Genomic DNA, 56,476 nt, shown 5'->3' on the forward strand with positions numbered 1-56,476 from the left:
GCTTGCTTTGAAAGCAACCACTGGCAAGCCTGCTGGCGTGCTCGTCCAGCGGGCGTGCTAGCGTCTAGCCGCTGGTCGATCAATCGCCAAATCTGGTAGCCCCAGCGGGTGCGTAGTGGCGTCATAGAAATGCACCTGCGTCCCCGACAAATCTCCAAACCGATCAACAAAATGCTGCTTCTGGTTGATCACCGAAGCTTCACTCACCGGCCGGATAGCAATCGAGAGCTGCTTCGGTCGGGCCTGGCGGATGGCTTCGAGCAGGTGCTGGTCACTGCTGTCCAGGTGCTGACCGAACAGGCATACCCCTTGGCTTTCCTGGGCCAGCTGCCCCAGGCACCAGCTGAGGTAATCCGAATGGCGGATGGCGCGCAGTTTTTCCTCGCTGCGGTCTTCATTGACGAACAGTGGCACTTCACCTGGGATGTTCACGGCAAAGCCATCAAGCAGTTCGGCGCTGTCGGCGCTGCGTTGGCGGGTGGTGCCGTCGGGTAGCTTCAGCAGGTGCAGGCCGCCGTGCAGGTGCATCACCCGCGTGCCTTCGCTGCGGGTGCGACGCACGTCGAAGAAGCCTTGTTCGTCGAACAGGTCGGCGAAGCCGTGTGGGGCGCTCTGTACAGCCCACGGTAGCAGCAGGTCGTAGTTGCTGGTGTAGACGCTGCGGTAGCCACGCAGCGCCTGGTTGAGGGTCGCGAGGGTGGCTGGCGGCATCAGCGGCCACGGCAGGTGCACCGTGCGCACGGCGTGAATCAACGCTTCCTTGATCGAGTAATAGCGGTTCAGCGGTGCGGTGGAGTTGATGGCCAGCGCCGCGTTGGCGCGCACGGTGGTGTTGAGGGCGCTGAGCACCGGCTCGAACAGTTCCGTGCCCAACGACTTGAACAGGGCCTGGTCACTGACCGCCAGGCCTTTCTTGCGGCCTGCGCGTTGTGCTTCCTCGAACAGCGAGAAATAGCCGAAAGGCTTCCACACTGCGCGGCTGGCGCCGTTGCCCAGCAGCAGGGCATCGCAGGGGTGGCGGGCGGCGAGTTCTGGCCAAGGGGTGAGGGTGGCGTCAAGTGCAGGCATGCTGGAGTCCGTTGGGTGGAGCGGGGAGCGGGGGGACTTTAGCATGTCGTGCAGGGTGTGCGACGCCTACAGGCCCTTGTCAGTGCGCAAGGGCCTTTAATACATGATCAGGATCATTACGTATTGCGCGTAGTAATGCCTTGGCAGGCCCGGTAGGTTCTCGTCGCCCTTGTTCCCAATTCCTCAATGTTGCTACCTGAACATCGATGATCTCGGCAAAGCGTGCTTGCGTGAGCCCCGTTGCCTTGCGGATGTTACGCACCAGGAGTGCATCGATCTCGAATTCTCGAGAAGGCGCCTGCTTCCCTTGGACGATGTCGTCCATTTGTTGCACGCTTTCCAGCAGTTCGTCAAAAAAGCGGTTCATGCGTGCCTCCAGTGTTCAATGATCGACCTCAGCGCCTTGCGTTGCTCGGGGGACAGGCCGGGTTGCTCGTTCTTGCGCTAGATGTAGAGCAGGGCTATCTGTGACTTGGAGATGAAGTGGTAGTAGATAACCCTGGCACCACCGCGTTTTCCGTGCCCGTTTGCGGCCACACGTAATTTGCGCAGGCCGCCTGTTCCCTCGATCAGGTCACCTGCCTCAGGTGAAATCATGAGCCGGACTTGGAGCAAGCGATAGGCATCGTCATCAAGGAGTTCCTTGACTCGCTTGGTGAACACGGCTGTTTCGGTAAAAAGCATAACAGGTTGTACGCCATTGGCGTAGCTGCTGGTTGTCCAGCGCCACGGAGAAGGATTGCCCGGCCGTATTCAGGATCGGGTCAGCGAGGCTAGCGAATCCGCTCCTCACTGGGCGATCATCCTTTTTCGAGGGGCGGGTAGTCCTTTTCTCTGTAGGGGGCCGAATGGGTTGCGATAGCGTTCTGTTCAGCCCTCTCCGGTAATGAGCGTGCTACGGTTGCGGTTACGCCACACCCGATACGCCCGAATCCCCGCCCGCACCGAGCCGAACAGCAGTTTGTCTTCCATTTCCCGTGCCATCCCCGAGCGCACCAGCATGCGCAGGAAGGTGCCCCGGGCGCGGGCGATCGCAAAGAAGATGCCTTGCGCGGCCAGGGTATCGCGCACTTCACGCAGGGCGGCGATACCGCTGACGTCGATGCTGGTGACGGCTTCGGCATCGAACAGCACGGCCTTGGGTTGGTCCTGGCTCTGCACCGCTTCGAGCAGGCGCATCTTGAAGTAGTCGGCGTTGAAGAACAGGATCGCGTCGTCGAAGCGGTACACCACCAGGCCTGGCACGGTACGCGCTTCCTTGAATTTGCGGATGTCGACCTGGCCTTCGGTGCCCGGCAGCCAGCCGAGCACGGCGTCGGTGGGTTGGTAGATGCTGTAGAGCAGGCGCAGGATCGCCAGGGTCACAGCAAACACGATGCCGGGCAGCACGCCCAGGCCCAGCACACCGGCCGTGGTCAGCAGGCAGAGCCAGAACTCGAAGCGGCTCAGGCGGCGGATGAGCCCCAGCGACTTGATGTCGATCAGCCCCCAGCCGGCCATCAGCAGCACGGCGCCTAATGCTGCCTGCGGGATCCACGCCATCGGCGCGGTGAAGAACAACAGGATCAGGGCAATGACCAGCGCGGCGACGATGCCCACCAGCTGGCTCTTGCCACCCATCATGTCATTGACGGCGGTGCGCGAGTCGGCGCCGCTGATGGCAAAGCCCTGGGACACCCCGGCCGCCAGGTTGCTCACGCCCAGGGCGACGAATTCGTGGTTGGCGTTGATCGCGTAGCCGTGGCGGGCGGCAAAGCTGCGTGCGGTGAGCATGGCGCTGCAGAAGCTGACGGTGGCGATACCCAGGGCGTCGCGCAGCAGGCTCTTCATTTCCGCCAGGTTGCTGTGCGGCCAGGCCAGCTGCGGGATGCCGGCCGGCACCGGGCCGAGGATGGCGACGCCGAAGCGGTCGAGGCCAAACAGGCCGACCAGCAACATGAACAGTGCCACCACGGTCAGTGCGGCGGGCAGGCGTGGGAAACGCCGTGGTAGCCAGATCAGCAGGCCCAGAGCGGCCAGGCCGATGAACAACGTGATCCAGTGGATCTCACCCAGGCGCTGGAAAAAGTTGATCAGGCTGAGGATAAAACCGTCGCCTTCGATCTTGAACCCCACCACCTTGGACAGCTGCCCGGCGATCAGGCTCAGGCCGATGCCGTTGAGGTAGCCGATGAGGATCGGCCGCGAGAAGAAGCTGGCGATGAACCCGGCCCGTGCCAGGCCGGCAGCGATCAGCATTACCCCCACCAGCACGGTGACGATCACCGACAGTTCGGCAATGCGCTGCGGGTCTCCCATGGCCAGCGGCGCCACGGCACCGGCGATCATCGCGCAGGTAGCGGCGTCAGGGCCAACCATCAGCTGGCGCGAGCTGCCGATCAGGGCATAGACCATCATTGGCAGCACGCAGGCGTACAGGCCGTACTGTGGCGGCAAACCGACAATTTGTGCGTAAGCGATGGCGATGGGTATCTGAATCGCCGCGACCGAGAGGCCTGCCTGCAAATCGGCATGGAACCATTCGCGGCGGTAGTGCAGCAGGTTGGCAAGGCCCGGTAGCCAGCGGGAGAGAAACATGCGTCGTCCTTTCGAAATGCTTCACGTAACCATCTACGCATTGAAGCGGATCGGCAGGCAATTGGCCATGGGCCAGATCAAACCGGGAGGGCAGAAACGAAAAAAGGAGCCGAGGCCCCTTCTGACAGCGATGACGTTGCTGGAACGCCATGCGGTGATGCAATGTGGAGCGGGTAGAGGGAATCGAACCCTCAACTAAAGCTTGGGAAGCTTTCGTTTTACCACTAAACTATACCCGCGTCTGCGCAGCACTTTTTACCAGAACCCTCCACGAATTAGAAGCCCAAGTTATAAAAAAGCTTGTCGGCACCCTATAGCCTGCGGGATCAGCCACAGGGCGCCGATGCGCTCAAATGGCCAATGCATGCTGCCCCTGCTGCCCTTGTTGAACAGGCCGGTAGCGGTGACGCGTTTCACGCACGGCCGGCTTGAGGAAACCGAGCAGGACGCTGCGGGTGTCTTCACAGGCCGTTTTGTTCTCCATGTCCAGGAAGTGGCCAGCGTCACGAATCACGCTGAAATGGCTCTTGCCCACATGCTTGCCGAACTGCCGGGCATCTTCGACCGTGGTGTACTCGTCGCGGTCGCCGTTGACGAACAGCACAGGGATGTCGATATTGCGCGCACCCTCCAGCGCCCGGTCCAGGTCGCGATGCAGCACCTCGTTGATGTGGAAGTGCATCTGCGCATACTCGTGGCTGTCCAGGCTGCTGACGTGGCGGTAGTTGAAGCGCTTGAACAGTGATGGCAGATGCTTGCCGATGGTGTCGTTGACCAGGTTGCCGACCTGGTAGCGATCGCAGGCGGCCAAGTACTGGCAGCCACGGTCCAGGTAGTCGCGCATCGGTTCGTTGATCACCGGCGAGAAGGAACTCACGACGGCCTTCTTCACGCACCGCGGCTGGTGCGCCAGCGCCAGCAGCGTACTTGCGCCACCCCATGAGAACGACATCACATGGTCGGCCTGGAAGTGCTCGATCAGCTCAAGGAGAATATGCGCCTCGGTCTCCTTGCTGATAAACCGTTCCTGGCGGTTGTGTGGCTTGGACTTGCCGGCATACGGCTGGTCGAACAGCACTACGTTGAACTGCGGGTGCAGGTTACGTACCGTTTGGGCGAACGAGGCCGTGGTGGCCAGCGAACCATTGATCATGATGATCGTATTCTCGGCCGCTTCCGCGTGATAGAACTCCGTGTAAACCCGATACTGACCTTGGATATCAAGTACAGCGATTTCTGGCCTCATGTCATCGACTCCTGGCGCAAAAAGGGTATTCGCGTCACCTAGGGTGCACGTTCTTTATGACAGGTAGGCATTCGCCTGAAGAGTAACCGGGGGGCCCTGTGTCGATCCTTGGCACATGCGTCGACGGTATTGTTTTTGGCGGGCAATTTGCCGTGCCCCAAGGCATCAAGGCCCTGGGTGGCCGGCAAAAGGCGTCTTCGACTGCGGGCGTGACTTGTTAGTCACATGCAGACTGACGATTTGGATTCAAGCAGTGGGTTGGGGATCCTGCAAGTGCCGTTCGGGAGAATTTGTGACTTTTGTCGCTCAGCGGTCGTATGACCACCTTGTGCCAGAACGGGCAGCCTAGACAGTGGCGATTTCTTCCGCCGTCAGTTCACGAAACGCCCCCGGAGCCAAGTCAGGATCCAGGCGGATCGCGCCCATGCTTTCCCGGTGCAACCCCACCACCTTGTTGTCGAAGAACCCGAACATGCGCTTGACCTGGTGATAGCGCCCTTCGACGATCGCCAGCCGCGCCTGGCGCGGGCCGAGGATGTCCAGCTGGGCGGGAAGAGTAGTGAGGTCTTCAAAGGCGAAGTAGAAACCCTCACGGAACTTGGCCTCATAGTGCTCGCCAATCTCGTCCTCGGTGTCCACCAGGTAGTGCTTGGGCAGTTTGGTGGCAGGTTGGGTCAGGCGCCGTGACCATTGGCCATCGTTGGTCAGGATCATCAACCCGGTGGTGTTGAAATCCAGGCGCCCGGCTATGTGCAGGTCGCCTCGCAATGCTTCGGGCAGCAGGTCGAGCACGGTAGGGTGCTGCGGGTCCTGGGTGGCGCTGACGCAGCCCGTGGGTTTGTGCAGCATCAGGTAGCGCGCCGGTCGGCCAGCCTGCAGCACCTGGTCGTCCAGTTCCACGCGGCTGAATTCGCGTACCTCGGTCAGCGGGTCGCTGACCACCTGTCCATCTACCCGCACACGACGCTGTACCAGCATCAGGCGGGTTTGTTGGCGGTTGAGGCTGGGCAGGTTGGCGAGGAAGCGGTCGAGGCGCATTGCAACAGGTCAGTGAGAAGTGGTTGATCGAAGTTGTTCTTCAACGGCCGCGCACCGTGGGCACAGGCAGGCTTTGTCGCGTAAATCGGCGGGCAGGGCCTGGAGCACGGCCGGGTCGATACTCACGCTGTAGCACCAGCAGGCCTGGGTGGCGCGGCGGGGGTCGGCCAGGCTGCACTGGTTGAGGGCACCGCAAGCGGGGCAGTGTTGGCTGTCATTCATCTTGGGTTTCACTGCAGACGCGGTTACGGCCGGCCTGCTTGGCACGATAGAGCGCTCGGTCGGCGCGGGTCAGCAGGGCGTGCAGGGTATCTCCCGGTTGCAGACTGCTCAGGCCGATGCTGGTGGTCAGGCGCAAGGGGTGTTCGTCGTAGCTGAACGTGAGCTGTTCGGTGCGGCGGCGGATCTTTTCCGCTACCTCGATGGCCTGCCGACCCTCGGCTTCACGCAGCAGCACGATGAACTCCTCGCCGCCCCAGCGGCAGAGTATATCCGATTGGCGCAGGCTGCCCTGCAGCACATTGGCGAACTGGCGCAGCACTTCGTCGCCTGCCAGGTGACCGTGGGTGTCATTCAGCGCCTTGAAGTGGTCCAGGTCGATCAGCAGCGCCACCAGCGGCCCACTGTCGCGCTGGGCTTCGTGCAACGCCTGGGCGGCGAGCAAGTCGAAGCTGCGCCGGTTGGGCAGGCCGGTAAGGCTGTCGAGCGTGGCCAGCGCCTCGGTGCTGGCCTGATGACGGCGCACCATGGCATGCACCAGCGCCAGCACCACCAAGGTGATCATCGCGCAGATGGCCAGGTTCAGGTACAGGGAATGGCGAATGCGGTCGAGGGCGCCGGTTTCGCGCTTGTCCACCAACAGGTACCAGTCCAGCTCGGGCAGGTGACGCACGTTGAGGAAGTGGCTGTGGTTGTCGCTGTCGTGGTACTCGTGGCTGCCTTCGCCGGGTACTGGCTGTTCGGCCAGCACATCGTTCAGTTCGGCGTTGTCGCTCAGTGGTTGGCCGACCCGCAAACCGTGCGGACCACCTTCGGACCCGGTCAGCAACACTTTGCCTTCGGCATCGACAAACACGACCGACCGCTGGTAGCGGCGCTGGTACTGGTCGATCAGCTTGACCACCGAGGACACACTCAGCCCCACCCCGGCAGCGCCAATGAAGCGGTGCTGGTAGTCGTGCACCTGGTAGTTGATGAACACGGTCAGGCTGTCCTGGTTGGCCATATCGAGGTCGACGTTGATCTCATAGGGGGCCTTGAGGTCGCGCAGGCGGAAATACCAGGCATCGCGCCATGTGCCGGCTTGCACCTGCTTGAGCACGCCCTTGGCTTGATAGTAGGTGAGGGTGCGGTCGGAGACGAAGAACGAGGTGAAGGTGCCCTGCTTACCCATGACCTCGCCCAGGTAGCGTGTCATGCGCTGGGTGTCCTTTTCGCCCGACAGTACCCAGTCACGCAAAAAAGTATCCTGGGCCATCATCGAGGCGATCAGCACCGGGCGAATCAGGTCTTTCTGGATTTCCGAGTAGACCGTGTCGGAGGTCAGCGGCAATTCGGTATTGATAATGCCGTCGCGGATGGCGCTGCGCGAGGAGAAGTAGCTGAGCAGCGAGGTAGCAAGGAAGCCGCAGGCCAGCAGCACCAGCAGGGTAACGATCAGCGAGCGCTGCGAGAACAGAGCGGAACGTGAGGGCATGATCTTCCCATGATGTGTGCCGAGCCGCCCATTCTAGTGAGATGACCGATAAATGACTGCAAGTTTTTAGGGGCTATCGCACCTGTATCAAATTGTTGCAGAAATGGCACTGCACCTTGGCGTCGCTGTCTTATTCAGTGTCGATGAATGCATCACGCATCGATGCTCGCCAGCGCCGCTGTTCGGGCACTCCAGCGGTCCAGGAGGCCGCCATGTCCTATCGAATCCTGTTGATCGCCCTGCTGGGGCTGATGACTTCCGCCTGCGCCCCGTACTACGAGAGCGGGGGCTATTACCGTTCGGACTACTATTCCACCGACCGTTACGTCTCGCCGGGCTATTACCGCTATGACCGTTATTACGTCACGCCGCAACCGCGCTATTACTACCAGCCTGCACCACGCTATTACTACCGGCCAGCCCCCGCGCGGCAATACCGGCCGTATCCGCAGCCGGGGATGAACCGTTGGCATGGCAACCCCCGCTACGACTATGGCAATCGCCAACGGCAAGACTACAGGCAAGACCGGGATCGCCATGACTATCGTGATGGCAGCCAGCGCTACCAGCGTGGCGATTCGCATTCCAACAGGCAGGGGAATGGTGGCGGGCGTTGGGATGGCCAGCGTGGCCAGGGGCAAGGAGGCAACTGGCGGCGGTAAGGTGAAGTGAAGCGGGGGGCGCTTTGCGCCCCATCACCGGCAAGCCTAACCCAGATCTGCCAATGGGTGCCGACCCTCCCACACCTTGGCAAAATGCGCCTCGACCACCGCCGCCGGAACCTGCGCCACATCGGGCCAGTGCCAGCGCGGCTGGTCGTCCTTGTCCAGCAGGCGGGCGCGTACGCCTTCGCTGAACTCGGGGTGACGGCAACAGTTCAGGCTCATGCTGTATTCCATCTGGAACACCTGTGCCAGCGACAGATACCGTGCCCTGCGGATTTGCTCCCAGACCAGGTGCGCCGTCAGTGGGCAACCCTGATGCAGCCGTTGGCCGGCATCGGCCAGCAGCGGGTCGTCATGATGCTTGAGCCCTTCCAGCGCACGCCAGGCCGCCGCCGCATCGGCCACGTCGAGCAACGCATCGATAACCTGCCGCCTTGGCAACCACTGGGCTTCGGGCAACTCGGCACAGGCGCGGTGCTGTTCGGCCTTGAGCAGGCTGTTCAGCTGCAGGGCGGTCTGCTCTTGCCAGTTCAACTGCAGCAGTTCTTCGATCAATGCCTCTTGCTGGTGCTCGCCCAGAAAGCGGTCGGCCAGGCTCAGGTCAAGGGCATCGCGGGCGTTGATCGGTGCCCCCGTCAGCCCCAGGAACAACCCCAGCTTGCCCGGCAGCCGTGCCAGAAACCAGCTCGCGCCCACATCCGGGTACAGGCCAATGCTGATTTCCGGCATGGCCAGCCGGCTGCTGGGTGTGACGATACGCACGTTGGCACCCTGCAACAGCCCCATGCCGCCTCCTAGCACATGCCCATGCCCCCAGCACAGCAGCGGCTTGGGGTAGGTGTGCAGGGCAAAGTCCAGGCGGTATTCGGCGGCGAAGAAGGTGGCAGCCAGGGGCGGCACGCTGCCGGGGTGGTCGCGGCAGGCTTGTACCAGTGCACGTACATCGCCACCGGCGCAGAAGGCTTTTGCGCCGGTGCCGCGCAGCAGCACGCAGACAATGCCCGGGTCGTGGGCCCAGGCATGCAGTTGTTCGCCCAATACTTCGATCATGGGCAGGTTCAGGGCATTGAGTGCCTTGGGTGCATCCAGGGTGGCAATGCCGATGCGGGCGCCATCGGCGCCGATGAGAACCTCGCAATGAATGGCCATGGACTACCTCGCTCAAGTCATCGCCCAAGTATGGCCTGCCTGGCCGAACATGCCGGTTGTCGGTCGGATCGTTTGACAAGCGGGAAGGGCTTACCTAGTGTCGCGCCATTGTTTACGGATGGCCCCATGACTGACGACGATCGCATCAAACTCGAACCCAGCTGGAAGGCCGCACTGCGCGCCGAATTCGACCAGCCCTACATGCATCAGCTGCGAGAGTTCCTGCGCAGCGAATATGCCGCCGGCAAGGAGATCTACCCGCCAGGGCCGCTGATCTTCAATGCACTCAACTCGACACCGCTGGACCAGGTGAAGGTGGTCATCCTTGGGCAGGACCCTTACCACGGGCCGGGCCAGGCGCATGGTCTGTGTTTCTCGGTGCAACCGGGTGTGGCCACGCCGCCGTCGCTGGTCAACATCTACAAGGAACTGCAGCGCGATCTGAACATCCCGATCGCCAGCCATGGCTACCTGCAAAGCTGGGCCGAGCAGGGTGTATTGCTGCTCAACACGACCATGACCGTGGAGCGAGCCAATGCGGCATCGCACGCCAAGAAGGGGTGGGAGTTCTTTACCGACCGGGTTATCCAGGTAGTCAGTGAGCAGTGCCCGAACGTGGTGTTCCTGCTGTGGGGTTCGCATGCGCAGAGCAAACAGAAGCTGATCGATGGGACCAAGCACCTGGTGCTGAAATCGGTGCATCCGTCGCCACTGTCGGCTTACCGTGGTTTCTTGGGTTGCGGGCATTTCAGCCGGACCAACAGCTTCCTTGAGCAGCGTGGCATGGCGCCGATCAACTGGGCGTTGCCGCCGCTTTGAGGATTACCGGGGCCGTGCAACGGCCCCTAGTGCTGGTTCCTTACCCAATACTTGAACAACGGCTCTGCCAAAAACAGCACGAACAGCAGGCGCATCACCTGCAGCGCCGTCACCAGCGGTACCGACAGTTGCAGGGTTTCTGCCGTCAGGCTCATTTCGGCAATTCCGCCCGGCATCATTCCCAGCGTCAGCGAACGCAAATCCAGCGCGGTCATCACGCTGAGTACCCACGCGGCACTGCCGGCAATCGCCATGCATAGCGCCGTGGCTAACAGCGTGCGCCCCAGGAACGACGGTGCGCGGCGGAAGAAGGCGCGGTTGAAGTGGCAAGCCAGGCCGCTGCCTATCAGCCACTGGCCGATCTGGCTGGCACCGTTGGGCAGTGCGATTTGCAGGTTGCCGGCCAGGCTGACCGTGGCCGCTACCAGCAATGGCCCGAACAGCCATGGATTGGGCTGGCGCAAGCGTTGCCAGAGCAGCGCAACGGCACCGCCCAACGGCGCTATCAAGGCCAGCCAGCTCCAGCTGACGCTTCCCGCGTGGTTCAGCGGCACCCCGTCACCCAGCAAGAACTTGAACAGCGCCGGTACGCACAGCACCACCGCCAGCACCCGCAGGCTCTGCGCCGCAGCCACCTGGCTCAGTACCGCGCCGTTACGTGCGCCGAGGTTGACCATCTCCCCCGAGCCTCCTGGCATGCTGGCGAAAAAAGCCGTGGCGCGGTCTTCACCGGTCTTTCGCAACAGCCACACGCTGATCACGCTGGACAGGGTCGTGAACAGGGCGCCGAAGAAAATCAGCGCAAAATGGCTGCCCACCTGCTCGATCACCGCCGGGGTAAAGTGCAGGCCAATGCCGATGCCGATGATGCACTGCCCGCACTTGCGGCCGTTGGGTATCTCTGACAGTTGCCAGGGCGTCAGGCAGCGCACCAGGATGATGGCCAGCAGCGAGCCGACCATCCACGGCAAAGGCCAGCCGACCTTGCTGGCGATGTAACCGCCAGCAAGGCCGACCAGCCCGGTTGCGACAAACAACGGCAACCCGCGATCAGGCATCGGCCAGGGCCCGGCGCTGCTGGCTGCGTTTGCGCCAGATGCGAAGCAGCGGCAAGGCGAGCATCAGCACCACCAGCGCCCACACGCCCATGCTGATCGGGCTCGACCAGAGGATGCCCAGCTCACCGTTGGAAATCGACAGTGCGCGGCGCAGGTTCTGCTCCATCAGCCCGCCGAGAATGAAACCGAGCAGGATTGGCGACAGCGGGAAGTCCAGCTTGCGCAGGATGTAGCCCATGATGCCGATGCCGACCATCAGGAACAGGTCGAAGGTGGTGGCATGCACGGCGTACACGCCGATGGCGGTGATGATGGCGATCACCGGCACCAGCGCCCAGTTCGGCACGGCGAGGATGCGGGTGAAAATGCGGATCATCGGAATATTGAGGATCACCAGCATGATGTTGGCGATGAACAGCGAGGCGATCAGGCCCCAGACGATGTCTGGCTGCTGTTCGAACAGCAGTGGGCCGGGGGTGATGTTGTACAGGGTCAGGGCACCGATCATCACGGCGGTGGTGCCAGAGCCCGGCACACCCAGGGTCAGCATCGGCACCAGGGCGCCACAGCACGAAGCACCGATGGCGGTTTCCGGTGCGGCCAGGCCACGGGCATCGCCCTTGCCGAACTTGCCGCTTTCACCCGCCAGGCGCTTCTCGGTCATGTAGGCCACGGCACTGGCCAAGGTTGCGCCGGCGCCAGGCAGAACACCCATGATGAAACCAAGCAGACCGCAACGAATGTTCACCACGAACACCGAAGCCGCTTCCTTGAAGTTGAACAGCATGCGGCCGGTAGCCTTGACCGCCTGGTGGCCATGGTGGGTCTTTTCCAGCAGCAGGAGGATTTCGCTGATGGAGAACAGGCCCAGTACCAGCACCACGAACTGGATGCCGTCGGCCAGGTGCACGCTGTCACCGGTGAAGCGGTAGACGCCGCTGTTGGCGTCGATGCCGACCGCCGACAGGAACAGGCCGATCAGGGCGGCAATGAAGGTTTTCAGGGGCTTGTCACCGGCCATGCCACCCAGGGCGACGATGGCGAACACCATCAGCACGAAGTACTCCGCCGGGCCGAAAGCAATGGCCCATTTCGCCAGCAACGGCGCGAACAGCACCATGCCGCAGGTGGCGATGAAGGCACCGATGAACGAACTCCAGGCCGACAGCGACAGGGCCACGCCGGCCAAGCCCTGCCGGGCCATCGGGTAACCGTCGAGGGTGGTCATCACGGTCGAGGCCTCGCCCGGGATGTTCAGCAGGATCGAGCTGATACGCCCACCGTACTCGCAACCCAGGTACACCGCCGCCAGCAGGATCAGCGCCGACTCCGGTGGCAAGCCCAGGGCGAAGGCGATGGGAATCAGCAGGGCCACGCCGTTGATCGGGCCCAGGCCTGGCAGCAGGCCGACCACGGTACCGATCAGGGTGCCGGAGAGGGCGGTGACCAGGTTGTAGGGGGACAGGGCGACGCCGAAGCCCTGGCCCAGGTAGCTCAAGGTATCCATGTGTCAGTTCTCCAGTACGCTCAGCAGGCCAAGGGGCAGGGGCACGTCCATTACGCGGTCGAACAGCCAGTAGAGAAAGACGCTCATGCCGACCACCACCATGGCACTGTGCAGCCAGCGACCGCCGTACAGCCGGGCCATGGGCACACCGACCAGCATGGCGCTGAGAATGAAGCCCAAAGGCTCGAAGGTGGCGGCGAAAACAACCAGCAGGCCGACGCAGGCGGCAATCTTGGTCAGGGTTTCGCGGTCCAGTTCCGGTTCGTCGTCCTTGCGCACGATGGGCGTAGGGCGAAACACCAGGTACAGCAGGCCAAGGCTCATCAGGCCGAGCATCAGCAGCGGGTAGGCGCGTGGGCCGACCGGCTCATAGGAAAACGCCGCCTGGTAGGGCAATGCCATCACGGCCAGGGCGGCGCACACCGCCAGCAGGGCCAGGGCGAAGATGCGTTGCAGGATCATTGCAGAGTCCTCGTTTGGGGGAGCGGGCGTGCCCGCGAACACCGGCAAGGCCGGTGTCAGGCACCGCGGTGCCTGCTCCCCCAGGGATTGTGGTGAATCCGACAGGCTTACTGAATCAGCCCGAATTCCTTGGCCAATGCCTTGTAGTCAGCCACTTGCTTCTTCACATAGCCGTCCAGCTCTTCGCCGGTCATGGCGAACGGGAACAGCTCGCGCTGGTCACGCAGCTTGGCGAAGTCTTCCGAGGCCAGCATTTTGTCGAACGAAGCTTTCCACCAGGCGTAGTCCTCGTCGCTCACCTTTGGCCCCAGGTAGAAACCGCGTACCACCGGCCAGACAATGTCGTAGCCCTGTTCCTTGGCAGTGGGGATGTCTTTCATCTCGGGCTCGTCCAGGCGGTTTTCCGAGAACACCGCAAGGATGCGCATGTTGCCGCTCTGGATATGCGGCATGGAGTCGGAGATGTCGGTCGAGCCAACCTGGATATGGCCACCCAGCAACGCCGTGGCAATTTCGCCACCGCCTTCCAGGGCCACGTAGCGCAGGTCACGCGGGTTGATGCCGGCAGCCTTGGCGATCAGGGCGGTCTGCATCCAGTCCTGGCTGCCCACGGTCCCGCCAGAGCCGATCACCACTTTGCTCGGGTCTTTCTTCAGCGCGGCGACCAGGTCATCGAGGGTTTTATAAGGGGAGTCGCTTTTCACCGCGATGGCGCCATAGCTGGTACCGACAGCGGCCAGCCACTTCACCGCGTTCTCGTCAAAGCGGCCGAACTTGCCTTGTGCCAGGTTCAGCAGCGAACCACTGGACCACGCCACCAAGGTGCCGGCATCGGCCGGGCGTTGGGCGACCACGGCGTTGTAGGCCACCGCGCCGACACCGCCGGGCATGTAGGTGACGCGCATCGGCTTGCTGAGGATTTTTTCCTGCACCAGGGCGCTTTGCACCAGTTTGCAGGTCAGGTCGAAGCCGCCGCCGGGTGAGGCGGGGGCGATGCATTCGGGGCGTTTCGGTTCGGCAGCGAGGGCATTGCCGGCCAACAGCAGGCAGCCGGTAGCGAGGACGAGGCGGCGCAGTGAAAAGGTCATCGTCTATCTCCGTGAGCGTTGTTGTTATTGGGTTACCACAGGGCGACGCTGTAGCTCACCAGCAGCCGCACTTCGTCCGCGTCACGGGCGAAGTTGGAGCGGAAGGTGGCGTTGCGCAGGCGCACGGCGACGTTCTTCAACGGGCCGCTTTGTACCACGTACTTGAGCTCGGTGTTGCGTTCCCACTCCTTGCCCTCGCCGCCAGCGGCGCGGCTGACGTTGTCGCCGCTGATGTAGCGGGTCATGAAGGTCAGGCCGGGCACGCCGAGTGCGGCGAAGTTGTAGTCGTAGCGCGCTTGCCAGGAGCGCTCGTCGGCGCCGGCGAAGTCGTTGATCTGGACGAAGTTGACCAGGTAAGGGTCGGCACCATCGACATACGGGAAGGCGCTGTCCCCTGACAGCTGCTGCCAGGCGGCGCTGACCTTGTGCCCGCCCAGGGCGTAGCTGAGCATGCCGTTGACGGTGGTGTTGTCGATGTTGCCCGCCTTGGCCGCACCGGCGTCGTCGCTCACGGCCAGGCGCAGGTCGGCGCCGAAGGTGCCCGGGCCCCACGGCTGGGTGGCGACCATGCCGATGAAGTGCTGGCGGTAGATGTCGTCGAGCTGGGCGAAGTGATAGCTGCCGGTGATGCGGTCGGTGAACTGGTAGTCCAGCCCGCCCAGGGCCAGGTTGTCGGCGCTGAAGCTGCCACCGAAGCGGCCGTTCTTGTTGTTCAGCGCCAGGTCTTCCCAGTTGGTGTCGTTGCGGTCCTTGGCCTTGTCCAGGCGACCGCCAGTGAAGGTCAGGCCCTTGATTTCCTTCGAGGTGAGCAGGCCGCCTTCGAACGTTTGCGGCAGGATGCGCCCGTCGTTGGGCTGCAGGGTTGGCAGCTCGGGGATCAGGGTGCCGATCTTCAGTTCGGTCTGGGAAATCTTCACCTTACCGGTCAGGCCGAGTTTGGAATACTCATCGGCGGCCTTGCCATCATCGTGGGTCGGCAACAGGCCGGTGTCGGTGCGGTCGGGGCTGGAATCGAGCTTGATGCCGAGCATGCCCAGTGCATCCAGGCCAAAGCCTACGGTGCCATCGGTGTAGCCGGACTCGAAGTTGAGGATGAAGCCCTGGGCCCACTCGTCGCGCTTGGATTGCTGCGCGCTGGTGCCGTCGCGGAAGTCGCGGTTGAAGTACATGTTGCGGGTTTCGAAGGTGGCTGTGCTGTCTTCGAAGAAGGCGGCCTGGCTCATCGGGGCGACACCGGCAAGCGCAAGGGCGCTGGCGATGGCGGAGGGGCGTGCGGCAAAGGAACGGGTAGGCGCGAACGCCTGCGGCTGCGATGACAGCATCGTCGATGACTCCGTTTATTGTTCTTATTCGTTGCACCTTGCTGGTGCTTTTTTCGGCGCGAAGGGCGACCGTGGTGCGATGCTAGGTAACGAACCTTTCGCTAACCTTTCAGCGTGAAAGGTTTGTTACGAGGGGCTTCACAGGCTTGGCGACAGCGGTACACTCCGCGCCAACCGCCCCACCCGAGCAGGGAGAATCCGATGCGTGTGCTGCTGGTCGAAGACCATCTGCAACTGGCCGAAAGCGTGGCCCAGGCCTTGAAAAGCCACGGCCTGACCGTGGATGTGCTGCATGACGGCGTGGCTGCCGACCTGGCCCTGGCCAGCGAGGAATACGCTGTCGCCGTGCTGGATGTCGGCTTGCCGCGCATGGATGGCTTTGAGGTGCTGGCGCGCCTGCGCGGCCGTGGCAAGACGGTGCCGGTGCTGATGCTGACCGCGCGCAGCGACGTCAAGGACCGGGTTCATGGCCTGAACCTGGGGGCAGACGACTACCTGGCCAAACCGTTCGAGCTGACCGAGCTGGAAGCACGGGTCAAGGCCTTGCTGCGCCGCAGTGTGCTCGGTGGCGAGCGCCAGCAACGTTGCGGGCCGCTGGTCTACGACCTGGATACCCGGCGCTTTGCCCTTGGCGACGACAACCTGACCCTGACGTCGCGCGAGCAAAGCGTGCTGGAAGCGCTGATCGCACGCCCGGGTCGGGTGATGAGCAAAGAGCAACTGGCTGCCCAGGTGTTCGGCCTGGATGAAGAAGCCAGCCCGGATGCCATCGAAATCTATATCCACCGGCTGCGCAAAAAGCTCGACGGCCACCCGGTGGCCATTGTCACTTTCCGTGGGCTGGGCTACCTGCTAGAGCACCGCGATGCGTGACAACGGCAGCTTGCGCGGGCGCCTGCTGGGCAACCTGGCCCTGCTGCTGGTGGTGCTGATGCTGGCCAGCGGCCTGAGCGCCTACTGGAATGGCCGTGAGGCCGCCGATACCGCCTACGACCGCACCCTGCTGGCCTCGGCGCGCACCATCGCCGCTGGCCTGTCGCAGCGTGACGGCTCGCTGAGCGCGGATGTGCCCTACGTGGCTTTGGACACGTTCGCTTACGACAGCGCCGGGCGCATCTACTACCAGGTGCTGGACATCAAACAGCGGCTGATCTCCGGCTACGAGAACCTGCCACCGCCGCCGCCCGGCACGCCGCGCACTGACGATTACCCGGCGCTTGCGCGGTTCTACAACGCCACCTACCTGGGCCAGGATGTGCGGGTGGTCAGCCTGCTGAAGGCAGTGACCGAGCCGAACATGAACGGCATGGCGGAAATCCGCGTGGCCGAGACGGAAGAGGCGCGGGTGCGCATGGCCCGTGGGCTGATGGCCGACACCCTGTTGCGCCTGGGTATGCTGGCGCTGGGGGCGTTGGTGATGGTGTGGTTTGCCGTGAGTGCGGCGTTGCGGCCATTGGAGCGCCTGCGCACGGCGGTGGAAGAGCGCCAGCCAGATGACTTGCGGGCTTTGCCGGTGGTGCAGGTGCAGCGTGAGCTCGGCCCGCTGGTGCGAGCCTTGAACCACTTTACCGAGCGCCTGCGCGGCCAGTTCGAGCGCCAGGCGCAGTTCATTGCCGATGCCGCCCATGAATTGCGTACGCCGCTGGCTGCCTTGAAGGCGCGGGTGGAGCTGGGCCTTCGCTCCTCCGAGCCGCAAGCGTGGCGGCAGACGCTGGAATCTGCGGCACAAGGCACTGACCGCCTGACCCACCTGGCTAACCAGCTGTTGTCGTTGGCACGGGTGGAGAACGGAGCACGGGCAATTGCCGAGGGCGGCGCGCAGCGCCTGGACCTGAGCCAGCTGGCCCGTGAGTTGGGCATGGCCATGGCCCCGTTGGCACACAAACGCGGCGTTGCGCTGGCCCTGGAGGCCGAGGCTCCGGTGTGGCTGAAGGGTGAGCCGACGCTGCTCAACGAGCTGTTGAGCAACCTGGTGGACAATGCCCTGGCGCACACGCCAGAGGGTGGCAATGTGATCTTGCGGGTGGTGGCGCCGGCGGTGCTGGAGGTGGAAGACGACGGGCCGGGTATTCCCGAGGCTGAGCGTGAGCGGGTGTTCGAGCGGTTCTACCGGCGCAGTGCGCAAGGGAGCGGGCTTGGGCTGGCGATTGTCGGTGAGATCTGCCGGGCGCACCTGGCGCAGGTAAGCCTGCATGATGGCGAGAACGGCGGGCTGCGGGTGCGGGTGAGTTTTATCGCCGATTGATGTGTTGCTGTTCTGGCCCTATCGCCGGCAAGCCAGATAGGGCCAGAACAGGCTGGCACTGCTCAGCGGAACATGCTCCGCGCTTCAAGCAGCTCTTCCACCTCCAGCTCAGTACCAAACGGCAACCCCAGGTGGCGATAAGCCGGCAGCGCCGCCAATGGCCGATGGCGCCCGCGCTGGCTGATGCAGCGGGCGATCTGCACGATATCGATGTAATCGACCTTGTCAGTCTGCCGGTCCAGGTCCTGAACCTGGCTGGGCAGGTTGACCAGTTGCTCCGGAAACTCCCAGGCCTTGAGGATCTTGTCCCCCAGCACCGGCTGGATCTGCTCTATCACGTAATGCAGGCAAACCGGGTCGGACAGCAGTTCGTTGTGCTCTTCGGCGTAAATGAGTACCGGCAGTGCGCCAATCTGGTTGACCAGCCCACCCAAGGTAGCCTGATCGGGCTTGAGGTGCGTGTAGCGCCTGCAGATTTCGTAGCTGATACCCGCAACTTCCAGGCTGTTGGCCCAGATGTCGCGCAGTTTTTGTTCAACGGCCGGCGCGCGGGCATGGAAAATCTGCTCGATCACCAGACCAATGGCCAGGTTGCAGCTGTAATTGATGCCCAGCCGCGTGATGGCAGTGTGCAGGTCGGTGACCTCGACCGCTGCACGCAGCAGCGGGCTGTTGACTACCTTTATCAGGCGCGCAGAAAGGGCCGCATCGCGACCGATCACCTTGCTCAGGGCCGCTACGCTGATCTCGCTGTCTTCCGCTGCTTCGCGGATGCTCAAGGCAACCTCTGGCAGGGTCGGCAGGACCAGGTCATCCTTTTCGATGGCATCGAGCAACTGTGCTTGAACCATCTCGGCCAGCTTGTTCATGGGCGTGTCTACCGCAGTGGTGGTGCGGCCCCGCCACAAGGGCGGGGCAGGCTGGTCAGCGCTGGATTTCCCGGTCGCGGTCCAGTTCGTAAGGCAGGGTCAGTACCTGCAGGCTCGGGCCTTCCAGGCTCCCCAGGTGCAGGTTGTCATCTTCAACTGCCTCGGCGCTGAGCACCGCAAGCAGTTCACAGCCTGCGCCGTTGCCAGCAGCAATGACCACTTCACCGACCGACGAACCATGGGTGGGCGAGAAAATTTCGGCGCCCGGCGCCGGGATGGCCTGCTGGTCCAGTGCCAGACGGTACTGGCGGCGCTTGAGCTTGCCCAGGTACTGCATGCGGGCGACGATTTCCTGGCCGGTGTAGCAGCCTTTCTTGAAGCTGACACCATCGACGGCTTGCAGGTTGATCATCTGCGGGATGAACAGCTCACGGGTCGGCCCCATGACCTGGCCGATACCGGCGCGAACCTGCCCAAGCAGCCAGTCGTTGAGACTGCCCTCGGGCAGGGCGCCGACGAGGGCCTGGCGCACGCTGTCGGCGTTGTCTGCCGGCACCCACAGTTCTACGCGGCCTGCAGAAACGGCAATGGCAATCAGGCCCTCATGGCGTACGGTGCTGCCGGCAACTGCGGGCACGTCGAGCCCCAGCGCCTGCAGCGCAGCGTCGCCACCTTGCAGGCCAAAGCGTGCCCAGGCGGCGCTTTCATCGGTCAGCGTGGCCTTGGAGAACACGGCGTACTTTTTCAGGTCGGCCAGTTGCGCATCGAGCAGTTCACTGGCCATGGCCAGCAGGTAGCCGTTGCCTTCAGGCAGGATGCGGAAGCTGGACTGCATGCGCCCCTTGACCATGCAGCGGGCGCCGAGGCTGGCGTATTCCTGGCTGAGGTAGTTGATGTTGCAAGTCAGCTGGCCTTGCAGGAACTTGCCTGCATCGGAGCCGCGGACGGCGAGGATGCCCTCGTGGGACAGGGGGCAGAAGAAAGCGGAATCGGCCATGGGTCATCGCGGTGGCTAAAGACTGGCGGCCATCATAGAACGCCGGTAACAAAATAGGTAGGTGACTAGACCAACGCCCGGTGTCGCTTCGCGTGCCTGGCTGTATACTGGCGGGCCATTCGAGGAGGGCCCCATGGTCGAACAAACTGAACTCAACCGGCTTTTCTGGCACAGCCGCCGTGGCATGCTGGAACTGGACGTGCTGCTGGTGCCTTTCACCCAGGAAGTCTACCCCACCCTCAACGAGACCGACCGAGAACTGTACGTGCGTCTGTTGAGCTGCGAGGATCAGGACATGTTCGGCTGGTTCATGGAGCGCACCGAGTCTGAAGACCCGGAGCTGCAACGCATGGTTCGCATCATTCTGGACCGTGTCCAGCCCAAGTGAGTGCTTCGAGTGCCGCTGGCAAGGCTCACGCCTGCTGCTAGCGGCCTATCTGGGTTGCCAGGTACTGGCGTGGCTTGCCGTGTGGGCGAGCCCGCTGCCCGGGTGGCTGGCCCTCTCTGTTGTCGCTGCCTGTATTGCCCACGCTGGCTGGGCCATTCCCCGACGTATCCTGTTGACGCATGAGCATGCCGTTGTTGGCTTGCGCCGTGATGTGCGCGGCTGGCAGGTGTTCAGCCGTGCCCGTGGCTGGCAGCCGGTGCGCTTGTGCCGGGACAGCGTGGCGCTGCCGGGGCTGGTGGTGTTGCGCTTTGAGCGGGTGGGGCGGTGGCTGGGGGAGAGCCAGTGCATAGCGCGGGATGCGTTGGGGGCGGATGAGCATCGGCGCTTGCGGGTAAGGTTGAAGTTCAGCAGGCGCAGGTGGGCAGAAGTGGCCCGCACATAGTTACAGACCGGGTTGGCTTCTTCGCGGGCTTGCCCGCTCCCACAGGTACTGCGCAAGGCTGCAAGGCAGTGGAGCTCCTGTGGGAGCGGGCGAGCCCGCGAAGGCCGCGACGCCGATCTCAGAGCGGACTAAGAATGGTGTCCTTGGCCTCGTCCAGCATCCCAGGGTAGTCCAGGGTGTAATGCAGCCCACGGCTTTCCTTGCGTTGCATGGCCGACAGGATCATCAACTCGGCAACCTGCGCCAGGTTGCGCAGTTCGATCAGGTCGCGGCTGACCTTGTAGTTGCTGTAGAACTCGTCAATTTCATCCAGCAGCAGGCGAATGCGATGCTGCGCGCGTTGCAGGCGTTTGCTGGTGCGCACGATGCCGACGTAGTCCCACATGAAACGCCGCAGTTCGTCCCAGTTGTGCGCAATGATCACGTCTTCGTCCGAGTCGGTGACCTGGCTGGCGTCCCAACCCGGCAGGGCCTTGGGCATGGCCACTGCCTCCAGGTTCGCCTCGATGTCGGCAGCGGCGGCCCGCCCATAGACGAAGCATTCCAGCAATGAGTTGCTGGCCATGCGGTTGGCGCCGTGCAGGCCGGTGAAGCTGGTTTCGCCGATCGCGTACAAGCCCGGTACGTCGGTGTGACCACGGTCGTCGACCATCACCCCGCCGCAGGTGTAGTGCGCGGCAGGCACCACCGGGATCGGTTGGCGGGTGATGTCGATGCCAAATGCCAGGCAGCGCTCGTACACGGTGGGGAAATGGCTCTTGATGAAGTCTGCCGGCTTGTGGGTGATGTCCAGGTAGACGCAGTCCACGCCCAGGCGCTTCATCTCATGGTCGATGGCGCGGGCCACGATGTCGCGCGGGGCCAGTTCTTCGCGTGGGTCGAAGCGTGGCATGAAGCGTTCGCCGTTGGGCAGGCGCAGCAGCGCGCCTTCGCCGCGCAGGGCTTCGGTGACCAGGAAGCTCTTGGCCTGCGGGTGGTACAGGCAGGTCGGGTGGAACTGGTTGAACTCAAGGTTGGCCACCCGGCAACCCGCCCGCCAGGCCATGGCGATACCGTCACCGCAAGCGCCATCGGGGTTGCTGGTATAGAGGTAGACCTTGGCCGCGCCACCGGTGGCCAGCACGGTGAAACGTGCGCCGAAGGTGTCTACCTCGCCGGTATTGCGGTTTAACACATAGGCGCCCAGGCAGCGTTCGCCAGGCAGGCCCAAGCGGCGTTCGGTGATCAGGTCGACCGCTACACGTTGTTCCAGCAGCTGTATGTTCGGGCGCAGGCGAGCCTGCTGCAGCAGCGTAGTGAAAATGGCCGCGCCGGTCGCATCGGCGGCGTGGATGATGCGCCGGTGGCTATGGCCGCCCTCACGGGTGAGATGAAACTCGAAACCGCCGTCATCAACGCTGTAGTGCTCGTCGCGGGTAAAGGGCACGCCTTGCTCGATCAGCCATTGAATGGCTTCCCGGCTGTGCTCGACGGTAAAGCGCACCGCCTCTTCGTTGCACAGGCCGCCGCCGGCATTGAGGGTGTCCTCGACATGCGACTGCACGGTATCGGTGTTGTCGAGCACCGCAGCGACCCCGCCCTGGGCCCAGAAGGTCGAGCCGTTGGCCAGGTCGCCCTTGCTGAGCACCGCAACGCGCAGGTGGCTGGGAAGGTTAAGTGCCAGGCTGAGACCGGCGGCACCGCTGCCGATCACCAGGACATCATGTTGGAATTGTTGGCTCATGTCGGGACACTAGTAATCTTTGGAAGGGGCACGGCACAATAGTCACGCGCAGATGGCATTGTGAAACTATCGTTAAACTTGGCCGGGATGCCTTTATAGCAGCCCGGGGTGGCCAATTTCCATGCCACTTGCCAGGTTGCGGCAACCTTTGTGGGAACTTTCCGGCATGGCCGGAAATCCTATGAAGGCTGCCCGCACGCCACAATTTGCCGCGGCGACGCAGGGTGGCAGGCCTGTCCGGGCTGTCTCTGCGTATTCGAAACCTGATTATTGACGTAGCCGGCCGTGACCGCGCCGCGTCTTTCGTGCAAGCCGACCAAGGGCTGCAGGAAACTTGCTTGGAGGGGAGAACTTTTGCGTAAAGCCCGAGTCTATGGTTGCAAGCCTGATCGATGGCTGTTGCAACGCTCCTTCGAGTTCACCGAGGAGTGTTCATGCTAACCCAGGAAGAGGATCAGCAGCTTGTCGAGCGCGTTCAGCGCGGCGACAGGCGAGCGTTCGATCTGTTGGTGCTGAAGTATCAGCACAAGATTCTCGGGTTGATCGTGCGGTTCGTTCACGATACCCACGAAGCCCAGGATGTGGCGCAGGAAGCCTTTATCAAGGCCTACCGTGCGCTTGGCAATTTTCGCGGTGACAGTGCGTTTTATACCTGGCTGTACCGTATCGCCATCAACACGGCGAAGAATTACCTGGTGTCCCGTGGAAGACGGCCGCCAGACAGTGATGTGAGCTCCGAGGATGCGGAGTTTTACGACGGCGATCATGGCCTCAAGGATCTCGAGTCCCCAGAGCGCTCGTTGTTGCGGGATGAAATCGAAGGCACCGTCCATCGCACCATCCAGCAACTGCCCGAAGACCTGCGCACGGCACTGACCCTGCGCGAGTTCGACGGGCTGAGTTACGAAGACATTGCCAGTGTCATGCAATGTCCGGTGGGTACCGTGCGCTCTCGAATCTTTCGCGCTCGGGAGGCCATAGACAAAGCCCTGCAGCCGTTGTTGCAGGAAACCTGAGACAGCGGCGACAGCCAAGAGAGGAACCACCATGAGTCGTGAAGCTTTGCAGGAATCGCTGTCCGCGGTGATGGATAACGAAGCGGACGAACTGGAATTGCGTCGGGTGTTGAACGCCGTCGACGATGCCGAAGCCCGTGCCACCTGGTCGCGTTACCAGGTGGCCCGTGCAGCCATGCACAAGGAGCTGCTGCTGCCTAACCTGGATATCGCCTCGGCGGTGTCTGCTGCGCTGGCTGACGAAGCGGTGCCGGCCAAGGTCAAGAAAGGCCCGTGGCGCAGCATTGGCCGCCTGGCTGTAGCGGCTTCGGTCACCGTTGCGGTGCTCGCTGGTGTACGCATGTACAACCAGGACGAAATCACCGGTGCGGAGCTTGCAGCCCAGCAGCCTGCCCAGCAAGGCCTGAGCGTGCCACAAGCCCAAGGCCCGGCCGTTTTGGCAGGCTATAGTGAGAGCAGCGAGCAACCGACCGGGCCAATGGCCAACGGCGTGCTGCAGAACCAGGCCGGCTGGGATCAGCGTCTGCCAGGCTACCTGCGCCAGCATGCCCAGGAATCTGCGCTCAAGGGCACTGAAACCGCATTGCCTTATGCCCGCGCTGCCAGCCTGGAAAACCGTTAAGTAAGGAGGATCATGCGCGCGCTACCTCTGTTGTCGCTGCTGATTGGCAGCTGCATGATGGTGCCAGCATTGGCGGCCAATTCCTCGCCCCAGGCGAGTGAGTGGCTGAACAAGCTGGCACAGGCCGAGCAAAAGCAGAGCTACCAAGGCTCTTTCGTCTACGAGCGCAACGGCAGCTTCTCTTCCCACGATATCTGGCACCGGGTCGAGGACGGCAAGGTCAGCGAGCGGCTGCTGCAGCTCGATGGCGCCGCCCAGGAAATCGTGCGTGTGGATGGGAAGGTGGAGTGTGTCAGTGGGGCCTTGGTGAGCAGTGTCACGGCACCGCCAGACACCGCACCGCGTGTGCTTGATCCGCTGAAACTGATGGGCTGGTACGATTTGAGCGTGGCTGGCAAGTCACGGGTCGCAGGGCGCGACGCCGTGATCGTGACGCTCACACCCCGCGACCAGCACCGCTATGCCTTCGAACTGCACCTGGACCGTAATACCGGCCTGCCACTGCGCTCGTTGATGCTCAACGACAAAGGGCAGTTGCTGGAGCGCTTCCAGATGACCCGCCTCGATACCGACGAGCCGCCTGGCGACGATGACTTGCGCCCCAGCGCTACCTGCAAGCCTGTGCAGCATGGCGGGCCCGTCAGCAATGACAGCGTTGCTGGCTGGCGCTCGGATTGGCTGCCGCCCGGGTTCGAACTGGTTAACAGCTCGGTGAGCCGCGACCCCAAACACAAAAGTTCGGTCAGCAGCCTGATGTATGACGATGGCCTCGCACGTTTTTCCGTGTTCCTCGAACCTGTGAACGATGACGGTGGCACCGATATGCGCACCCAGCTCGGCCCGACTTCGGCCGTTTCGCGTCGCCTGAATACGCCAAAGGGCAAGGTGATGGTGACCGTGGTGGGCGAAATTCCGCTCGGTACGGCAGAACGCGTCGCTTTGTCGATGCGCCCTCAGGATGCCCAGGCGCGCCAGTGATGGCGCGCGTTTGAGGGCCGTGCCAAGGCAGGCGGACATACGGCTGAAATGAAATTAAAGCATTGTCATTTGCAATCCACCGGCAAATTTTCTATAGGTCAGGCTTTCAGGAGCCTGGCCTTTCCTGCTTTGTGCAGGGGCCTTTCTAAACTACCGCTCGTTGTGACGGGAGCCGTATGTCAATACCACGCTTGAAATCCTACCTAACGATGTTCGCCGCCGTGCTGATGCTTGGCCAGGTGCTCACCGCCCAGGCCGAGGAAGCCCTGCCGGACTTCACCACCCTCGTCGAGCAGGCCTCGCCGGCCGTGGTCAACATCAGTACCAAGCAGAAGCTGCCCGACCGCGTCGCCGCCGGGCAGATGCCGGACCTGGAAGGCCTGCCGCCGATGTTCCGCGAGTTCTTCGAGCGCAACATGCCGCAGCAGCCGCGTTCGCCGCGGGGTGACCGCCAGCGCGAGGCGCAGTCGCTGGGCTCGGGCTTCATCATTTCCAGCGATGGCTACGTGCTGACCAACAACCATGTGGTGGCCGATGCCGACGAGATCATCGTCCGCCTGTCGGACCGCAGCGAGCTGCAGGCCAAGCTGGTCGGCACCGACCCGCGCACCGACGTGGCTCTGCTCAAGGTCGAAGGCAAGAACCTGCCGACGGTCAAGTTGGGTGACTCCGAGAAACTCAAGGTGGGCGAATGGGTATTGGCCATCGGTTCGCCGTTCGGCTTCGACCATTCGGTGACCAAAGGCATCGTCAGCGCCAAGGGCCGTACCTTGCCAAACGACACCTATGTACCGTTCATCCAGACTGACGTGGCCATCAACCCGGGTAACTCCGGCGGCCCGCTGTTCAACATGAAGGGCGAGGTGGTGGGTATCAACTCGCAGATCTTCACCCGCTCCGGTGGCTTCATGGGCCTGTCATTCGCCATCCCGATCGATGTGGCGATCGATGTGTCCAACCAGCTGAAGAAAGACGGTAAGGTCAGCCGCGGCTGGCTGGGCGTGGTCATTCAGGAGGTCAACAAGGACCTGGCGGAATCCTTCGGTCTGGAAAAACCGGCCGGTGCCCTGGTGGCCCAGGTGCTGGAAAACGGCCCGGCAGCCAAGGGCGGCCTGCAGGTGGGCGACGTGATCCTGAGCATGAACGGCCAGCCAATCGTCATGTCGGCCGACCTGCCACACCTGGTGGGCGGCCTCAAGGATGGCGAGAAGGCCAAGCTGGAAATCATCCGCAACGGCAAGCGCCAGACCCTGGACATCAGCGTCGGCGCGCTGCCGGACGATGATGCCGACATCGGCACCGGTGCCGATGGCAGTGCCGAGCGCAGCAGTAACCGTCTGGGTGTGTCGGTCGCCGACCTGACCGCCGAGCAGAAGAAATCCCTGGAGCTCAAAGGCGGTGTGGTCATCAAGGAAGTGCAGGATGGCCCGGCAGCGCTGATCGGTCTGCGTCCGGGTGATGTCATCAGCCACCTGAACAACCAGGCCATCGGTTCGGCCAAAGAGTTCACCGAAATCGCCAAGGAGCTGCCGAAGAACCGTTCGGTGTCGATGCGCGTGCTGCGTCAGGGCCGCGCCAGCTTCATCACCTTCAAGCTCGCTGAATAAGCGGCCTGGAAAGGGAAAAAGGGCAGCTACGGCTGCCCTTTTTCATGATTATTCACAATTGGACGGTGGATTGCTGTGTACAGTCGGACAGAGGAATCTCCCATATCCCGGCAGCTTGAGGTACAATTCCCGGCTATTTTTCGGCGGGCGTCCGGCTCGCAGCCTTTTCGAGTGTTGACCCGTGAGTGATTTGAGTCATATCCGCAATTTCTCCATCATCGCCCACATCGACCATGGCAAGTCGACGCTGGCCGACCGTTTCATCCAGATGTGCGGTGGCCTGTCGGCACGCGAAATGGAAGCCCAGGTGCTTGATTCCATGGACCTGGAGCGTGAACGCGGTATTACCATCAAGGCCCACAGCGTCACGCTGCACTACAAGGCGCAGGACGGCAAGACCTACCAGTTGAACTTCATTGACACCCCCGGCCACGTCGACTTCACCTACGAAGTCTCGCGCTCGCTGGCGGCCTGTGAAGGTGCTCTGCTGGTCGTCGACGCCGGCCAGGGCGTGGAGGCCCAGTCCGTGGCCAACTGCTACACCGCCATCGAGCAGGGCCTGGAGGTCATGCCGGTGCTGAACAAGATGGACCTGCCCCAGGCCGACCCGGACCGCGTCAAGGACGAGATCGAGAAGATCATCGGCATCGACGCTACCGACGCCGTGGCCTGCAGTGCCAAAAGCGGCATGGGCGTGGACGAGGTGCTCGAGCGCCTGGTGCACTCCATTCCTGCACCCGAGGGCGAGATCGATGCGCCGCTGCAAGCGCTGATCATCGACTCCTGGTTCGACAACTACCTGGGCGTGGTCTCGCTGGTGCGCGTGCGCCAGGGCCGCGTCAAGAAGGGTGACAAGATCCTGGTCAAGTCCACCGGCAAGGTGCACCTGGTCGACAGCGTGGGTGTATTCACCCCGAAACACACCCAGACCGCAGACCTGAAAGCCGGCGAAGTAGGCTTCATCATCGCCAGCATCAAGGACATTCACGGTGCCCCTGTGGGTGACACCCTGACCCTGTCCTCGACCCCTGAGGTCGAAGTGCTGCCAGGCTTCAAGAAGATCCAGCCGCAGGTTTACGCCGGCCTGTTCCCGGTCAGCTCCGACGACTTCGAAGACTTCCGCGATGCCCTGCAGAAGCTGACCCTGAACGACTCGTCGCTGCAGTACATGCCGGAAAGCTCTGACGCCCTGGGCTTCGGCTTCCGTTGCGGCTTCCTTGGCATGCTGCACATGGAGATCATCCAGGAGCGCCTGGAGCGCGAATACGACCTGGACCTGATCACCACCGCACCTAGCGTGATCTACGAGCTGGAGCTGAAAACCGGCGAAACCATCGTTGTCGACAACCCGTCGAAGCTGCCAGACGTATCGGCTGTGGCCGACTTCCGTGAGCCGATCGTCACCGCGACCATTCTGGTACCGCAAGAGCACCTGGGTAACGTCATCACCCTGTGCATCGAGAAGCGTGGCGTGCAGCGCGACATGCAGTTCCTCGGCAGCCAGGTTCAGGTGCGTTACGACATGCCGATGAACGAAGTGGTACTGGACTTCTTCGACCGCCTCAAGTCCACCAGCCGCGGCTATGCTTCGCTGGACTATCATTTCGACCGCTACCAGTCGGCCAACCTGGTCAAGCTGGATGTACTGATCAACGGCGACAAGGTCGATGCTTTGGCATTGATCGTGCACCGCGACAACGCGGCCTACAAAGGCCGTGCGTTGACCGAAAAGATGAAGGAACTGATCCCTCGGCAGATGTTCGACGTGGCGATCCAGGCAGCTATCGGCGGCCAGATCATCGCCCGGACAACCGTCAAGGCGCTCAGAAAGAACGTACTGGCTAAGTGCTACGGTGGTGACGTCAGCCGTAAGAAGAAACTGCTGGAGAAGCAGAAGGCCGGTAAGAAACGCATGAAACAGGTGGGCAACGTGGAGATTCCACAAGAAGCCTTCCTCGCCGTGCTCAGGTTGGATAGCTAGGTCCTATGTCGCTAAATTTCCCGCTGTTGCTAGTCATCGCCGTCTTCGTCTGCGGTCTGCTGGGCTTGATCGACCTGCTGTTCCTGGCCCCGCGCCGGCGCGCAGCAATCGCCAATTACCAGGGCAGCGTCAGCCAGCCCGAGATGGCCGTGGTCGAGCGCCTGAACAAGGAACCGTTGCTGGTCGAGTACGGCAAGTCGTTCTTTCCGGTGCTGTTCATCGTGCTGGTGCTGCGCTCGTTCCTGGTCGAACCGTTCCAGATCCCTTCGGGGTCGATGAAACCGACCCTGGAAGTGGGCGATTTCATCCTGGTGAACAAGTTCTCGTACGGCATTCGTTTGCCGGTGATCGACAAGAAGGTCATCGAGGTCGGTGACCCGCAACGCGGTGATGTAATGGTGTTCCGCTACCCGAGCGACCCGAACGTCAACTACATCAAGCGTGTGGTTGGCTTGCCGGGTGATGTGGTTCGCTACACCAACGACAAGCGGCTGTTCGTCAACGGCCAGCCGATTGCCGAACAACTGGTGGGCACCGAGCCAGGTACCTTGGGCAGCGCCGAGCTGTACAAGGAAAAACTCGGCGAGGCCGAACACCTGATCCGCAAGGAAATGAGCCGTTACCGCATGCCGCCGGACCAGCAATGGACCGTGCCGGCAGGCCATTACTTCATGATGGGCGACAACCGCGACAATTCCAACGACAGCCGTTTCTGGGATGACCCGAACATTCCCAAGGAGCTGCACGGCATGGTTCCGGACCGGAACATCGTCGGCAAGGCCTTTGCGGTGTGGATGAGCTGGCCAGAACCCAAGCTCAGCCACCTGCCCAACCTGTCGCGGGTTGGCCTGATCCATTGATACCCATCGGCGCTGTCCAGCAGACAGCGCCGAATGCATTTCTGACATAGGCTGTGTTCTCAGGGATCGGGAGATTCGTCGCACATCACGTGGCGAACCACAGCCAAACAGTCTTTCAGGATGTTGATTTGAACAACGCGTTGAACAACGAACGGGTGGCCGCATGAGTGCTTCCCTTGCCCGTCTGGAGCGAAAGCTCGGTTATACCTTCAAGAACCAGGACCAGATGCTCCTGGCGCTGACCCATCGCAGCTATGCCGGGCGCAACAACGAGCGCTTGGAGTTTCTCGGTGACGCCATTCTCAACTTCGTCGCCGGCGAAGCGCTTTTCGAGCGTTTCCCGCAGGCCCGTGAAGGCCAGCTGTCACGCCTGCGTGCGCGGCTGGTCAAGGGCGAAACCCTGGCCCGGCTGGCCCGTGGTTTCGACCTGGGCGAATATTTGCGCCTGGGTTCGGGTGAGCTCAAGAGCGGCGGTTTCCGTCGCGAGTCGATCCTGGCCGACGCCCTGGAGGCACTGATCGGTGCCATCTACCTGGACGCCGATATGGAAACCGCACGGGAGCGCGTTCTGGCCTGGCTTGCCGATGAGTTCGAGGGCTTGACCCTGGTCGATACCAACAAGGACCCGAAAACCCGCCTGCAAGAGTTTCTGCAGTCGCGCAGCTGTGAGCTGCCGCGCTACGAAGTGGTGGATATCCAGGGTGAACCGCACTGCCGCACGTTCTTCGTCGAATGCGAAGTGGTGCTGCTGAACAACAAGAGCCGTGGTCAGGGCGTTAGCCGGCGTATTGCCGAGCAAGTAGCTGCCGCGTCTGCACTGATCGCCCTGGGCGTGGAGAATGGCAATGACTGATAACAACCCGACCCGCTGCGGCTACGTCGCCATTGTCGGCCGCCCCAACGTCGGCAAGTCGACCCTGCTCAACCACATCCTCGGCCAGAAGCTGGCGATTACTTCGCGCAAGCCGCAGACCACCCGCCACAACATGCTCGGCATCAAGACCGAGGGTGACGTGCAGGCGATCTACGTCGATACCCCGGGTATGCACAAGGCCAACGACAAGGCCCTGAACCGCTACATGAACCGCAACGCCTCGGCGGCCCTGAAGGACGTCGACGTGGTGATTTTCGTGGTCGACCGCACCAAGTGGACCGACGAGGACCAACTGGTGCTGGAGCGCGTGCAGTACGTGACTGGCCCGCTGATCATCGCGGTCAACAAGACCGACCGCATGGAAGAGAAGGCCGAGTTGATTCCGCACCTGCAGTGGCTGCAGGAGCAACTGCCTAACGCCGAGGTGATGCCGATCTCCGCGCAGCAGGGTCACAACCTCGAAGCGCTGGAAGCACAGATCGCCAAGCACTTGCCTGAAAACGATCACTTCTTCCCGGAAGACCAGATCACTGACCGCAGCAGCCGTTTCCTGGCCGCCGAACTGGTGCGCGAGAAGATCATGCGCCAGCTGGGTGCGGAACTGCCGTATCAGATCACCGTGGAGATCGAGGAATTCAAGCAACAGGGCCATGTGCTGCACATTCATGCGCTGATTCTGGTCGAGCGTGATGGTCAAAAGAAAATCATCATTGGCGACAAGGGCGAGCGCATCAAGCGCATCGGCTCCGAGGCGCGCAAGGACATGGAAGTGCTGTTCGACTCCAAGGTCATGCTCAACCTGTGGGTCAAGGTGAAAGGCGGCTGGTCCGACGACGAGCGCGCCCTGCGTTCGCTGGGTTACGGCGACCTGTAAGGCTACCTGACGGCTCAGGTATCTCTGTGGGAGCGGGTTCACCCGCGAATGCTATGGTGGGTTCACTGGCGCATTCGCGGGTGAACCCGCTCCCACAGTTGCATGTGGCTTTTAGAGATCACTTATGGAACAACCCGTCGGCCAGCCAGCCTATGTGCTGCACAGCCGTGCCTACAAGGAAACCAGCGCGCTGGTAGACTTCTTCACCCCGCAGGGCCGCATGCGCGCTGTACTGCGCCGTGCGCGCGGCAAGGGCGGCAGCCTGGTGCGGCCGTTCGTGCCGGTGGAGGTGGAGCTGCGCGGGCGTGGCGAGCTGAAGAATGTCGGTCGCATGGACAGCGCCGGGATTGCGGCTTGGCTACACGGTGATGCCCTGTTCAGCGGCTTGTACCTCAACGAGCTGCTCATGCGCCTGCTGCCGGCTGAAGCGCCGTTCCCGGCCCTGTTCGAGCATTACACATTGACCCTGCAAGCCTTGGCCGCCGGGCGCCCGCTGGAGCCGCTGCTGCGTTCGTTCGAATGGCGGCTGCTGGACGAACTCGGTTATGCGTTTTCCTTGAACCATGACGTCAACGACCACTCCATCGTGGCCGACGGCCTTTACCGTTTGCGCGTGGATGCCGGTCTGGAGCGGGTCGAGCTGGTGCAACCCGGCCTGTTCCGCGGCACCGAGCTCATTGCCTTGGCCGAAGCCGATTGGAACGCCCCAGGCGCCTTGCTCGCCGCCAAGCGCCTGATGCGCCAGGCATTGGCCGTTCACCTGGGCGCAAAACCGCTGGTCAGCCGGGAACTGTTTCGCAAGCGCTGATCACGACGTATGCTGTGGGGCTCAATCTTCAGGAGAGCCTTTCGTGACTCACAGCAACCGCATGCTTCTTGGCGTAAACATCGACCACGTGGCGACCCTGCGCCAGGCCCGGGGCACGCGTTACCCTGATCCGGTCAAGGCTGCTCTGGACGCCGAAGAGGCGGGTGCCGATGGCATTACCGTGCACCTGCGTGAAGACCGCCGGCACATCCAGGAGCGTGACGTGGTGCTGCTCAAGGATGTGCTGCAGACGCGCATGAACTTCGAGATGGGCGTCACCGAAGAGATGATGGCCTTTGCCGAGAAGATCCGCCCTGCGCACATTTGCCTGGTCCCCGAAACCCGTCAGGAGTTGACCACCGAAGGTGGCCTGGATGTGGCGGGACAAGAGGCGCGAATCAAGGCCGCCGTGGAGCGCCTGTCGCGCACCGGTGCCGAGGTGTCGTTGTTCATCGATGCTGACGAGCGGCAGATCGAGGCGTCACGTCGCGTAGGCGCGCCGGCCGTCGAGCTGCACACCGGGCGTTACGCCGATGCCGAAACCCCGGCTGAAGTGGCTGAGGAACTCAAGCGTATTGTCGATGGCGTGGCCTTTGGCGTGGGGCAGGGGCTGATCGTCAATGCCGGTCACGGGCTGCATTACCACAACGTTGAGGCGGTGGCGGCGATCAAGGGTATCAATGAGCTGAACATTGGCCATGCGCTGGTGGCGCATGCGCTGTTCGTTGGCTTCAAGGCCGCAGTGGCCGAGATGAAGGCGCTGATTGTGGCGGCTTCGCGCTGATTTGATGGTCGCTTGTACCGGCCTCTTCGCGGGCTTGCCCGCGAAGAGGCCGGTACAAGCAGCCGATTACTCGGCAGGAAACACCAGGGTAAAGCGGGTAGGCCCAAGGGGGCTGCTGTTCACTTCGACCCGCCCACCATGCAACTGCATGATCGACTTCACGATCGCCAACCCCAACCCGGTCCCGCCCTCCAGACGCGAGCGCCCCGAGCCCACCCGGTAAAACCGCTCGAACAAGCGCGACTGGTGCTCGGCAGCAATGCCGGGGCCCTGGTTCTCCACAGATAGCCGTACTTCGTTGCCATACCGTTCGATACGCAGTTCGATGGGCTCACCCTCAGGGCCATGCCGTATCGCATTGCTTAGCAGGTTCGACAACGCCCGCTGGAACATCAACCGGTCACCCAGCGCCGTGCCCCACCCCTGAACACGCAATTCAACGGCTTTCACCTCGGCGCTGAAAGCAAACAGCTCGGCCACCCTTGCAGCCTCGCCGGCCAATGCCATCGGTTTGAGCGCGATCTGCACCTGAGGCTGGCTGACCTGGGCGAGAAACAGCATGTCGTTGATGATGCGGTTGAGCCGCGTCAGTTCCTCGATGCTGTCTTCCAGCACTTCCCGGTAGTTGGCGTTGTCCCGCTCACGGGCCAGGGTCACCTGCGCCTTGCCCATCAGGTTGCTCAATGGGGTGCGCAGTTCATGGGCCAGATCATCGGAAAACTGCGACAACTGGCTGATACCTTGGTCGAGGCGATCGAGCATGACGTTGATGCTGCTGGCCAGTTCTGCCAGCTCCTGCGGCAAGCCGGTGGCGGGCAAACGATGCTGCAGGTCCTGGGCCGATACCTGCCCGGCAATGCGCCGGAAGTGCCGCAGGGGTTTCAGGCCGCGTTGCATCAGCCACCAGGCGCCCGCGCCAATCAAGACCAGCAGCAGCGGCAAAGCGAGCAAAGTGGAATGCAGGTAAGCCTGCAGCAGGGCGTTGTCGTCGCCGCGGTTGAGCGACATCATCACCTTCACCGGCGTGTTGTCGCGCAGGCGCATCAGCCGAGTCACGGTGAGGATCTGATTGCCGCTGCTGTCGCGCCAGGCGTGAAAGCGCAGGCGGGCACCGGTGTGCAAATCGCCCACCTGCGACTCCAGAGCCGGGCCGAGGCTGAGCAGGTGGGGGTGGCGGCCCTCCAGGGCCATTACGCTGAGGCTGAGGTTGTCATGCCCCATCACCAGGTCGAGCAGGGGGTGGGCGCGGCTGCCCAGGTCTTCGCTGCGCAGGTCGACGCGCAGGTTGTGCTCGACCTGCAGCATCTTGCGCGCCAGGTCTTTGCGTGCGCGGTTGTCCAGTTCGTGATCCAGCGCGAACACCGCCAGGCAGGCAAGCAGCAGCACGAGTGCGGCGCCCATCAGTGTGACGCTCAGGCCCAGGCGCAGCGACAGGCTGGGGTTTTTCAAAAGCGCGCCTCGAGTACATAGCCTACGCCACGCAGGGTGTGGATGAGCTTGTTGTCGAACGGGTCGTCTATCTTCGCCCGCAGGCGCCGGATCGAGACCTCGACCACGTTGGTGTCGCAGTCGAAATTCATGTCCCAGACCAACGAGATGATCTGTGTGCGCGATAACACTTCGCCGGTCTGACGCATCAGCAGGTGTAGCAGCGCGAACTCCTTGGCGGTCAGGTCGATGCGTTGCCCGGCGCGGTAGGCGCGGTGGCGGCCGGGGTCCAGCTCCAGGTCGGCGACGCGCAGGGTGCTCGGCTGCAGTTGCTGGTCGTTGCGGCGCAGCAGGCTGCGGATGCGGGCCAGCAACTCGGGGAACTCGAAGGGCTTGAGCAAGTAGTCATCGGCGCCCAGGTCCAGGCCTTTGACCCGGTCGGCGAGACGACCGTGAGCGGTGAGCATCATGATGCGCGTGGCCGACTCGGCACGCAGCCGCTGCAGCACGGTCCAGCCATCGAGCTCTGGCAGGTTGACGTCGAGGATGACCAGGTCGTACGGCTGCTGGCGGGCCAAGTGCAGGCCGTCGGTGCCGGTATGGGCGCAGTCGACCACGTAGCCGTTTTCGCGCAGGCCCTGTTGCAGGTAATCGGCGGTACGCAGTTCGTCCTCGATGATCAGTAGGCGCATGAAGGGGCTCGGTGTGATGAAAGTGGGCGATTCTCGACCCTGTAGTGGCATCAGGGTCAAGGGGCGGGATGTTACGGCATGAGAAGGGAATCGCGGCGCAGATAACGGATTTGTAATGCTGCGGTTATCTGGCTGTCTGTTCTGCGCAGATTGCAGGACTGTAATCCCCGCCTCACCTTGCTGTTAGTTTCCCCTCACTAGGATGGCCGTGTCTGATCGGTTAGCACGAGGCAACCACGATGAACCTGACCAAATACCTGCTGTTGGCCACCCTTGCCCTGGGCAGCGCCAGCGTCTATGCCGAGGGCGGTGCGGAACGCTCCAGGCAGTTCTGGCAAGCTTTCCGCGAAGACCAGCAGCGCTTGCACGGCGACAAGCAACAAGCCGTTGCCGAACGCGAGCGCAAGGCGCAAGAGAAGGCCCGCGAGGTGGCCAAGGACTGAGGTAACAGCACCTGCGCGCGACAGCTCCTCGGCGCAGGTGTATTCAGGCGCCCGATCGGGCGCCTTTTTTATTTGCGCGCCAGCAGGGTGGCGCGGCGTGGGGCCGGCAGGCCTTCGATGGTCTTGCTGTGGTCGTTCGGGTCGAGGAAGTCGCCCAGCGACTGATAGCGCATCCACTCGGTGCTGCGCTGCTCCTCAACGCTGGTCACGCAAACATCGACGCAACGCACATCGCTGAAACCGGCACGGCGCAACCAGCGCTCCAGGGCGGGAACCGATGGCAAGTACCAGACGTTGCGCATCTGCGCATAACGGTCTTCAGGTACCAGTACCTGGTTTTCGTCGCCTTCGATCACCAGGGTCTCCAGCACTAGCTCGCCACCTTTGACCAGGCAGTCTTTCAGTGCCAGCAAGTGTTCGATGGGGGAGCGGCGGTGGTAGAACACGCCCATGGAAAACACCGTGTCGAAACCTTCCAGGTTGGCGGGAAGGTCCTCCAGGGCGAACGGCAGATGCCACGCCGGCAGCTCCGGCAGGTATTGCTGCACGGCCTGGAACTGGCAGAAGAACAGCCAGTTGGGGTCGACGCCGATCACCATGTCGGCCCCGGCACCGAGCATGCGCCACTGGTAGTAGCCGTTGCCACAGCCCACGTCGAGCACACGCTTGCCTTTGAGGTCCAGGTGCGGCGCAACGCGAGACCATTTCCAGTCCGAATGCCACTCGGTATCCACATGCACGCCAAACAGGTCGAACGGGCCTTTGCGCCAAGGCGACAGGCCCATCAGTGCCTGGCGCATTTGCGCACGGGTGGCGTCGTCGCAGTCGCAGTCCAGACGCAGCCCGTTGACCAGGTCGATATCGCTGGGTTGCAGGGCGGGCAGGGCATCGAGCGCACCACGCCAGCGGTCGAGGTCACCGTGGCCTTTCTCCAGCTTGGCTTCCAGTTGCGCTTGCAGGCCTTGCGACCAGGAAGCCAGGGGCGTGCCCGCCAGGCGGCGGACGAGGGGGGACAGATCGATCATGGCAGGGCTATCAGCGAGGCGAAGTTAAGGCATTGGAACCAAGGCACCACTTTCGAGAAACCGGCGGCGCGCAGGCGCTCCTGGTGGGCTTCGAGGGTATCGGGGCGCATCACGTTTTCAATGGCGCTGCGCTTCTGGGCGATTTCCAGTTCGCTGTAGCCATTGGCCCGCTTGAAGTCCAGGTGCAGTTCATTGAGCAGGTCCTGCTCTTGCTCATCGGCGAACCGCAGCTTTTCCGAGAGGATCAGCGCGCCACCGGGTAGCAGTGCCTGGCGGATACGGCCGAGCAGTTCCAGACGCTGGTCGGGGGCGATGAACTGCAGGGTGAAGTTCATCGCCACTACCGAGGCGGGCTCGAAGGGCAGGGTAAGGATATCGGCCTCCAGCACGTGCACCGGCAGCAGCTCCTGGAACATCGAGTCCTGGGCGGTGAGGTACTGGCGGCAACGCTCGACCATGGCGGCGGAATTGTCCACCGCGATCACCCGGCAGCCGTCGCTGCGCACATGGCGGCGCAGCGACTGGGTGACTGCCCCCAGCGATGCACCCAGGTCGTACAGCGCGGTATTTGGCTGGGCGAAACGTGCGGCCAGCACACCGAGGTTCTCGACGATGGTCGGGTACCCGGGCACCGAGCGCTTGATCATGTCCGGGAACACACGCACCACGTCCTCGTTGAAGACGAAATCAGGCACCTGCTCCAGGGGCTGGGAGAAGAGGCGGTCGGGTTGTTTGCTCACGGCAGGCTCGATACAGGGTGAAACGGGGGCGCATTTTATCCAAAGGCCGCGCATCTTGCCATGGCAATGCTTCAGGGTCGGAGCGTTCAGACCGGGAGCAGTGAACTTTCCCACAGTGCTAAGTTATCAAGATGAATGAATTCAGTCGGGTGAAGAAGGACACTTCGAATGCAGGTTGACTGGATTTGAAAAAGGATATTGGGTTAAGTGATGAGTGCCAATACTGGGCGGGAAGAAGTTACCGTAGATGAACTGGACCCGGTGTCCAAGGTCAAGATGTTGCCGGAACGCTATTTTACGTTCATCGAGAACCGACTTGAGGGTGGCCAACACGTTGGCAGTTTATTGACGGCTGATAATCTGAAAGTCATCAAGCGATACGCCAATACTGTAAATCAGTTGCCACACACGCGAGCCGAAATCGAACGCGAAGTCGATTATGCGGCACTCGGCCTTGACGCCTCGATGGTTCATGAGCTGTATACGGCGCTGCACAGACATGTGTACGAGTGGGACATACTGGAACGCAGCATCAAGCAACTGGGCCCTGAAATTGAGCTGTTCGCTGAAAGCCTGGTACAGCGTGGCGCCAGCCTGCTTGCGCATCTTGAAAACAGTGATGTCTTTGTGGCAATCAAGCAGCGACAGACCGAGCAGGGCGATGATGTTTATACGTTGGAACTGAGTGAAGAGGATCAAGCGCAGATCGCCAGTGTGCTGACACTTGGCATCAACGAACTGGTCAGGGAAATTGAAGGCACTCGCCGGCGAATCGATGACGTCGACGCACGTGCCAACTGGTTTAACAGTGAGATCAAACGCGAGCTCAAGCCGCGAATGGTACGGTTGTTGAAACACTTCGACGAGAAAGTTTCCCATGAAGACATTCTGATGAAACGGCGGCAGCTGGATCAGTGGGACGAACAGATTGACCAGTTGAAGTCCGAGTACGATGCCAATGTGGGCTACGCGTTCACAGGTATCTTGCTGGGGCCGATTGGCCTGGTCATCACCGGCGGTGTGTTCGGTGACAAGGCAGAAAAGATCCGGGCCAGAAAAAACGCGTTGATCGAAGAGCGTAAAGAACTGGCGGATGCACTGGGCAGGATGGCCCCCGCGCTGAGCGACTTCGAGCGTATCTCGACATTGGTCAGGGACCTGCAGTTCAGGTGCAAGGACCTGTCGGCAGCGACCCGCCGCCTGGCAGACGTATGGCTGTTTCTGGCCTCGTACGCCAATAACTCCGTGAACGAAGCCAAAGAGCTGAGCACCCTCACTCAACTTGAATCGTTTGTTCACGATTTCGCTGAGGTTATCAAACCGTGGAGCAAGATAGGCAATATCTGCCACACATTGTCTGAGTTATTTAATGAATTGATTGAAGAATATGAGGACGTTTGACATGGACGTGACCAACGTGAATGCGACCCTGCCGGATTTCGTCCAGATGCAAACCGTGCAAGATCAGGTATTCCACCTGATACAAAGCTGGGACATGAACGTGTTACCCGGGGCGCGTGAGCAATTGGGTGAACTGCGTACATTGTTGCTGAGTGTCGAGCGCGCCTTCAAGGAGAGCCTCATAGGCGCTATCGTTTTGCTGGAGGACCGCGATTTCATTCCGAGCAAACTGGGGGGCGATACCCATTACCGGCTTGCCAGTGTGCTAAGCCGTTTAAGCCAGCTTCATTCACTGTTGTCCAGGCAGAATCTGCGGTTGGAACTTTTCACACTGTCTGCGTTGGTAGAGCCGTTAGCGGAACTGGACAAACGAATCGTCAGCCTCCAGAGCCAGGCGTTAGCCTTCGATCAACGATTGGCCCAATTGCGCCAGCAGCGGGCAGATATTGGCCAGTCTATCGAATTGTTCGAAAGGCCGTCCGTTGCCAGTGCACTGAAGGGCTTGATCCCGAGTGATGATGACATTGACCAGGTCATCGGGTTGATCACGGACCCGAAGGTCGATGCCAGCCTGTTGAAGGCTATGACTGGCAAGTTGACCAAGCATGCTGATGCACTGGAGGGTGCCAAGACGTTCAGCGACTTGAGCAAGGTACGCACCAGGCTTGATGCAAAAATAGAGGAAGCGCTGGGCGACCAGCGGCAGCTGCAGCGAGCCTTGCAGAGTGCGCAGGGTGAGCGGGAGGCGATCACGGCGTTGTCTGGCCTTGAACCACTCAAGAACGCGTGGCTGCACGAACTGCGCAAGGTTGAACTGGAGTGGCAGGCTCAGGCCGTGAAGCTCAACGCGACGATGGGCCTGGATGCTGCCACGGCCGCGCTGAAAGACCTCTGTGACTACCTCAAGGTCGTGCAGATGGCGTATGACCGCAGTTGATCGTGCTCAGCGGACGATAATCTTGCAGTCGAAGGTTTGCACCGGGGCGACGTCTGCGGCCCACGGCTGCTGGTAGACCAGCACCAATTGGGCGTCTCCTGTGCTGCTGGCCTGGAAGCGCCAGGTGGAAACACCGGCGCTGCCGACCACGTCTTCTTCTTCGGGGGCGCTGTATACCTCCGGGCCGAGGCTACGCAGTACGCTTGAGGCTGGGTTTTCGACACGCCAGCGATAGCCGGTGGACGGGTTGCTGGGCAAGCTCAGGGTGAGTGCCTGGCCTACCTGCAGCCGGGTTGGGCATTCACTCTCGGCATCCAGTTCGACGGGCTGTGCGGGGTGCTGGGCGCAGGCAGAAAGCAGGGCGAAGCTCAGGGGAACGAGCAGACGAGGGGCGGTCATGTTGGCTCCGGGGGCTGGCGATGGCCCGAGGATAACCGATGCTGCTGGGTTTTGTGTTGTCAGTGCCGGCCTCTTCGCGGCTGAAGCCGTGAAGAGGCCGGTGCAGGTTAGAACAGGACCTTGGCCACATCGGCAAAGCGCTTGGCGAAGTGAACCGTCAGGCCTTCGCGCAAATAGTCCGGCAGTTCTTCGAAGTCCCCTCGGTTAGGCTCTGGCAAGATCAGCTCGAAGATTTTCTGCCGCCGCGCCGCAATCACCTTCTCGCGCACACCACCAATCGGTAGTACCTGGCCGGTGAGGGTCAGCTCGCCGGTCATGGCCACGCCTTTTTTCGGCGCCTGGTCGCGGGCCAGCGACAGCAGGGCACTTGCCATGGTGATGCCCGCGCTCGGGCCGTCTTTGGGCGTGGCCCCTTCAGGTACATGCAGGTGGATGAACGCTTCGTTGAAGAAGCCTGGGTCACCGCCAAACTGCCTGAGGTTGGAGCTGACATAGCTGTAGGCAATTTCGGCCGACTCCTTCATCACGTCACCCAGCTTGCCCGTCAGCTTGAAGCCACGGTTGAGGGTGTGAATGCGGGTAGCCTCGATCGGCAGCGTGGCGCCACCCATGCTGGTCCAGGCCAGGCCCGTGATCACGCCTTTGCCAGCCAGTACCTGCTCGCTGCGGAACACCGGCGTGCCCAGCGCGATCTCCAGGTCCTTGGTGCCGATCTTCAGTCTGGCTTCAGGGTCTTCCATCAATTTGACCACGGACTTGCGCACCAGCTTGCCCAGTTGCTTCTCCAGCTGGCGCACGCCGGCTTCGCGGGCGTAGCCTTCGATCACCATGCGCAGGGCGCTGTCGCTGATGCTGAGGCTGGTCCTGGCCACGCCGGCCTTTTCCAGTTGCTTGGGCCACAGGTGGCGTTTGGCGATGGCCAGCTTTTCCTCGGTGATATAGCCGGACAGGCGGATCACTTCCATGCGGTCGAGCAATGGGCCGGGGATCGAGTCGAGGGTGTTGGCAGTGCACACGAACAGCACCTTGGACAGGTCCAGGCGCAGGTCGAGGTAGTGGTCGAGGAAGTCGACGTTCTGCTCCGGGTCGAGGGTTTCCAGCAGCGCTGAAGCCGGGTCGCCCTGGTAGCTCTGGCCCATCTTGTCGATTTCGTCGAGCATGATCACCGGGTTCATCACTTCGACGTCTTTCAGGGCTTGCACCAGCTTGCCGGGCTGGGCGCCGATGTAGGTCCGGCGATGGCCCTTGATCTCGGCCTCGTCACGCATGCCGCCGACGCTGAAGCGGTAGAACGGCCGGCCAAGCGATTCGGCGATGGACTTGCCGATGCTGGTCTTGCCCACCCCGGGCGGGCCGACCAGCAGCACGATCGAGCCGCTGATTTCGCCTTTCCAGGCCCCTACGGCGAGGAATTCGAGGATGCGCTCCTTGATGTCGTCGAGGCCGGCATGGTACTGGTCGAGGACCTTGCGCGCATGCTTGAGGTCGAGCTTGTCCTTGCCGTAAACACCCCACGGCAGGGCGGTGGCCCATTCGAGGTAATTGCGGGTGACGGCGTACTCGGGCGAGCCAGTTTCGAGAATGGCCAGCTTGCCCATCTCTTCATCGATGCGCTTGCTTGCCTGGGGGGGCAAGGTCTTGCCTTCCAGGCGCTGCTCGAACTGTTCGAGGTCGGCACTGCGGTCGTCCTTGGTCAGGCCCAGCTCTTGCTGAATGACCTTGAGCTGTTCCTTCAGGAAGAACTCGCGCTGATGTTCGCCGATCTGCCGGTTGACCTCGGCCGAGATCTCGTTCTGCAGGCGCGCGACTTCCACCTCTTTGCGCAGCATTGGCAGCACCTTTTCCATGCGTTTGAGCATGGGCGCGCAGTCGAGCACTTCCTGCAACTGGTTGCCGGTGGCCGAGGTGAGCGCGGCGGCGAAGTCGGTGAGCGGCGACGGGTCGTTGGGGCTGAAGCGATTGAGGTAGTTCTTCAACTCTTCGCTGTACAACGGGTTGAGCGGCAGCAGCTCTTTGATCGCGTTGATCAACGCCATGCCGTAGGCCTTGACCTCGTCGGTGGGCTCGGCAGGCTGGCGCGGGTATTCGACTTCAACCAGGTAGGGCGGGCGGTGGTGCTTGAGCCAGGTGCGGATGCGTACCCGGGTCAGGCCCTGGGCAACGAACTGCAGCTTGCCGTTTTCACGGCTGGCATGGTGCACCTTGACCAGCGTGCCGTACTGCGGCAGCGCGGCGGTGTCGAAGTGGCGGTGGTCTTCTGGCGGGGTGTCCATGAAGAACAGTGCCAGGCAGTGGTCCGGCGACTTGGCCACCAGGTCGAGGGTTTCGGCCCAAGGTTCTTCGTTGACGATGACCGGCAGTACCTGGGCCGGGAAGAACGGGCGGTTGTGGATCGGGATCACGTAGACCTTGTCCGGCAGCTGCTGGCCGGGCAGGGCGAGGGCATGGCCGGTTTCGGCCTGCGTGGTGGTGTGTTCGACTTCGCTGTGTTCGTCGGGGTGTTCCGGGAAATCCTGCTGGTCGCTCATGGGGCACCTGCGTGAATGACTATGGTGCTTAGATGGGGCAGGGTGGGATGGGTTTCAATGGTAGACGAAGGCAGCAGGCAGGGCTTTCATCTTTGGTTGGCTGTACCGGCCTCTTCGCGGGCAAGCCTGCCCCCACAGATACGGTGCCTGCCTTGAGGGCAGCACAGAACCTGTGGGAGCGGGCTTGCCCGCGAATGCGATAGTGATGTCACCACCGCAACTGGAGGTTACTCCGCGAGTTTGTAAGCAATGATGTAGTCGCCCATTTTGGTACCCAGCGAGCCATGGCCGCCAGCGGTCACCAGCACGTACTGCTTGCCATCCTTGCCGGTGTAGCTCATCGGCGTGGCTTGGCCACCTGCCGGCAGGCGGGCTTTCCACAGTTCCTTGCCGTTGTTCACGTCATAGGCGCGCAGGTACTGGTCCAGGGTGCCGCTGAGGAAGCCGACGCCACCAGCGGTCACGATCGAGCCGCCCATGCTCGGCACGCCAACCGGCAGGCCGATCGGGACCGGGGTGCTGTCGCGGGTGGTACCGTTCTTGTGCTTCCACACCACCTTGTTGGTGAACAGGTCGATGGCGGCAACGTAACCCCAGGCTGGAGCCTGGCACGGTACACCCAGTGGTGACATGAACGGGTGCATGGTCACGGCGTACGGTGCGCCGGTATTCGGCTGCACGCCGCTGGTCTCGCTTTCGCGTTTGCTGCCTTCGGCAACCTGCTCACGCGGGACCATCTTCGATACGAAGGCCATGTAGTTGGGCGAGGTGAACAGCAGCTGGCGCACCGGGTCAACCGACACGCTGCCCCAGTTGAATACGCCGACGTTGCCTGGGTAGACCAGCGAGCCCTGCTCGGACGGCGGGGTGTACTGGCCTTCGTAGCGCAGCTCGCGGAACTGGATGCGGCACAGCATCTGGTCGAACGGCGTGGCGCCCCACATGGCCTGTTCGGTCAGCTCAGGGCCAAGCAGGTTGAGGTCGGAGCGGGCCTGGGTCGGCGAGGTGTGGTCGCCCTTCACCGCGCCTTGCGGGGTAGGGATTTCGCGAATCGGTACGATCGGCGTGCCGTCGCGGCGGTCGAGCACATACAGGCTGCCTTGCTTGGTCGGCACGATGATCGCCGGTTTCACGCCATCGTCGGTCTTCAGGTGCACCAGGGTCGGCTGGCTGCCGACGTCCATGTCCCACAAGTCATGGTGGGTGAACTGGTAGTTCCAGCGGGCCTTGCCGGTGGCCAGGTCAAGCGCGACCACGCCGGCGCTGTACTTCTCTGCGCCTGGTGTGCGGTCGGCGCCCCACTGGTCCGGGGTCTGGTTGCCCAGCGGCAGGTAGATCATGCCAAGGTCTTCATCGACGCTGGCGATCGACCACATGTTGGCCGAGTTGCGGCTGTACAGCTTGCCCGGGGCCAATGGCTTGGTGTCGTCCGGGTTGTTGCTGTCCCAGTTCCATACCAGGTGGCCATCGTGCACGTCATAGGCACGGATCACGCCGGACGGCTCGTTGGTCGACTCGTTGTCGGTCACGTGGCCGCCGATGATCACCAGGTCACGGGTGACTGCAGCAGGCGAGGTGGAGTAGTAGCCGCCGGCGGTGAACGGGCCGATGCCGGTGGTGAGGTCGATCACGCCCTGGTTGGCGAAGCCTTCGCACACCTTGCCGTTGTCGGCGTTGATGGCGATCAGGCGGGCATCTGCGGTAGGCAGGTAGAGGCGGCGCGGGCAGGCCTGGGCCACGGCTTGGCCTGCGTCAGTGATTTTCGGTGCCGGGCTGCCGTCGCGGCTGACGTAGCGGTTTTCGTCATAGTACGAAACGCCACGGCAGGTCATGTGGGCAAAGCCCTTGAAGGTGCCGACCGGGCTTTTGACCTGAGGGTCGTAGCGCCAGATTTCCGCACCCGTGTCCGGGTCCAGGGCCAGCAGGCGGCTGTGCGCGGTGCAGGCATAGAGCATGCCGTTGACCTTCAGCGGGGTGTTCTGGTTGGTCAGCTCCACCGGGTCGTTTTCGGTCGGCAAGTCACCGGTACGAATACGCCAGGCTTCTTCCAGGCGGTAGGCGTTTTGTGGGGTGATCTGGCGCAGCGGCGAGTAGCGGTCGCCATGTTCGGTACGGCCGTAGGCCTGCCATTCGCCGTCGGGCATGGCCGGGGCAGCACTGGCCATTTCACTGCTTTCGCGGCCCAGCTCGCCGAACACTTCACCGGGGTGGGTGAACTGGCTGGCGACCGCGCAAGCGCCGGATGCGACCACGGCAACGCTCAGCAGCGCGGTGTTGGCTTTGCTGGCCGGGCCGATCAGCGGGCGACGTGCCCATGGCAGCAGCAGCACCACGCCGATGGCGAACCAGATGGCCAGGCGTGGCACCAGTTGCCACCAGTCCAGGCCCACTTCGAGCAGGGCCCAGACGGTGCTGGCCAGCAGTACCAGGCCATACAGGCCCAGGGCGATACGGCGCTGAGCCAGCAGCAGGATGCCCGACAGGGCAAAACCGATACCGGCGATCAGGTAGTAAAGCGATCCACCCAGCTGGCTCAGCTTGATGCCGCCGGCCAGCAGGGCCAGGCCCATCAGCAACAGCAGCGCGCCCATCAGGCGCGGTAGCCAGCGGCTTCCATTGTTGGCACTTTCAGTGCTCATCGTAGGTTCTCCGTCAGGTCAAAAAGGGGTTAGAAACTGCTCTGGATCTTCAGGCCGCCGACCAGGGCGCCATCAACCTGCGATACCCCGCCCGGGTGGCGGATGTACTGCAGGTTGGGGCGAACCGTGAGCCAGTCGGCCAAATTAATGCCGTAGTACAGCTCGGCGCTGTATTCGGTGTCCTGCACGGGCAGGAAGCCGGGGTTGTCGTAGTCGTCGACGCCGGCGGCCTGGTTGGCCAGGCGGGCGTTCTTGCGGTAGGCAGGGTTGACGTGCACGCGGGCCAGGGCGAAACCGATGTCGTCCTTGGCGCGGGCGTCGAAAGGCCCTTTGTATACCAGTCCTGCCTGCACATAGTTGTCGATGGCATTGGTCTTCTTGTCGTGCACCGTGGCGTTGGCGAACAAGCTCAGGCCACGTGACTGGTCTGACGCCAGCGAGGTCACCTGTTGCTGGGCGCCGAGCCACATCCCGTGCTTGCTCGAGCTGCTGCGGTAGGCGGCGCCGCTGAGGGCTGCCGGCTGACCGTTGCTGTCCTTGAGAACATCTTGTGCCTTGGCATTACTGTAGTAGTAGCCGGCGCGATATTCCCCTTTCAGGCCTTGGATACGTGGGGCCCATACCAGTTCGACTGGCATTACCGCGCCTTGGGTGCCGCTGCCGCTGAGCTTGAAGCCGTTGCCGGATTCAAGGTTGGAAGGGTTCTGCTCGAAGATGCCGACCTGCGCGTAAAGCTCGGGGGTAAGGTTGTAGCGCACGCGCAGGGCCCACTGGCTGACCGGCCAGTTGTACCAGATGCCGCCCACCCAGTTGCCCACCTGCGAGCCGCAGAAGGCCAAGTTCTGGAAGTCACAGGGTAAGCTGTTGAAGTCCTCGCCTTCGCCGAAGCGGCCGAATTTCACGTCCAGCGCGCCGTCGAAGTACTTCTGCTTGATCCACATCTGGGTCAGGCGCCAGGTTTCGCCACGGCCCCAGACTTCCTGGGCCGAGGTGAAGCCGCCGACGCGTGGGTCGTTGATGCGGTCGTTGCTGATGTTGTCGCCGTGGCGTTCGGTGATGGTCAGTTGGAACTCGGTGTCATGCCAGCCCAGGATCTTTTCCAGGTCGAGGTGGCTGCCAAAGGTGAACTGGTCGCTGTAGCGCGCCGTGCGGTCGTGGTCGTAGCCGCCGTGCAGGTTGCTGCCCATCTCGCCGGTGTAGCCGAGGGTGAAGTCGTAGCCTTTTTCCAGCAATTCGCTGCGGGTGCCGCCCCAGTCGCCGAGCATCCAGGGGGAGTCGTTGGCGAACATTTCGCTGGCGCTGGCGTGGGTCGCCAAGGCACTGAGGGCAAGGCCGATGTAACAGGGTTTGGGCAGTTGAAACATGAGATAGCGCTATCTTTTGATTATTGAAAAAACGGCAAGCGCATCAAAGGGCGGGCCCTTCAATGGATATGGCGACAAGAGGGTTTCGATGAAGCGTTTCAGCTTGGGGCGAGGAGGATATAGGGGAAGTTGTAAGAAAAAAAGACAAAATGTCGCAGGGCATTATTGTTTGTCTGGTAACAATAGCCTGTAGGGGGCGCAAAGCGCCCCCGCGACTTCAGAAGGTAGTACGCAGGCCGACTTCCACACTGCGCCCCGGGGCCGGGGCAATATCGCGCAGAATAGAGCTGGCATAACGCACAGTCTGGTCGGTCAGGTTTTCACCGCGCACAAACGCCAGCCACTGGCTCTGGCCAACCTCGAAGCGGTATCCAACGCTTGCCCCCAGTGTGGTGTAGCCCTCGGTGCTGGTTTCGTTGGCCGGCTTGCGGTGTTGCGATGCCGCGTGTTGCACATCGACCCGTGCCTGCCAGCGGTCCAGTTCCCAGACCAGCCCGCTGTTCAGGCGCAGCGGGGCGATGCGTGGCAGCGGCTCGCCACTGTCGAGGTTCTTGGCTCGGGTGTAGTCGCCGGAGAGTTCCAGCGCGAAGCTGCCGTAACGGTTCTCGGCCAGTTGCCAGCGGTCCTGGGCTTCGATGCCATAGAAGCGCGCACGCACACCCTGGTACTGGTACTCCGGGAAGCCATCGTGGTCATGATCGTGGTCGTGGTCATCCTCGTCGTGGTCGTGGTCATGCCCACCTTCGCGGGTGTTGCCGGTGCCGATCAATCCGATGTAGTTGCGGAAGTGGCTGTAGAACACCCCGAAACTGCCCTTGTGCGTGCCATTGTCGAAGCGTAGTGCCAAGTCGGCAGAAATGGCCTTTTCCTTGTTCAGGCTGGCATCGCCGACTTCAAAGGCGCCAGTGGCCACATGTGCGCCATTGGCATACAGCTCGTAGAACGTCGGAGCGCGTTCGGTGTAGCCGAGGTTGGCGGCCAGCGACCAGATCGGGTCAAGCTGGTACACCGCACCTGACGACAGGCTGAAGGCGTTGAAGCTGCTCGCGCTGTCGGCATCGACGAAGTTTTCGTTGCCTTTGGCGTCGGGGTCTACCCGGGTATGCTCCATGCGTGCACCCAGGCTCAGGTTCAGGCGCTCGGTGGCCTGCCACTGTTCGAGCATGAACAGCGCCAGGCTGTCGGTATCGGTGTGCGGTACAAAGGCTTCTTCGCCCAGGGCAGAGAACTCGTTGCGGCTGACCTGGGCGCCAATCACCCCTTCCACCGGCCCGAGCGGTTGGTGGCGGGCTTCGATGCGCGCTTCGTAGCCTTTGTTCTTGAAGGTGGTGTGCACCTCGCCTTCTTCAATCTCCCTGTGTTTGTAGTCGGTGTAGCCGGCATCGACCTTGACCGAGCTGAACAGGCCGTCGAGGTCGCGTAGTTCGGAGGCGAAGGCGTAGTGGTCCTGCTTCATGTCCAGGCGCACGCCAGATTCGGCCACCGAGCCGTAGTTGCTGTCATAGCCGCTGTAGGACAGGCCAGCATAGCCGTGATCCCAATGGTACGCGCCACCGACCGCACCGCCATCCTGGCGACCGTCGCTGTTTTCCAGGCGGTGCTTGCTGCCGGGCTCGTCAGCGTCACGTACCTTGGAGCTGCGGGCGTAGCCGGGGATGCGCAGGTCGTTGAACTGGCGACTGTTGGCATCCAGGTGCAGGGCAAAGGCACCGTTACCGGCCTCCAGCTTGCCGGCGCTGCTGCGGGTGGTGTCGGCGCCGCCGTAGCGCAGCTCACCGGCACCGTGAATGCCCTCGATGGGCGCATCCGGGATGCGGTTGTCGAAGGTGTTGACCACACCGCCGATGGCGTTACCGCCGTACAGCAGGGCGGCAGGGCCACGGACGATCTCGACGCGGTCGACGGTGACCGGGTCCAGCGGTACGGCATGGTCGTAGGACAGCGACGAGGCATCCAGCGCGCCGACGCCATTGCGCAGGATACGAATGCGGTCGCCGTCCAGGCCACGAATCACCGGGCGGCTGGCACCCGGTCCGAACCAGGTGGAGGCGACACCAGGCTGTTTGTTCAGGGTTTCACCGAGGCTGCCGTGCTGTTGCTGCAACAGGTTGTCGCCTTCAAGCACGGTGCTGGGAGCGGCCAGCTGGCGATTGCCCAGCGGGTTGGCGGTGATGACCTGGGGTTCGAGTTCCACGGCCTGGCTGGGCGATGCCGCCAGCCAGAGCGCGACGGCAAGTGGGGAGAGGCGAAGCGGTGTGTACAGCATGGGGATGGGGCGTTCCTTGGCAGAGGCTTTTGTAATGTTACAACATAACATATCTATTTCAGCACAGAGGTTTTGCCCATTGCCAGCGGTTTTTCTGTCGAGTCGACTGATCCCACCCACCACTACACTCGTGTAAGGTGCGCATCTTTCCTACGGAGCACAGCATGAGCACGGCCCAACACAACGCGCTACACGGCAAGACCCTTGAGCAGATCCTTACCGAGCTGGTGGCGCACTACCAATGGCAGGGCCTGGCCGAACGCATCGATGTGCGCTGCTTCAAGAGCAACCCGACCATCAAGTCGAGCCTGACCTTCTTGCGCAAGACACCGTGGGCGCGGGAAAAGGTCGAGCAGCTGTATGTGAAAATGCAGCGACAGGCCTGACATGCCACAGCGTCCTTGGCTGACCGGTATGGCTGTACTGGGCTGGTTCGGTCTGACTGTGCAGGTGTACCTGGTGCTGGTGGCGCGTTGGCAGGAACAGGCCAGCCTGATTGGCGGCCTGATCAACGTGTTCGGGTACTTCACCGTGCTGAGCAATACCTTGGTGGCGACGGTGCTCAGTTATGCGGCGTTTGGGCGGGAAGGGCGTGCCAAGTGTTTTTTCCTGTCTCCTTCGGTGAGTTCCGCGATCGCTGCCAGTATCGTGCTGGTGGCACTGGCCTACAGCGTGCTGCTGCGCCACTTGTGGCAACCGCAGGGTTGGCAGTGGCTGGCGGATGAACTGCTGCACGACGTGATGCCCGTGCTGTATGCCTTGTATTGGTGGTGCGAGGTGCGCAAGGGCACGTTGCGGCTATGGCACCTGGCGGTCTGGGCGATATACCCGGTGGTGTACTTTGCCTATGCGCTGTGGCGGGGGAGTGAGATTGGCGTGTATGCCTACCCGTTCATCGATGTGGCGAGCCTTGGGTATGGGCAGGTGATGCTCAATGCCTTGGGGGTGCTGGCGGGGTTCTGGGGGATTGGTCTTGTTTTGCTGGGGCTGGATCTGTGGCGCGGGAAGCATAAGGTTGCTTAGCCTGTCCCGGCCTCTTCGCGGGCTTGCCCGCGAAGAGGCCGGGCCTGGAAACGACAGTTTATTCGTCGTCCGCAGTCCCGTCGGCACGCCAGTAGGCCGCAGCCTTCAGCGCATCTTCCGGCACGCCTTTCTCCAGCAGCAGCGCCTTGGCCTGGCGGGTCAGGCCTTTTTCCAGCGCCACCCAGCCATACAACCGGCCTTGCGGCAAGGTCAGGTTCTTCACCAGTGCCAGCAAATCTTCCTGCTGGCGGCGCACCCAGATCACTTCAACTTGAGCCTTGCTCGGCAGTGGCTGGCGCTCCTGCTCATCTTCGATCTGGATCACCGCCAGCACCTGGCGGCCCGCTGGCAACTCTTCCAGCCGACGGCCAATTGCCGGAATGGCCGTTTCGTCACCAATCAGCAAATAGCTGTCGAACATGTCCGGCACCACCATCGACGCCCGTGGCCCGGCGATATCCAGCGTGTGCCCCGGCGCGGCCTGCGCAGCCCAGGTGGAGGCAGGGCCGTCACCGTGCAGTACAAAGTCGATATCCAGCTCATTGGCCACCAGGTCGATACGCCGTGGTGTGTACTCGCGCATGGTGGGCCGTGCACCACCGTCACGCCCCAGATTACGGGCCTCGATAGCCTGATGTTGTTCTGGCGTTTCGGCGAACAGCAGCTTGATATGGTCGTCGCTGCCCACGCTGGTGAAGCCTTGCAGCTCGGTACCTCCCAGGGTGATGCGGCGCATGCGTGGGGTAAGGTCGGTGACCCGCAGTACCTGCAGGCGGCGTTGGCGGATCTCATGGTTGACGCGGTGGATGGTGTCACTCATGGGGAGTCTCCCAGACAGGTTCGGCCGGCCCGGAGGCAATGGCCTTGGCGGTATGGTTGAGCAGGTCGCGAACCCGTTCGATTTCTTCCGGTGTCCAGCGGCCGCTGTGCATGTGCAGTGCGTGGCGCAGGTTGCCGACCGCTTCGTGAATTTCTGGCGGGCGGTCATGGCCGCGCAGGGCGCGTTTGCTGACTTCGATGCGCATACGCACGCCGTCCAGAGCGACAGCTTGCTCGGCCAGCGCATGGCGGCCGGCATCAGTGATGGCATAGAGGCGTTTGCTGCCCTGTATCTGGCCGCTGATCAGCTCGGCTTCTTCAAGGAAGTTCAGCGTGGGGTAGATCACCCCGGGGCTTGGGCTGTAGCTGCCGTCGAACAGGTTTTCGATCTGTCGGATCAGGTCGTAACCGTGGCCGGGCTGTTCGGCCAGCAAGTCGAGCATCAATAGCTTGAGGTCACCGGGGGCGAAGACGCGTGGGCCGCGCTCGCCACGGCCGGGGCGCCGTTCGAAGGGATCATGAGGGGTGTGTTCGCGCATGGGGACAGGGCTCCGTCGTTTGCGATATATCGTAAGATATTACTCAAGATATATCTAAACACAAGCCCGTTAATGCAGATGATTATCATCTATTTATTCGATACGTCCCCTGCTGCTGGTGTGTGCACGGCAACCTGTGGTGGCTTGCACTCGTTTGGATTGCCCGGCTGCAGGTACGGCATGAGGATCGGGGCCATGCCCTTGAGCACCTGCACGGGCAGCGCCGAGGTGAATTTGAACGCCTCTGCCGAGCGCCCCGGGACGAAGGCGGTGAGGGTGCCGAAGTGGTTGTCGCCCAGGAAGAACACGAAGGTGGCGGTACGGTTCAGCGAGCGCGAGCCAATCAACCGACCGCCGGCGCCGAAGCTTTCGATGCGGTTGTCACCGGTACCGGTCTTGCCACCCATCACCAATGGTGTGCCGTCCTGCAGCTTGAAGCTGCCGGAAATACGCCGCGCAGTACCTGCGTCTACCACTTGCGACATGGCGCCTTTCAGGGCACGCGCGACTTCGACCGGCAGAATCCGCACGCCCCGGTCAGGGTCGGTGATCAGCTTGGTTTCGTAAGGTGTGTTGGCTGCAAAGTGCAGGGTATCGATACGCAAGGTTGGCAGGCGAACGCCGTCGTTCTGGATGATACCGACCAGTTCGGAAAGGGCAGCAGGGCGGTCGCCCGAGCTGCCGATGGCAGTGGCCAGCGAAGGCACCAGGTGGTCGAATGGATAGCCCACACGCTTCCAGCGCTGGTGGATGTCGAGGAAGGCTTCGATCTCGACCATGGTGCGGATGCGGCTATCGCGGGCGCCTTGGTGGCGACTCTTGAACAACCAGCCGTATACCTCCTGGCGCTCGAAGCGGCTGGCGTTGACCATCTCGGTCAGGGTCGAGCTGGGGTTCTTCAGCAAGTACCCGAGCAGCCACAGGTCGAGCGGGTGGACCTTGGCGATGTAGCCTTGATCAGGCAGGTCGTACTTGCCTGGGCCGTAGGCATCGTACATTTCCGACAGGCGACCGTCGGTCAGCTTGCCCAAGGCAATCTTGTCGCCCTTGAGATGGGCACGGACGAAAGCATTGAAGGTTTCCTGGCCGGCTTCGGGGAACAGGTAGCGGTGCACCGCTGCCAGCCGCTGCGGCGTCACGCGCATGCTGTCGAGGAAGGTGTCCAGGCGCTGCTGCGAGGTCTTGCGTTGGTATTTCTTCCAGAAGCGCATCAGGTAATTGGTGCCTTCCTTGTCGGCGAAGCGGGCCAGGTATTCCTGGCGGCGCGGGTCGGCGTCGTCCTTTAGCAGCGGCACGCGGTTGTACGGCTGCTGGTAGGTCACGTAGCGCACCAGGTCGCGCATCAGGCGGATGAACGGCAGGTTGATCGATTCGCGCAGGGCATCCTTGAGCGTCGGGTTGCGGTTGTTGTCTTCCTTGCGGAAGTTGTTGAACACATGCATGCCGCCGCCGGTGAAGAAGGCTTCACCGGTGTTGGCGGAATACTTGCGCTCCAGCGCCGCATCGAGCATGGCATCCAGGCTCTGGTTCTTGCTGTTTTGTGCAAGCCACTCCAGCGACCACTGGGTAATGCGGTCGAGTTCGGCGACTTCGACCTTTTTCAACTCGGCGGCGGGTTTGCCCGCGTACTTGTCGTGCAGCTGCGCGATGATTTCCAGGTAGGTGGTCAGTACCCGCAGCTTGGCGGTCGAGCCCAGCTCCAGCTTGCTGCCTTCGTTGATGTCGAAAGGCTGGTTGGTGCTATCGGTCTGCACACGCACCCGTGAGCCGTCGCCGGTGCGCTCGAACAGGGTAAAGCTGTAGCTCACCTGGTCGGTGGTCTTGCTGGTCAGCAGGCGCTCGCCGATCAGGCCGATCTGCGCCGCGAATTCGGGGTCGGCAAGGTTCTTCAGGTACTGGCTCACTTGCAACTGCAAATCCGCCTGCAAGGTGCTGGTGGCCGACAGGTCGAGGCGGTCGAGGTCGTACAAAGGGCGGTTGAGCATGGCGGCCAGGCGGTTGCGTGCCAGGCTGATGCCCTTGTTGGTCACAATCGGCACGATGGTCGGCTGCGCAACCCAGTCGCGGTACACCGCCTTGCTGGCCAGCGCGGCGTCGGCCAAGGGCTGCTCGATCACCTTGTTGGCGGCCAGCACGCGGATGTGCGAATCGGTCAGTTCTGCCAGCTCGACGCGGCCCTTGGACAGGTAATGCGAGGGGCGGCGCTGGGCAATCATCAGTGACAGTACCTGGCGCAGGGCCAGGCCGCGTGCGGCCATGCTCTCGGGGTCGCTGGCCGTGGAAGTCAGGGCCTGGTTGACCTGGTCGAAGTCGGCGCCGTACCACACCCGCAGGCCTTCGGCCATGCCATGCACTTCGCCATGCCCCGGTACAGCCGAGAGAGGCACGCTGTTGAGGTAGTCACGCACGATACGCTGACGAGCCTCAGTCGTGTCAGGGCCACCTTGGTAGGCGCGTACGCTGGCAGAAATCATCTGGCGGATTTTCTCGGCCCCCGAGACAGTCAGGCCGTCTGGGGAGTGACGGTATTTTTCCAGCTGCGTGGCCAAGGTACTGCCGCCAGCGGACTGGCCGGGCAAGGCCAGGTACTTGGCCACCTGGCTGTAGGCTGCCTTGGCAAAGCGTGGCCAGTCCACGGCCGGGTTGTTGCGCGGGTCCTGGGTGTCGAGCAGGTCGCGGTTCTCGATGAACAGCAGGCTGTTGACCATCACCGGCGGGATCGCTGCAAAATCAGGGTACAGGTGCTGCGGGTAGTTGTACTGGTACAGGGTGTCGCCACGGCAGTCGGTGATCGACAGGCCGGCCTGGATTTTCTCGATGTAAGGCACGAACAGCCCGTGTTCGACGTAGTTCATCAACGCTGGCGAGAACTTCACCTGCTCGCTGATCAGGTAGTCGCGCTTGAGCAGGCGTGGCAAGAACTCGCCCATCGCGCTGTAGCCCAGGCGTTTGTCGAACGGCCCTTCACCCGGGTACACGATGGCATCGCTGGGGCCTGGCTGCAGCGAATAGGTCAGCGTGCCGGCCAGTTTGCTGAATTCTCGCGATTGCAGCTCGGACGTGCGGAATTCGTCATACGCCGCAAAGCCGATGGCAACCAGCGCCACCAGCAGAATAAGGATGATCAGCCGCCACCATAGCCGACGCTGACGGGGTGACTTGGGTTGTGGCGTCTCGGCCGGAGGTATCTCGGGTGCTTCCGTTCTGGTTGGTTCCGATTGCCACAGTGCGCCCATAGTCTTCTATCCGGCCAGGTATTTTCGTCTTGCTTGTCTGAAGCTTAGACGTTGAGCGGGTGAGGTGAAAAATTTGTAGGAAGGGAAGAAAGGCGAGGTAGGGCTATGCGGCTTTGGTGTGGGTTTCTTCGTACCGGGATGTTGCTATGGTGCTCGGGCGATCGTGATATGTGTGACGCGATCCCGGGGTTCTCGCCAAATTTCTGCACATATACAGTGAAAACCCCTACAACGCTCTTCCTATACTGCTCGCCCCCTTCGACCTGCCGGGCGCTCTATTCCGGCATACGGGCCGGCCCACAAGGCCAGTCTGGCAAGCCAACGCCACGCCTATCGGCATGGCCGGTGCTGCACGAAGGTCAAATCCAATAACAAAATGAGGTTGTATTGCTATGCCAGTCGGCAACCACCCTGCCCACGGCCCTGCCACTGAAGGCGGCCCGCTCAAGCGTGAACTGGGCGAACGGCACATCCGTCTGATGGCGCTGGGCGCCTGTATCGGTGTCGGTCTTTTCCTGGGTTCGGCCAAGGCCATCGAAATGGCCGGCCCTGCGATCATGCTGTCCTACATCATCGGCGGCCTGGCCATCCTTGTGATCATGCGCGCCCTTGGTGAAATGGCCGTGCACAACCCTGTCGCCGGCTCCTTCAGCCGCTATGCCCAGGACTACCTCGGCCCTCTGGCGGGCTTCCTCACCGGTTGGAACTACTGGTTCCTGTGGCTGGTGACCTGCGTTGCCGAAATTACCGCAGTGGCCATCTACATGGGCATCTGGTTCCCCGACGTACCGCGCTGGATCTGGGCCCTGGCGGCGCTGGGCAGCATGGGCGCGGTCAACCTGGTAGCGGTGAAGGCTTTCGGTGAATTCGAGTTCTGGTTCGCCCTGATCAAGATCGTCACCATCATCGCCATGGTCCTGGGCGGTATCGGCATCATCGCCTTTGGTTTTGGCAATGACGGTGTGGCTATGGGCATTTCCAACCTGTGGAGCAACGGTGGCTTCATGCCCAATGGCGTGACCGGCGTGCTGATGTCGCTGCAGATGGTGATGTTCGCTTACCTGGGCGTGGAAATGATCGGCCTGACCGCCGGTGAAGCACGCAACCCGCAAAAGACCATCCCGCAGGCCATCGGCTCGGTGTTCTGGCGCATCCTGCTGTTCTACGTGGGCGCGTTGTTCGTGATCCTGTCGATCTACCCGTGGAACGAAATCGGCAGCCAGGGCAGCCCGTTCGTGATGACCTTCGAGCGCCTCGGTATCAAGACTGCGGCCGGCATCATCAACTTCGTGGTCATCACAGCGGCACTGTCGTCGTGCAACGGCGGCATCTTCAGCACCGGGCGCATGCTCTACAGCCTGGCGCAGAACGGCCAGGCCCCGGCGGCCTTCGCCCGTACTTCGAAGAATGGGGTACCGCGCAATGCGCTGCTGCTGTCGATCGGCGCGCTGTTGCTGGGTGTACTGGCCAACTATCTGGTGCCGGAAAAGGTCTTTGTCTGGGTCACCTCGATCGCTACCTTCGGCGCGATCTGGACCTGGGTGATGATTCTGCTCGCACAGCTCAAGTTCCGCGCAGGCCTTACCACCGCCGAGCGCAAGGCACTGAAGTACCGTATGTGGCTGTGGCCGCTGAGCTCCTACCTGGCGCTGGCGTTCCTGGTGCTGGTGGTTGGCTTGATGGCGTACTTCGAGGATACCCGTGTGGCCCTGTACATCGGCCCGGCGTTCCTGGTGCTGTTGACGGTGTTGTATTACGCGTTCCGCCTGGCGCCGAAAGAAGCTCAAGGTGTAGCAAATACCGCGTCCTGATCTGAAATAGCCGGGGCTGCGCAGCAGCCCCGGGGCTCTCTCAGGCAGCTACTTCACTGTGCGGTTCAAAACTGTCCGCCCGGGCCAGTTGCCACATGCGCGAATAGAACTGCCCGTTCACCTCGCCCGTCAGCAGCTCTCCTGGCTTCAAGAACACATGCATCTGCGAGAACAGCTTGATCTCGGTGGCCGAGATGCGCCGCACCAGGTGCTTGGCCTCCAGCTGCGCAGGGTGCTCCAGGCCTGCCGCCGCGAGCATTTCAGCCAGGGCACGCAGGGTGTTGTGGTGGAAGTTCAATACCCGCTGGGCCTTGTCCGGCACCACCAGCGCACGCTGGCGTAGTGGGTCTTGTGTCGCCACGCCGGTCGGGCACTTGTTGGTGTGGCAGCTCTGCGACTGAATACAACCGATGGCGAACATGA

At 62.3% G+C, this 56,476-nt stretch carries 53 protein-coding genes, 1 tRNA gene and 1 pseudogene (2 of these 55 running past the window's edge); 24 read left to right on the top strand and 31 right to left on the bottom strand.

Going from position 1 to position 56,476, the window contains the following annotated elements:
* On the top strand, positions 1-11 hold the final stretch of the coding sequence (locus D906_RS13260) for an SAM-dependent methyltransferase (protein WP_019097246.1). The gene continues 1,204 nt to the left of window position 1, outside the view; the window shows 11 of its 1,215 coding nt (coding positions 1,205-1,215); its start codon lies beyond the left edge, outside the window; its stop codon occupies positions 9-11.
* 46 nt (positions 12-57) lie between these two features.
* Here D906_RS13260 and D906_RS13265 read toward each other — a convergent pair whose 3' ends face one another.
* The 4 genes and pseudogenes from D906_RS13265 to D906_RS13280 all read right to left on the bottom strand — a co-directional run bounded on the left by D906_RS13265 (position 58) and on the right by D906_RS13280 (position 3,645).
* Positions 58-1,068, bottom strand: coding sequence for a DUF4917 family protein (locus tag D906_RS13265; protein WP_027615400.1), 1,011 nt, complete (start codon positions 1,066-1,068; stop codon positions 58-60).
* Between the two features lie 79 nt (positions 1,069-1,147).
* A complete protein-coding gene (gene nadS, locus D906_RS13270) occupies positions 1,148-1,435 on the bottom strand; it encodes a NadS family protein (RefSeq protein ID WP_025754594.1) in 288 nt (95 codons plus the stop codon).
* Positions 1,432-1,752, bottom strand: a pseudogene (locus D906_RS13275) (type II toxin-antitoxin system RelE/ParE family toxin). The gene nadS and the pseudogene D906_RS13275 overlap by 4 nt, the downstream one beginning before the upstream one ends.
* A 186-nt stretch (positions 1,753-1,938) precedes the next feature.
* Positions 1,939-3,645 carry a SulP family inorganic anion transporter gene (locus D906_RS13280; RefSeq protein ID WP_027615401.1) on the bottom strand — a complete coding sequence of 569 codons (1,707 nt, stop codon included), beginning with the start codon at positions 3,643-3,645 and terminating at the stop codon, positions 1,939-1,941.
* On the opposite strand from D906_RS13280, the gene D906_RS13285 reads away from it, so the two are divergent.
* The gene (locus tag D906_RS13285) at positions 3,644-3,844 is read left to right on the top strand and encodes a hypothetical protein (RefSeq protein ID WP_080587352.1); all 201 of its coding nucleotides are present in this window, start codon (positions 3,644-3,646) and stop codon (positions 3,842-3,844) included. The genes D906_RS13280 and D906_RS13285 overlap by 2 nt on opposite strands.
* Here the strand turns inward: D906_RS13285 and D906_RS13290 are convergent.
* The 5 genes from D906_RS13290 to D906_RS13310 all read right to left on the bottom strand — a co-directional run bounded on the left by D906_RS13290 (position 3,811) and on the right by D906_RS13310 (position 7,625).
* A tRNA-Gly gene (locus D906_RS13290) sits at positions 3,811-3,884 on the bottom strand. The genes D906_RS13285 and D906_RS13290 overlap by 34 nt on opposite strands.
* A gap of 110 nt (positions 3,885-3,994) precedes the next feature.
* On the bottom strand, positions 3,995-4,891 hold the full coding sequence (locus tag D906_RS13295) for an alpha/beta fold hydrolase (RefSeq protein WP_027615402.1): 897 nt from the start codon (positions 4,889-4,891) through the stop codon (positions 3,995-3,997).
* Positions 4,892-5,236: 345 nt separating this feature from the next.
* Positions 5,237-5,929: a pseudouridine synthase gene (locus D906_RS13300; protein WP_019097241.1), complete on the bottom strand. Its 693-nt coding sequence runs from the start codon at positions 5,927-5,929 to the stop codon at positions 5,237-5,239.
* A 9-nt stretch (positions 5,930-5,938) separates the two neighbouring features.
* Positions 5,939-6,151: a cysteine-rich CWC family protein gene (locus tag D906_RS13305; protein ID WP_080587351.1), complete on the bottom strand. Its 213-nt coding sequence runs from the start codon at positions 6,149-6,151 to the stop codon at positions 5,939-5,941.
* The gene (locus D906_RS13310) at positions 6,144-7,625 is read right to left on the bottom strand and encodes a sensor domain-containing diguanylate cyclase (protein ID WP_027615403.1); all 1,482 of its coding nucleotides are present in this window, start codon (positions 7,623-7,625) and stop codon (positions 6,144-6,146) included. Before D906_RS13310 ends, D906_RS13305 begins: the two co-directional genes overlap by 8 nt.
* Before the next feature lie 212 nt (positions 7,626-7,837).
* Between D906_RS13310 and D906_RS13315 the strand changes: the two genes are divergently transcribed.
* Entirely contained in the window at positions 7,838-8,287 is a 450-nt protein-coding gene (locus tag D906_RS13315) for a hypothetical protein (RefSeq protein WP_027615404.1), read from the top strand.
* Between the two features lie 45 nt (positions 8,288-8,332).
* On the opposite strand, the gene D906_RS13320 is transcribed toward D906_RS13315, so the two are convergent.
* Complete coding sequence (locus D906_RS13320; RefSeq protein ID WP_019097238.1) at positions 8,333-9,439, bottom strand: enoyl-CoA hydratase/isomerase family protein; 1,107 nt, start codon at positions 9,437-9,439, stop codon at positions 8,333-8,335.
* A 126-nt stretch (positions 9,440-9,565) separates the two neighbouring features.
* Here D906_RS13320 and ung point away from each other — a divergent pair, with 126 nt between their 5' ends.
* Positions 9,566-10,258 carry a uracil-DNA glycosylase gene (ung, locus tag D906_RS13325; RefSeq protein ID WP_016713682.1) on the top strand — a complete coding sequence of 231 codons (693 nt, stop codon included), beginning with the start codon at positions 9,566-9,568 and terminating at the stop codon, positions 10,256-10,258.
* A 26-nt stretch (positions 10,259-10,284) separates the two neighbouring features.
* Here ung and D906_RS13330 read toward each other — a convergent pair whose 3' ends face one another.
* From D906_RS13330 to D906_RS13350, 5 genes are all read right to left on the bottom strand, one after another.
* Complete coding sequence (locus D906_RS13330; protein WP_027615405.1) at positions 10,285-11,316, bottom strand: AbrB family transcriptional regulator; 1,032 nt, start codon at positions 11,314-11,316, stop codon at positions 10,285-10,287.
* Complete coding sequence (locus D906_RS13335) at positions 11,309-12,823, bottom strand: tripartite tricarboxylate transporter permease (protein WP_016713684.1); 1,515 nt, start codon at positions 12,821-12,823, stop codon at positions 11,309-11,311. The genes D906_RS13330 and D906_RS13335 overlap by 8 nt, the downstream gene beginning before the upstream one ends.
* Positions 12,824-12,826: 3 nt before the next feature.
* Complete coding sequence (locus D906_RS13340; protein ID WP_019097236.1) at positions 12,827-13,285, bottom strand: tripartite tricarboxylate transporter TctB family protein; 459 nt, start codon at positions 13,283-13,285, stop codon at positions 12,827-12,829.
* A gap of 107 nt (positions 13,286-13,392) precedes the next feature.
* Positions 13,393-14,373, bottom strand: coding sequence for a tripartite tricarboxylate transporter substrate binding protein (locus tag D906_RS13345; RefSeq protein ID WP_003252023.1), 981 nt, complete (start codon positions 14,371-14,373; stop codon positions 13,393-13,395).
* Positions 14,374-14,405: 32 nt separating this feature from the next.
* On the bottom strand, positions 14,406-15,695 hold the full coding sequence (locus D906_RS13350; protein ID WP_016713687.1) for an OprD family porin: 1,290 nt from the start codon (positions 15,693-15,695) through the stop codon (positions 14,406-14,408).
* Between the two features lie 201 nt (positions 15,696-15,896).
* On the opposite strand from D906_RS13350, the gene D906_RS13355 reads away from it, so the two are divergent.
* Positions 15,897-16,568 (top strand): response regulator, encoded by a 672-nt coding sequence (locus tag D906_RS13355; protein WP_016713688.1) that lies wholly within the window; start codon positions 15,897-15,899, stop codon positions 16,566-16,568.
* Positions 16,561-17,940, top strand: a complete 1,380-nt coding sequence (locus D906_RS13360) for a sensor histidine kinase (RefSeq protein ID WP_016713689.1) — start codon at positions 16,561-16,563, stop codon at positions 17,938-17,940. Before D906_RS13355 ends, D906_RS13360 begins: the two co-directional genes overlap by 8 nt.
* Before the next feature lie 62 nt (positions 17,941-18,002).
* Here D906_RS13360 and D906_RS13365 read toward each other — a convergent pair whose 3' ends face one another.
* Together D906_RS13365 and D906_RS13370 are read right to left on the bottom strand one after the other, a co-directional pair.
* A complete protein-coding gene (locus tag D906_RS13365; RefSeq protein WP_025754590.1) occupies positions 18,003-18,809 on the bottom strand; it encodes an HDOD domain-containing protein in 807 nt (268 codons plus the stop codon).
* A 55-nt stretch (positions 18,810-18,864) separates the two neighbouring features.
* On the bottom strand, positions 18,865-19,806 hold the full coding sequence (locus D906_RS13370) for a folate-binding protein YgfZ (RefSeq protein ID WP_027615406.1): 942 nt from the start codon (positions 19,804-19,806) through the stop codon (positions 18,865-18,867).
* Between the two features lie 133 nt (positions 19,807-19,939).
* Between D906_RS13370 and D906_RS13375 the strand changes: the two genes are divergently transcribed.
* Positions 19,940-20,194 carry a succinate dehydrogenase assembly factor 2 gene (locus tag D906_RS13375; protein ID WP_003252043.1) on the top strand — a complete coding sequence of 85 codons (255 nt, stop codon included), beginning with the start codon at positions 19,940-19,942 and terminating at the stop codon, positions 20,192-20,194.
* Positions 20,178-20,636, top strand: coding sequence for a protein YgfX (locus D906_RS13380; RefSeq protein ID WP_027615407.1), 459 nt, complete (start codon positions 20,178-20,180; stop codon positions 20,634-20,636). Before D906_RS13375 ends, D906_RS13380 begins: the two co-directional genes overlap by 17 nt.
* 118 nt (positions 20,637-20,754) lie before the next feature.
* On the opposite strand, the gene nadB is transcribed toward D906_RS13380, so the two are convergent.
* Complete coding sequence (gene nadB / locus D906_RS13385) at positions 20,755-22,359, bottom strand: L-aspartate oxidase (RefSeq protein ID WP_019097232.1); 1,605 nt, start codon at positions 22,357-22,359, stop codon at positions 20,755-20,757.
* Positions 22,360-22,793: 434 nt separating this feature from the next.
* On the opposite strand from nadB, the gene rpoE reads away from it, so the two are divergent.
* From rpoE to pdxJ, 10 genes are all read left to right on the top strand, one after another.
* On the top strand, positions 22,794-23,375 hold the full coding sequence (gene rpoE / locus D906_RS13390; RefSeq protein WP_003252049.1) for an RNA polymerase sigma factor RpoE: 582 nt from the start codon (positions 22,794-22,796) through the stop codon (positions 23,373-23,375).
* A gap of 31 nt (positions 23,376-23,406) precedes the next feature.
* Positions 23,407-23,997 (top strand): sigma-E factor negative regulatory protein, encoded by a 591-nt coding sequence (locus tag D906_RS13395; protein ID WP_019097231.1) that lies wholly within the window; start codon positions 23,407-23,409, stop codon positions 23,995-23,997.
* A 12-nt stretch (positions 23,998-24,009) separates the two neighbouring features.
* The gene (locus D906_RS13400; protein WP_027609162.1) at positions 24,010-24,975 is read left to right on the top strand and encodes a MucB/RseB C-terminal domain-containing protein; all 966 of its coding nucleotides are present in this window, start codon (positions 24,010-24,012) and stop codon (positions 24,973-24,975) included.
* A 209-nt stretch (positions 24,976-25,184) separates the two neighbouring features.
* Positions 25,185-26,582 carry a DegQ family serine endoprotease gene (locus D906_RS13405; RefSeq protein WP_371105074.1) on the top strand — a complete coding sequence of 466 codons (1,398 nt, stop codon included), beginning with the start codon at positions 25,185-25,187 and terminating at the stop codon, positions 26,580-26,582.
* Between the two features lie 181 nt (positions 26,583-26,763).
* Positions 26,764-28,563 carry a translation elongation factor 4 gene (gene lepA / locus D906_RS13410; RefSeq protein WP_025754588.1) on the top strand — a complete coding sequence of 600 codons (1,800 nt, stop codon included), beginning with the start codon at positions 26,764-26,766 and terminating at the stop codon, positions 28,561-28,563.
* Positions 28,564-28,568: 5 nt separating this feature from the next.
* Entirely contained in the window at positions 28,569-29,423 is an 855-nt protein-coding gene (gene lepB, locus D906_RS13415) for a signal peptidase I (RefSeq protein WP_016713698.1), read from the top strand.
* Positions 29,424-29,586: 163 nt separating this feature from the next.
* Entirely contained in the window at positions 29,587-30,276 is a 690-nt protein-coding gene (rnc, locus tag D906_RS13420) for a ribonuclease III (protein WP_016713699.1), read from the top strand.
* On the top strand, positions 30,269-31,171 hold the full coding sequence (gene era / locus D906_RS13425; protein WP_016498176.1) for a GTPase Era: 903 nt from the start codon (positions 30,269-30,271) through the stop codon (positions 31,169-31,171). Before rnc ends, era begins: the two co-directional genes overlap by 8 nt.
* Positions 31,172-31,295: 124 nt before the next feature.
* The gene (recO, locus tag D906_RS13430) at positions 31,296-31,979 is read left to right on the top strand and encodes a DNA repair protein RecO (protein WP_025754587.1); all 684 of its coding nucleotides are present in this window, start codon (positions 31,296-31,298) and stop codon (positions 31,977-31,979) included.
* A gap of 61 nt (positions 31,980-32,040) precedes the next feature.
* Positions 32,041-32,763 carry a pyridoxine 5'-phosphate synthase gene (gene pdxJ, locus D906_RS13435; RefSeq protein ID WP_202607098.1) on the top strand — a complete coding sequence of 241 codons (723 nt, stop codon included), beginning with the start codon at positions 32,041-32,043 and terminating at the stop codon, positions 32,761-32,763.
* A gap of 66 nt (positions 32,764-32,829) precedes the next feature.
* Here the strand turns inward: pdxJ and D906_RS13440 are convergent, their stop codons facing one another.
* Both D906_RS13440 and D906_RS13445 read right to left on the bottom strand, forming a co-directional pair.
* Entirely contained in the window at positions 32,830-34,212 is a 1,383-nt protein-coding gene (locus D906_RS13440; protein WP_027615408.1) for a heavy metal sensor histidine kinase, read from the bottom strand.
* Positions 34,209-34,883: a heavy metal response regulator transcription factor gene (locus D906_RS13445; RefSeq protein WP_003258489.1), complete on the bottom strand. Its 675-nt coding sequence runs from the start codon at positions 34,881-34,883 to the stop codon at positions 34,209-34,211. The genes D906_RS13440 and D906_RS13445 overlap by 4 nt, the downstream gene beginning before the upstream one ends.
* 239 nt (positions 34,884-35,122) lie before the next feature.
* Between D906_RS13445 and D906_RS13450 the strand changes: the two genes are divergently transcribed.
* Positions 35,123-35,326, top strand: coding sequence for a hypothetical protein (locus tag D906_RS13450; protein ID WP_009684756.1), 204 nt, complete (start codon positions 35,123-35,125; stop codon positions 35,324-35,326).
* Positions 35,327-35,394: 68 nt separating this feature from the next.
* Here D906_RS13450 and cmoB read toward each other — a convergent pair whose 3' ends face one another.
* Both cmoB and cmoA read right to left on the bottom strand, forming a co-directional pair.
* Entirely contained in the window at positions 35,395-36,351 is a 957-nt protein-coding gene (gene cmoB / locus D906_RS13455) for a tRNA 5-methoxyuridine(34)/uridine 5-oxyacetic acid(34) synthase CmoB (protein WP_019097225.1), read from the bottom strand.
* Positions 36,348-37,091: a carboxy-S-adenosyl-L-methionine synthase CmoA gene (gene cmoA, locus D906_RS13460; protein WP_019097224.1), complete on the bottom strand. Its 744-nt coding sequence runs from the start codon at positions 37,089-37,091 to the stop codon at positions 36,348-36,350. The genes cmoB and cmoA overlap by 4 nt, the downstream gene beginning before the upstream one ends.
* Before the next feature lie 210 nt (positions 37,092-37,301).
* Here cmoA and D906_RS13465 point away from each other — a divergent pair, with 210 nt between their 5' ends.
* Positions 37,302-38,492 (top strand): alpha-xenorhabdolysin family binary toxin subunit A, encoded by a 1,191-nt coding sequence (locus D906_RS13465; protein ID WP_025754585.1) that lies wholly within the window; start codon positions 37,302-37,304, stop codon positions 38,490-38,492.
* A gap of 1 nt (position 38,493) precedes the next feature.
* Positions 38,494-39,429, top strand: coding sequence for an alpha-xenorhabdolysin family binary toxin subunit B (locus D906_RS13470; protein WP_027615409.1), 936 nt, complete (start codon positions 38,494-38,496; stop codon positions 39,427-39,429).
* Between the two features lie 6 nt (positions 39,430-39,435).
* On the opposite strand, the gene D906_RS13475 is transcribed toward D906_RS13470, so the two are convergent.
* The 5 genes from D906_RS13475 to D906_RS13495 all read right to left on the bottom strand — a co-directional run bounded on the left by D906_RS13475 (position 39,436) and on the right by D906_RS13495 (position 48,625).
* Positions 39,436-39,828, bottom strand: a complete 393-nt coding sequence (locus D906_RS13475; RefSeq protein WP_019097221.1) for a protease inhibitor I42 family protein — start codon at positions 39,826-39,828, stop codon at positions 39,436-39,438.
* A 107-nt stretch (positions 39,829-39,935) separates the two neighbouring features.
* Complete coding sequence (gene lon / locus D906_RS13480) at positions 39,936-42,356, bottom strand: endopeptidase La (RefSeq protein WP_027615410.1); 2,421 nt, start codon at positions 42,354-42,356, stop codon at positions 39,936-39,938.
* A gap of 227 nt (positions 42,357-42,583) precedes the next feature.
* Entirely contained in the window at positions 42,584-44,995 is a 2,412-nt protein-coding gene (locus tag D906_RS13485; RefSeq protein WP_016713711.1) for a glucose/quinate/shikimate family membrane-bound PQQ-dependent dehydrogenase, read from the bottom strand.
* Positions 44,996-45,024: 29 nt separating this feature from the next.
* On the bottom strand, positions 45,025-46,359 hold the full coding sequence (locus D906_RS13490) for a carbohydrate porin (protein WP_027615411.1): 1,335 nt from the start codon (positions 46,357-46,359) through the stop codon (positions 45,025-45,027).
* A gap of 217 nt (positions 46,360-46,576) precedes the next feature.
* Positions 46,577-48,625, bottom strand: a complete 2,049-nt coding sequence (locus D906_RS13495) for a TonB-dependent receptor (protein ID WP_019097218.1) — start codon at positions 48,623-48,625, stop codon at positions 46,577-46,579.
* A 164-nt stretch (positions 48,626-48,789) separates the two neighbouring features.
* Here D906_RS13495 and D906_RS13500 point away from each other — a divergent pair, with 164 nt between their 5' ends.
* Complete coding sequence (locus D906_RS13500; protein WP_016713714.1) at positions 48,790-49,011, top strand: VF530 family DNA-binding protein; 222 nt, start codon at positions 48,790-48,792, stop codon at positions 49,009-49,011.
* Between the two features lies 1 nt (position 49,012).
* The gene (locus D906_RS13505; RefSeq protein WP_027615412.1) at positions 49,013-49,648 is read left to right on the top strand and encodes a Pr6Pr family membrane protein; all 636 of its coding nucleotides are present in this window, start codon (positions 49,013-49,015) and stop codon (positions 49,646-49,648) included.
* Positions 49,649-49,706: 58 nt separating this feature from the next.
* Here the strand turns inward: D906_RS13505 and D906_RS13510 are convergent, their stop codons facing one another.
* From D906_RS13510 to D906_RS13520, 3 genes are all read right to left on the bottom strand, one after another.
* Positions 49,707-50,468 carry a siderophore-interacting protein gene (locus D906_RS13510; RefSeq protein WP_027615413.1) on the bottom strand — a complete coding sequence of 254 codons (762 nt, stop codon included), beginning with the start codon at positions 50,466-50,468 and terminating at the stop codon, positions 49,707-49,709.
* On the bottom strand, positions 50,461-51,006 hold the full coding sequence (locus D906_RS13515; RefSeq protein WP_027615414.1) for a PadR family transcriptional regulator: 546 nt from the start codon (positions 51,004-51,006) through the stop codon (positions 50,461-50,463). The genes D906_RS13510 and D906_RS13515 overlap by 8 nt, the downstream gene beginning before the upstream one ends.
* 89 nt (positions 51,007-51,095) lie before the next feature.
* A complete protein-coding gene (locus tag D906_RS13520) occupies positions 51,096-54,242 on the bottom strand; it encodes a transglycosylase domain-containing protein (protein ID WP_027615415.1) in 3,147 nt (1,048 codons plus the stop codon).
* Between the two features lie 392 nt (positions 54,243-54,634).
* Here D906_RS13520 and D906_RS13525 point away from each other — a divergent pair, with 392 nt between their 5' ends.
* Entirely contained in the window at positions 54,635-56,053 is a 1,419-nt protein-coding gene (locus tag D906_RS13525) for an amino acid permease (protein WP_016713719.1), read from the top strand.
* Positions 56,054-56,093: 40 nt separating this feature from the next.
* Here D906_RS13525 and D906_RS13530 read toward each other — a convergent pair whose 3' ends face one another.
* On the bottom strand, positions 56,094-56,476 hold the end of the coding sequence (locus D906_RS13530) for an FMN-binding glutamate synthase family protein (RefSeq protein ID WP_027609165.1). The gene runs 1,237 nt beyond the window's last position; only the last 383 of its 1,620 coding nucleotides appear in the window; its start codon lies beyond the right edge, outside the window; the stop codon is at positions 56,094-56,096.

It is taken from the genome of Pseudomonas sp. LAIL14HWK12:I1 (assembly GCF_003202095.1).
Lineage (GTDB): Bacteria > Pseudomonadota > Gammaproteobacteria > Pseudomonadales > Pseudomonadaceae > Aquipseudomonas > Aquipseudomonas monteilii.

Coding starts and splice junctions, on each gene's coding strand:
- D906_RS13265 (WP_027615400.1), bottom strand. CDS start 1,068: ATGCCTGCACTTGACGCCACCCTCACCCCTTGGCCAGAACTCGCCGCC.
- nadS (WP_025754594.1), bottom strand. CDS start 1,435: ATGAACCGCTTTTTTGACGAACTGCTGGAAAGCGTGCAACAAATGGAC.
- D906_RS13285 (WP_080587352.1), top strand. CDS start 3,644: ATGCGTCGTCCTTTCGAAATGCTTCACGTAACCATCTACGCATTGAAG.
- D906_RS13280 (WP_027615401.1), bottom strand. CDS start 3,645: ATGTTTCTCTCCCGCTGGCTACCGGGCCTTGCCAACCTGCTGCACTAC.
- D906_RS13295 (WP_027615402.1), bottom strand. CDS start 4,891: ATGAGGCCAGAAATCGCTGTACTTGATATCCAAGGTCAGTATCGGGTT.
- D906_RS13300 (WP_019097241.1), bottom strand. CDS start 5,929: ATGCGCCTCGACCGCTTCCTCGCCAACCTGCCCAGCCTCAACCGCCAA.
- D906_RS13305 (WP_080587351.1), bottom strand. CDS start 6,151: ATGAATGACAGCCAACACTGCCCCGCTTGCGGTGCCCTCAACCAGTGC.
- D906_RS13310 (WP_027615403.1), bottom strand. CDS start 7,625: ATGCCCTCACGTTCCGCTCTGTTCTCGCAGCGCTCGCTGATCGTTACC.
- D906_RS13315 (WP_027615404.1), top strand. CDS start 7,838: ATGTCCTATCGAATCCTGTTGATCGCCCTGCTGGGGCTGATGACTTCC.
- D906_RS13320 (WP_019097238.1), bottom strand. CDS start 9,439: ATGGCCATTCATTGCGAGGTTCTCATCGGCGCCGATGGCGCCCGCATC.
- ung (WP_016713682.1), top strand. CDS start 9,566: ATGACTGACGACGATCGCATCAAACTCGAACCCAGCTGGAAGGCCGCA.
- D906_RS13330 (WP_027615405.1), bottom strand. CDS start 11,316: ATGCCTGATCGCGGGTTGCCGTTGTTTGTCGCAACCGGGCTGGTCGGC.
- D906_RS13335 (WP_016713684.1), bottom strand. CDS start 12,823: ATGGATACCTTGAGCTACCTGGGCCAGGGCTTCGGCGTCGCCCTGTCC.
- D906_RS13340 (WP_019097236.1), bottom strand. CDS start 13,285: ATGATCCTGCAACGCATCTTCGCCCTGGCCCTGCTGGCGGTGTGCGCC.
- D906_RS13345 (WP_003252023.1), bottom strand. CDS start 14,373: ATGACCTTTTCACTGCGCCGCCTCGTCCTCGCTACCGGCTGCCTGCTG.
- D906_RS13350 (WP_016713687.1), bottom strand. CDS start 15,695: ATGCTGTCATCGCAGCCGCAGGCGTTCGCGCCTACCCGTTCCTTTGCC.
- D906_RS13355 (WP_016713688.1), top strand. CDS start 15,897: ATGCGTGTGCTGCTGGTCGAAGACCATCTGCAACTGGCCGAAAGCGTG.
- D906_RS13360 (WP_016713689.1), top strand. CDS start 16,561: ATGCGTGACAACGGCAGCTTGCGCGGGCGCCTGCTGGGCAACCTGGCC.
- D906_RS13365 (WP_025754590.1), bottom strand. CDS start 18,809: ATGAACAAGCTGGCCGAGATGGTTCAAGCACAGTTGCTCGATGCCATC.
- D906_RS13370 (WP_027615406.1), bottom strand. CDS start 19,806: ATGGCCGATTCCGCTTTCTTCTGCCCCCTGTCCCACGAGGGCATCCTC.
- D906_RS13375 (WP_003252043.1), top strand. CDS start 19,940: ATGGTCGAACAAACTGAACTCAACCGGCTTTTCTGGCACAGCCGCCGT.
- nadB (WP_019097232.1), bottom strand. CDS start 22,359: ATGAGCCAACAATTCCAACATGATGTCCTGGTGATCGGCAGCGGTGCC.
- rpoE (WP_003252049.1), top strand. CDS start 22,794: ATGCTAACCCAGGAAGAGGATCAGCAGCTTGTCGAGCGCGTTCAGCGC.
- D906_RS13395 (WP_019097231.1), top strand. CDS start 23,407: ATGAGTCGTGAAGCTTTGCAGGAATCGCTGTCCGCGGTGATGGATAAC.
- D906_RS13400 (WP_027609162.1), top strand. CDS start 24,010: ATGCGCGCGCTACCTCTGTTGTCGCTGCTGATTGGCAGCTGCATGATG.
- D906_RS13405 (WP_371105074.1), top strand. CDS start 25,185: ATGTTCGCCGCCGTGCTGATGCTTGGCCAGGTGCTCACCGCCCAGGCC.
- lepB (WP_016713698.1), top strand. CDS start 28,569: ATGTCGCTAAATTTCCCGCTGTTGCTAGTCATCGCCGTCTTCGTCTGC.
- rnc (WP_016713699.1), top strand. CDS start 29,587: ATGAGTGCTTCCCTTGCCCGTCTGGAGCGAAAGCTCGGTTATACCTTC.
- era (WP_016498176.1), top strand. CDS start 30,269: ATGACTGATAACAACCCGACCCGCTGCGGCTACGTCGCCATTGTCGGC.
- recO (WP_025754587.1), top strand. CDS start 31,296: ATGGAACAACCCGTCGGCCAGCCAGCCTATGTGCTGCACAGCCGTGCC.
- pdxJ (WP_202607098.1), top strand. CDS start 32,041: ATGCTTCTTGGCGTAAACATCGACCACGTGGCGACCCTGCGCCAGGCC.
- D906_RS13445 (WP_003258489.1), bottom strand. CDS start 34,883: ATGCGCCTACTGATCATCGAGGACGAACTGCGTACCGCCGATTACCTG.
- D906_RS13450 (WP_009684756.1), top strand. CDS start 35,123: ATGAACCTGACCAAATACCTGCTGTTGGCCACCCTTGCCCTGGGCAGC.
- cmoB (WP_019097225.1), bottom strand. CDS start 36,351: ATGATCGATCTGTCCCCCCTCGTCCGCCGCCTGGCGGGCACGCCCCTG.
- D906_RS13465 (WP_025754585.1), top strand. CDS start 37,302: ATGAGTGCCAATACTGGGCGGGAAGAAGTTACCGTAGATGAACTGGAC.
- D906_RS13470 (WP_027615409.1), top strand. CDS start 38,494: ATGGACGTGACCAACGTGAATGCGACCCTGCCGGATTTCGTCCAGATG.
- D906_RS13475 (WP_019097221.1), bottom strand. CDS start 39,828: ATGACCGCCCCTCGTCTGCTCGTTCCCCTGAGCTTCGCCCTGCTTTCT.
- lon (WP_027615410.1), bottom strand. CDS start 42,356: ATGAGCGACCAGCAGGATTTCCCGGAACACCCCGACGAACACAGCGAA.
- D906_RS13485 (WP_016713711.1), bottom strand. CDS start 44,995: ATGAGCACTGAAAGTGCCAACAATGGAAGCCGCTGGCTACCGCGCCTG.
- D906_RS13490 (WP_027615411.1), bottom strand. CDS start 46,359: ATGTTTCAACTGCCCAAACCCTGTTACATCGGCCTTGCCCTCAGTGCC.
- D906_RS13495 (WP_019097218.1), bottom strand. CDS start 48,625: ATGCTGTACACACCGCTTCGCCTCTCCCCACTTGCCGTCGCGCTCTGG.
- D906_RS13500 (WP_016713714.1), top strand. CDS start 48,790: ATGAGCACGGCCCAACACAACGCGCTACACGGCAAGACCCTTGAGCAG.
- D906_RS13505 (WP_027615412.1), top strand. CDS start 49,013: ATGCCACAGCGTCCTTGGCTGACCGGTATGGCTGTACTGGGCTGGTTC.
- D906_RS13510 (WP_027615413.1), bottom strand. CDS start 50,468: ATGAGTGACACCATCCACCGCGTCAACCATGAGATCCGCCAACGCCGC.
- D906_RS13515 (WP_027615414.1), bottom strand. CDS start 51,006: ATGCGCGAACACACCCCTCATGATCCCTTCGAACGGCGCCCCGGCCGT.
- D906_RS13520 (WP_027615415.1), bottom strand. CDS start 54,242: ATGGGCGCACTGTGGCAATCGGAACCAACCAGAACGGAAGCACCCGAG.
- D906_RS13525 (WP_016713719.1), top strand. CDS start 54,635: ATGCCAGTCGGCAACCACCCTGCCCACGGCCCTGCCACTGAAGGCGGC.